General features: G+C 34.5%; 42 protein-coding genes, 4 pseudogenes and 1 riboswitch. Of the genes and pseudogenes, 25 read left to right on the forward strand and 21 right to left on the reverse strand.

Features of this window, described 5'->3' with window-relative positions; translation table 11 throughout:
- Positions 1-212 precede the first annotated feature (212 nt).
- The 3 genes and pseudogenes from ACGH6S_RS09240 to ACGH6S_RS09250 all read right to left on the reverse strand — a co-directional run bounded on the left by ACGH6S_RS09240 (position 213) and on the right by ACGH6S_RS09250 (position 2,433).
- Entirely contained in the window at positions 213-566 is a 354-nt protein-coding gene (locus ACGH6S_RS09240) for a hypothetical protein (protein WP_085164010.1), read from the reverse strand.
- A gap of 131 nt (positions 567-697) precedes the next feature.
- Positions 698-1,774: pseudogene (locus ACGH6S_RS09245) on the reverse strand (IS3 family transposase); the annotation flags it as partial.
- 92 nt (positions 1,775-1,866) lie between these two features.
- Complete coding sequence (locus ACGH6S_RS09250; protein WP_065610530.1) at positions 1,867-2,433, reverse strand: NAD(P)H-dependent oxidoreductase; 567 nt, start codon at positions 2,431-2,433, stop codon at positions 1,867-1,869.
- A 102-nt stretch (positions 2,434-2,535) separates the two neighbouring features.
- Here ACGH6S_RS09250 and ACGH6S_RS09255 point away from each other — a divergent pair.
- The 3 genes and pseudogenes from ACGH6S_RS09255 (at position 2,536) to ACGH6S_RS09265 (ending at position 5,767) form a co-directional block, all read left to right on the forward strand.
- A pseudogene (locus ACGH6S_RS09255) lies at positions 2,536-3,699 on the forward strand (IS3 family transposase).
- 233 nt (positions 3,700-3,932) lie between these two features.
- On the forward strand, positions 3,933-4,445 hold the full coding sequence (gene tpx, locus ACGH6S_RS09260) for a thiol peroxidase (protein WP_065560593.1): 513 nt from the start codon (positions 3,933-3,935) through the stop codon (positions 4,443-4,445).
- A gap of 140 nt (positions 4,446-4,585) precedes the next feature.
- Positions 4,586-5,767, forward strand: a complete 1,182-nt coding sequence (locus tag ACGH6S_RS09265) for a sugar transporter (protein WP_065589508.1) — start codon at positions 4,586-4,588, stop codon at positions 5,765-5,767.
- 105 nt (positions 5,768-5,872) lie between these two features.
- Here ACGH6S_RS09265 and ACGH6S_RS09270 read toward each other — a convergent pair whose 3' ends face one another.
- The gene (locus ACGH6S_RS09270; protein WP_296303085.1) at positions 5,873-7,798 is read right to left on the reverse strand and encodes an ABC transporter ATP-binding protein; all 1,926 of its coding nucleotides are present in this window, start codon (positions 7,796-7,798) and stop codon (positions 5,873-5,875) included.
- 172 nt (positions 7,799-7,970) lie between these two features.
- Positions 7,971-8,184, reverse strand: a pseudogene (locus ACGH6S_RS09275) (integrase core domain-containing protein); the annotation flags it as partial.
- A gap of 78 nt (positions 8,185-8,262) precedes the next feature.
- On the opposite strand from ACGH6S_RS09275, the gene ACGH6S_RS09280 reads away from it, so the two are divergent.
- Positions 8,263-8,877: a hypothetical protein gene (locus ACGH6S_RS09280; RefSeq protein WP_411578183.1), complete on the forward strand. Its 615-nt coding sequence runs from the start codon at positions 8,263-8,265 to the stop codon at positions 8,875-8,877.
- A gap of 228 nt (positions 8,878-9,105) precedes the next feature.
- On the opposite strand, the pseudogene ACGH6S_RS09285 reads toward ACGH6S_RS09280, so the two are convergent.
- A pseudogene (locus tag ACGH6S_RS09285) lies at positions 9,106-9,453 on the reverse strand (DDE-type integrase/transposase/recombinase); the annotation flags it as partial.
- 381 nt (positions 9,454-9,834) lie between these two features.
- Here ACGH6S_RS09285 and ACGH6S_RS09290 point away from each other — a divergent pair.
- The 3 genes from ACGH6S_RS09290 (at position 9,835) to rlmKL (ending at position 13,463) form a co-directional block, all read left to right on the forward strand.
- Positions 9,835-10,251 carry a hypothetical protein gene (locus tag ACGH6S_RS09290; RefSeq protein ID WP_065589504.1) on the forward strand — a complete coding sequence of 139 codons (417 nt, stop codon included), beginning with the start codon at positions 9,835-9,837 and terminating at the stop codon, positions 10,249-10,251.
- Positions 10,252-10,417: 166 nt separating this feature from the next.
- A complete protein-coding gene (locus ACGH6S_RS09295; RefSeq protein WP_085164009.1) occupies positions 10,418-10,909 on the forward strand; it encodes a hypothetical protein in 492 nt (163 codons plus the stop codon).
- A 433-nt stretch (positions 10,910-11,342) separates the two neighbouring features.
- Positions 11,343-13,463 carry a bifunctional 23S rRNA (guanine(2069)-N(7))-methyltransferase RlmK/23S rRNA (guanine(2445)-N(2))-methyltransferase RlmL gene (gene rlmKL / locus ACGH6S_RS09300; protein WP_411578184.1) on the forward strand — a complete coding sequence of 707 codons (2,121 nt, stop codon included), beginning with the start codon at positions 11,343-11,345 and terminating at the stop codon, positions 13,461-13,463.
- A gap of 272 nt (positions 13,464-13,735) precedes the next feature.
- Here rlmKL and ACGH6S_RS09305 read toward each other — a convergent pair whose 3' ends face one another.
- Complete coding sequence (locus ACGH6S_RS09305) at positions 13,736-14,164, reverse strand: universal stress protein (protein ID WP_411578185.1); 429 nt, start codon at positions 14,162-14,164, stop codon at positions 13,736-13,738.
- 134 nt (positions 14,165-14,298) lie between these two features.
- Here ACGH6S_RS09305 and ACGH6S_RS09310 point away from each other — a divergent pair, with 134 nt between their 5' ends.
- The gene (locus tag ACGH6S_RS09310) at positions 14,299-14,703 is read left to right on the forward strand and encodes a GNAT family N-acetyltransferase (RefSeq protein ID WP_091122989.1); all 405 of its coding nucleotides are present in this window, start codon (positions 14,299-14,301) and stop codon (positions 14,701-14,703) included.
- 1 nt (position 14,704) lies between these two features.
- Positions 14,705-15,286, forward strand: a complete 582-nt coding sequence (locus tag ACGH6S_RS09315) for a Maf family protein (protein ID WP_411578186.1) — start codon at positions 14,705-14,707, stop codon at positions 15,284-15,286.
- Between the two features lie 24 nt (positions 15,287-15,310).
- On the opposite strand, the gene ACGH6S_RS09320 is transcribed toward ACGH6S_RS09315, so the two are convergent.
- The 10 genes from ACGH6S_RS09320 to ACGH6S_RS09365 form a co-directional block, all read right to left on the reverse strand.
- Positions 15,311-15,976 (reverse strand): ABC transporter ATP-binding protein, encoded by a 666-nt coding sequence (locus ACGH6S_RS09320; RefSeq protein WP_411578187.1) that lies wholly within the window; start codon positions 15,974-15,976, stop codon positions 15,311-15,313.
- Complete coding sequence (locus ACGH6S_RS09325; RefSeq protein WP_411578188.1) at positions 15,976-17,187, reverse strand: ABC transporter permease; 1,212 nt, start codon at positions 17,185-17,187, stop codon at positions 15,976-15,978. The genes ACGH6S_RS09320 and ACGH6S_RS09325 overlap by 1 nt, the downstream gene beginning before the upstream one ends.
- 86 nt (positions 17,188-17,273) lie before the next feature.
- Positions 17,274-17,753, reverse strand: coding sequence for a DUF4418 family protein (locus ACGH6S_RS09330; protein WP_411578189.1), 480 nt, complete (start codon positions 17,751-17,753; stop codon positions 17,274-17,276).
- Between the two features lie 20 nt (positions 17,754-17,773).
- Positions 17,774-18,433, reverse strand: coding sequence for an ABC transporter ATP-binding protein (locus tag ACGH6S_RS09335; protein WP_065561315.1), 660 nt, complete (start codon positions 18,431-18,433; stop codon positions 17,774-17,776).
- 10 nt (positions 18,434-18,443) lie between these two features.
- Positions 18,444-19,586, reverse strand: coding sequence for an ABC transporter permease (locus ACGH6S_RS09340; protein ID WP_411578190.1), 1,143 nt, complete (start codon positions 19,584-19,586; stop codon positions 18,444-18,446).
- Positions 19,587-19,603: 17 nt separating this feature from the next.
- Positions 19,604-20,890 (reverse strand): ABC transporter permease, encoded by a 1,287-nt coding sequence (locus tag ACGH6S_RS09345; RefSeq protein ID WP_085163998.1) that lies wholly within the window; start codon positions 20,888-20,890, stop codon positions 19,604-19,606.
- Between the two features lie 23 nt (positions 20,891-20,913).
- Entirely contained in the window at positions 20,914-22,164 is a 1,251-nt protein-coding gene (locus ACGH6S_RS09350) for a Fe-S-containing protein (RefSeq protein ID WP_411578191.1), read from the reverse strand.
- Positions 22,165-22,260: 96 nt separating this feature from the next.
- Positions 22,261-22,824, reverse strand: coding sequence for an iron transporter (locus ACGH6S_RS09355; protein WP_034912235.1), 564 nt, complete (start codon positions 22,822-22,824; stop codon positions 22,261-22,263).
- Between the two features lie 118 nt (positions 22,825-22,942).
- A complete protein-coding gene (locus tag ACGH6S_RS09360) occupies positions 22,943-24,139 on the reverse strand; it encodes an FTR1 family protein (protein WP_202983924.1) in 1,197 nt (398 codons plus the stop codon).
- A gap of 16 nt (positions 24,140-24,155) precedes the next feature.
- A complete protein-coding gene (locus ACGH6S_RS09365) occupies positions 24,156-24,794 on the reverse strand; it encodes a nitroreductase family protein (protein ID WP_167370044.1) in 639 nt (212 codons plus the stop codon).
- A gap of 251 nt (positions 24,795-25,045) precedes the next feature.
- On the opposite strand from ACGH6S_RS09365, the gene ACGH6S_RS09370 reads away from it, so the two are divergent.
- From ACGH6S_RS09370 to thiD, 13 genes are all read left to right on the forward strand, one after another.
- A complete protein-coding gene (locus ACGH6S_RS09370; protein ID WP_085163995.1) occupies positions 25,046-26,488 on the forward strand; it encodes an LTA synthase family protein in 1,443 nt (480 codons plus the stop codon).
- A gap of 9 nt (positions 26,489-26,497) precedes the next feature.
- Positions 26,498-27,121 (forward strand): LysE family translocator, encoded by a 624-nt coding sequence (locus ACGH6S_RS09375; RefSeq protein ID WP_065589486.1) that lies wholly within the window; start codon positions 26,498-26,500, stop codon positions 27,119-27,121.
- Between the two features lie 165 nt (positions 27,122-27,286).
- Entirely contained in the window at positions 27,287-28,249 is a 963-nt protein-coding gene (gene gutQ / locus ACGH6S_RS09380) for an arabinose-5-phosphate isomerase GutQ (protein WP_065589485.1), read from the forward strand.
- Between the two features lie 185 nt (positions 28,250-28,434).
- The gene (gene aroK / locus ACGH6S_RS09385; RefSeq protein ID WP_034912252.1) at positions 28,435-28,956 is read left to right on the forward strand and encodes a shikimate kinase AroK; all 522 of its coding nucleotides are present in this window, start codon (positions 28,435-28,437) and stop codon (positions 28,954-28,956) included.
- A 67-nt stretch (positions 28,957-29,023) separates the two neighbouring features.
- Positions 29,024-29,845 carry an SPOR domain-containing protein gene (locus ACGH6S_RS09390; RefSeq protein ID WP_411578192.1) on the forward strand — a complete coding sequence of 274 codons (822 nt, stop codon included), beginning with the start codon at positions 29,024-29,026 and terminating at the stop codon, positions 29,843-29,845.
- Positions 29,846-29,893: 48 nt separating this feature from the next.
- Entirely contained in the window at positions 29,894-30,715 is an 822-nt protein-coding gene (locus ACGH6S_RS09395; RefSeq protein WP_065589483.1) for a Dam family site-specific DNA-(adenine-N6)-methyltransferase, read from the forward strand.
- Positions 30,716-30,751: 36 nt separating this feature from the next.
- Positions 30,752-31,429 carry a ribulose-phosphate 3-epimerase gene (rpe, locus tag ACGH6S_RS09400; protein ID WP_065625683.1) on the forward strand — a complete coding sequence of 226 codons (678 nt, stop codon included), beginning with the start codon at positions 30,752-30,754 and terminating at the stop codon, positions 31,427-31,429.
- Positions 31,422-32,117: a phosphoglycolate phosphatase gene (locus tag ACGH6S_RS09405; protein ID WP_411578193.1), complete on the forward strand. Its 696-nt coding sequence runs from the start codon at positions 31,422-31,424 to the stop codon at positions 32,115-32,117. The genes rpe and ACGH6S_RS09405 overlap by 8 nt, the downstream gene beginning before the upstream one ends.
- 23 nt (positions 32,118-32,140) lie before the next feature.
- Complete coding sequence (gene trpS, locus ACGH6S_RS09410) at positions 32,141-33,136, forward strand: tryptophan--tRNA ligase (RefSeq protein ID WP_085163992.1); 996 nt, start codon at positions 32,141-32,143, stop codon at positions 33,134-33,136.
- A gap of 108 nt (positions 33,137-33,244) precedes the next feature.
- Complete coding sequence (gene trkA / locus ACGH6S_RS09415) at positions 33,245-34,606, forward strand: Trk system potassium transporter TrkA (protein ID WP_411578194.1); 1,362 nt, start codon at positions 33,245-33,247, stop codon at positions 34,604-34,606.
- Between the two features lie 38 nt (positions 34,607-34,644).
- A riboswitch (TPP riboswitch) is annotated at positions 34,645-34,746 on the forward strand.
- A 63-nt stretch (positions 34,747-34,809) separates the two neighbouring features.
- Complete coding sequence (gene thiM / locus ACGH6S_RS09420) at positions 34,810-35,595, forward strand: hydroxyethylthiazole kinase (RefSeq protein WP_411578195.1); 786 nt, start codon at positions 34,810-34,812, stop codon at positions 35,593-35,595.
- Positions 35,596-35,607: 12 nt separating this feature from the next.
- Positions 35,608-36,249, forward strand: a complete 642-nt coding sequence (thiE, locus tag ACGH6S_RS09425) for a thiamine phosphate synthase (RefSeq protein WP_411578196.1) — start codon at positions 35,608-35,610, stop codon at positions 36,247-36,249.
- Between the two features lie 11 nt (positions 36,250-36,260).
- On the forward strand, positions 36,261-37,055 hold the full coding sequence (gene thiD / locus ACGH6S_RS09430; RefSeq protein ID WP_411578197.1) for a bifunctional hydroxymethylpyrimidine kinase/phosphomethylpyrimidine kinase: 795 nt from the start codon (positions 36,261-36,263) through the stop codon (positions 37,053-37,055).
- Positions 37,056-37,121: 66 nt separating this feature from the next.
- Here thiD and ACGH6S_RS09435 read toward each other — a convergent pair whose 3' ends face one another.
- Positions 37,122-37,580 (reverse strand): STY0301 family protein, encoded by a 459-nt coding sequence (locus ACGH6S_RS09435; RefSeq protein ID WP_296318155.1) that lies wholly within the window; start codon positions 37,578-37,580, stop codon positions 37,122-37,124.
- A gap of 179 nt (positions 37,581-37,759) precedes the next feature.
- Complete coding sequence (locus ACGH6S_RS09440) at positions 37,760-37,960, reverse strand: heavy-metal-associated domain-containing protein (RefSeq protein ID WP_034912296.1); 201 nt, start codon at positions 37,958-37,960, stop codon at positions 37,760-37,762.
- 122 nt (positions 37,961-38,082) lie between these two features.
- On the opposite strand from ACGH6S_RS09440, the gene ACGH6S_RS09445 reads away from it, so the two are divergent.
- From ACGH6S_RS09445 to ACGH6S_RS09455, 3 genes are all read left to right on the forward strand, one after another.
- Positions 38,083-39,018, forward strand: coding sequence for a hypothetical protein (locus ACGH6S_RS09445; protein ID WP_174798628.1), 936 nt, complete (start codon positions 38,083-38,085; stop codon positions 39,016-39,018).
- A gap of 347 nt (positions 39,019-39,365) precedes the next feature.
- Positions 39,366-40,304, forward strand: a complete 939-nt coding sequence (locus tag ACGH6S_RS09450; protein WP_296318154.1) for a hypothetical protein — start codon at positions 39,366-39,368, stop codon at positions 40,302-40,304.
- A gap of 280 nt (positions 40,305-40,584) precedes the next feature.
- Positions 40,585-41,616, forward strand: coding sequence for an AI-2E family transporter (locus tag ACGH6S_RS09455; protein WP_065589472.1), 1,032 nt, complete (start codon positions 40,585-40,587; stop codon positions 41,614-41,616).
- A gap of 326 nt (positions 41,617-41,942) precedes the next feature.
- On the opposite strand, the gene ACGH6S_RS09460 is transcribed toward ACGH6S_RS09455, so the two are convergent.
- Both ACGH6S_RS09460 and ACGH6S_RS09465 read right to left on the reverse strand, forming a co-directional pair.
- Positions 41,943-42,920 carry a hypothetical protein gene (locus ACGH6S_RS09460; protein WP_296300835.1) on the reverse strand — a complete coding sequence of 326 codons (978 nt, stop codon included), beginning with the start codon at positions 42,918-42,920 and terminating at the stop codon, positions 41,943-41,945.
- A 933-nt stretch (positions 42,921-43,853) separates the two neighbouring features.
- Positions 43,854-44,421 (reverse strand): hypothetical protein (locus tag ACGH6S_RS09465; protein WP_411578198.1); only part of this gene is annotated, 568 nt, incomplete at its 5' end.

A 44,421-nucleotide genomic window follows, 5' to 3' on the forward strand; every position in this document is an offset into this window, starting at 1 on the left:
TATTTGTAGTAGCTTTTCCCACCGTTTATCTGTTAGCATTGTTCTTGGCATGATGAATCGAGTTATGGTTGTTTTTGGCTGAATTATTGTAACTCACATCATGCCGTATAAAAAATAATCACGAAAGATCAACACGCCCTACTAATACGTCAAGAAAGTAAAAAGCCAAAATAATCCAAGGAGAGTTTTTACTACAACCTATCAAGTATTGATTAATTTTCTTCAAAATATTCGTCACTTATCATCGATAGTATATCGACCTGATTAAATACATTTTTTAAAAACTTATATCTACTTAATTTATCATAATTTTTCCCATTAATAAAAGATACTTTTATTAATGTACAGAATTCTTTATTTTCTTCATCTAACCACTCGTCAGATAGCGGGATATAATTATCTGTAATAGTTAATGTGTCCGCATAAAGACCACAGTAAGAGAAGTACACCCCAATATAAGAGCTATCATGTTCAGAGCAAGTTATATCCCATTTATTATTCAACAATTCACTTATCTCTTTTTTAGATTTATTACTGCCGTATTTTAGAAAATATAATTTTTTCATTTATCGCCCGCCACATTTCCCTGGAATTCTGATTCGTTTTCCTGATCCTCGCCAAAATATTAGACAGTACCCGTCTCTATCATTTTTTCGTTTTGGTAATATTGTTGTTCATATTGTTCAGGTGATACCTAGCCATTGGCTGAATGACGGCGTATCCGATTATAATAGATTTCAATATATTCAAATAGTGCTTTATTAGCCTGCTTCCTCGTTTTGTAGTAACAGTCATGAATAATATGTGTTTTGAGTGTATGAAAAAAACTCTCAACAACCGCATTATCAAAGCAGTTGCCTCTTCGACTCATGCTTTGCCTTAGCCCATATTGTAACAATAATTGCTTGAAATCAGCACTGCAATATTGGCTTCCTTGGTCACTATGAATGAGTACATTTTTAGGAAATTGACGCCGAAATAAAGCTTGTTTTAATGTATTACACACTAAATGGCGGTCTATGTAGCGACTGGTTTGCCTAGCAATCACTTTTCGTCCATATAAATCGATAATCACCGACAAATATAACCAACCTTCACCCGTTTTAATATAAGTAATATCGGTTACCCATGTTTTATTAGGCTTATCAGGATTAAATTGCCTATCTAACGTGTTGGGCGCAATATTGTGATGAGTCGTGTCTGTTTTATACTTGAATTTACGTGCTGCTTTACTCCGTAATCCCAATTGTTGCAAAATACGGCTAATTGTTCTTTCTGAAACTTGATAGCCCGCTTCCCTTGCATCATGAAGCAAACTCGGTGCATCCAAACGTGTCTTATGGTGCCATACTGCTTCTTAATATACTCGCTGAGTTTGACGGATTCGTTGAGTCTTTTTAGCTAGGCATAATAACCCGACGTACTAACACCAAGTAACGAGCACATCTTGGTAATGGAGTAGGAAGTTAAATGATTTTTCATATAGGCGTACTTCAGCGACTTGGATTATTGATGAAGAACACAGGCACCCTTTTTAGTATATCATTGTCCATTTCAGTTCTTTTATTTCTTTTTTTAATATTATAATCCGTTGTTGCTCAGCCGTTAACGCTCGACGACTGGTTTTACTCGGTGTAAGTTGTCTAAACTACTTATCTATAGTTGATTTACCCACACTTAGATGGCTAGCAAGTTCACTTATGAAAAGGTGAGCATGGAATAATGCATAATCGACTGATTGTCGTTTAAATTCGATGCTAAACTTTTCGACCATGATAATTTTCTCCTATGATTTGTATTTATATCATAGAGCTGACTTCTGTACACTTTTTGGGCGATGATCAATCACGGATTTAAGAAAACAAATTAAAATTTGAGATTTTTTAAAAATAGTTGTCTCTTCTCTTGAGAAACATTTTTAATTTTTCCCATATTTTTCCAAGTCACATTCTTAATTCCTAATTGTTTCAAAGTTGAATTAATAAAAACAGATTTAATGCTATTCCCTGCAAAGAAACGGATAAACCATGTAGGGGCCTCAGAAGTAGTTAAAACTGTAGTTGAGTTAATATGATTAATATTACCCTTTATACCCGTTGGAGTATCAATGTAAGAAAAGTTTTTTTTAAATACTTTATCAATAAAACCTTTTAAGATAGCTGGTAAATCATACCACCAAATAGGAAATATAAAAACGATATCAGATGCATCCGTTATCATTTTTTGATATTTTTCTACTAAAGGATCTGTTGTTTGTCCGGTACTATATAACCTTAATTCTTCGGAAGTGTATATTGGATTAAAGCCGTCTTTATATAAATCAATAATATCGAAATCTTTTCCACTTTCTTTCAAAAGAGATACAATTCTTTCCAAAATAGCATGATTATAGCTCTTTTCATATGGATGAGAATAAATTATTAATGTTTTCATTGTAAAATCTCCTTGTTTTTTAAAAATAAATTTGATCCTCGCCAAAAAAGTGAACAAAAGTCGCCTCTATGATATAAACAAAATTTATAGAAGACAAATATCATGGTCAAAAAGTTTAGCATCGAATTTAAACAACAATCAGTGGATTATGCGTTATCTAATGCACACCTTTCTATCAGCGAACTTGCCAATCATCTAGGTGTGGGTAAATCAACCCTAGATAAATGGATTAGGCAACTTTCCCCGAATAAAACCAGCCGTCGAGAGTTAACCGCTGAGCAACAGCGGATAATGGCGTTAGAAAAAGAGATTAAAGAACTGAAAATGGCTAATGATATACTAAAAAAGGCGCATGTGTACTTCATCAACAATCCAAGTCGATGAAGTACGCTTATATGAAAAATCATTTAACCTGCTATCCCGTTACTAGGATATGCTCATTACTTGGTGTCAGTTCATCGGGTTATTATGCTTGGTTAAAAAGAGCAAACAAATCAGCTAAACTCAGCGTATATCCAAAAACAGTATTGGCAACATAAAGCCCGTTTGGGTGCGCCAAGCCTGCTTCATGATGCAAGGGAAGCGGGCTATCAAGTTTCAGAAAGAACAATTAGCCGTGTTTTGCAACAATGGGGATTACTTAGTTTAAGATTGCATAGTAAATCCGCACGTAAATTCAAGTATAAAACAGACAAGGCTCATCACAATATTGCGCCCAACACGTTAGATAGGCAATTTAACCCTGATAAGCCGAATACGACATGGGTAACCGATATTACTTATATTAAAACGGGGGAAGGTTGGTTATATTTGTCGGTGATTATCGATTTATATGGACGAAAAGTGATTGCTAGGCAAACCAGTCGCTACATAGACCGTCATTTAGTGTGTAATACATTAAAACAAGCTTTATTTCGGCGTCACTTTCCTAAAAATGTACTTATTCATAGTGACCAAGGAAGCCAATATTGCAGTGCTGATTTCAAGCAATTATTGTTACAATATGGACTAAGGCAAAGCATGAGTCGAAGAGGCAACTGCTTTGATAATGCGGTTGTTGAGAGTTTTTTTCATACACTCAAAACCCATATTATTCATGACTGTTACTACAAAACGAGGAAGCAGGCTAATAAAGCACTATTTGAATATATTGAAATCTATTATAATCGGATACGCCGTCATTCAGCCAATGGCTGGGTATCACCTGAACAATATGAACAACAATATTACCAAAACGAAAAAATGATAGAGGTGGGCACTGTCTAATATTTTGGCGAGGATCAAACTATCACATTTATTTTTATTGAAATTTTTTGGCTTATCATTGCTCACTAAATTGAGTAATCAAAAATTTTATTCATTGGATAAATCATCAAATCTAGCATAATATGAATATGACAGCTGAATAATGCTAAATTTATATTAAATAAAGCTGTAAAACTTCAATAAGTTCACTCTATAGAAACAACGTTATTAGTCACAACGCTAAGGAAACTGTTATGCAAAAAAGAGTTAATGAAATCACCATGCGCGGAGCACCTATTACTTTGTTAGGCACACAAATTAAAGTTGGCGACACAGCGCCCAATTTTATCGTGCAAGATTTAAAAATGGAGCCCATTAAATTGTCCGATTTTAAAGGTAAAATCAGAATTATTAATTCGGTTCCATCCATTGATACCTCAGTATGTAGTGCTCAAGTGCATCGCTTTAACGTCGAAGCGGCAAAATTAAAAGACACAGTGATATTTTCAATTAGCGTCGATTTACCTTTTGCCTTAAATCGCTACTGTGCTGCTGAAGGTATTGATGCCGTTAAAGTCACCTCAGATCATAAAGAACTCAACTTTGGTTTAAAATATGGAGTTGTTATTGAAGAGTTGCGATTACTTTCTCGAGCTGTATTTGTCATTGATAAAAACGACAAAATTGTTTATGTGGAATATGTTAAAGAAACCTCTTCTGAACCTGATTATGACAAAGCCCTAGCTGCAGCTAAAGCACTAGAATAAATCGCTATAATGAAACATCGCCCTCAAATACTAATATTGGTGGCGATTAAGTTTAAGATTTATTCTTAGCAACTATTTAATAGACAAACATATTCAGTTATAATCAAAAGTAATCTAATATTCCCTCCAAAATCTTAATCATGAATAATAGTATTAACCGATCTCGGGTTTGGTCATCAATTCTTTGTCTTGCATTTGCGGCATTTATTTTTAATACAACGGAATTTGTACCTGTCGGGCTATTACCCAATATTGCTGAAAGCTTTTCAATGGACGTAGCTCATGCTGGATTATTACTCACTATTTATGCGTGGGCTGTTTCGTTATTATCATTGCCACTCACAGTATTAACATCAAAAATGGAACGAAGGAAGCTACTTATCCTTTTATTTTGTCTATTTATAGGTAGTCATATTTTAGCTGGAGTCGCATGGAATTTTTACAGCTTAATGATAGCAAGAATTGGTATTGCTTGTGCACATGCGGTATTTTGGGCAATTACAACACCACTTGCAGTTCGGTTAGCGCCCAATGGTAAAAAAGCTAAAGCAATGGGCTTTATTGTTATTGGCGTATCGATGGCAACCATTCTAGGTATTCCAATTGGCACCATCATAGGACAACTCGTTGGCTGGCGCGTGACTTTTTTATGTATTGCTGGTATCGCTTTTTGCGTGATGATATTACTACTCCGCTTATTGCCTACTGTACCAAGCATGGATATTATCTCTATCAAAGATATTCCAATGGTATTAAAACGCCCAATACTGCTAAACATTTATTTATTAATTGCCATTATTATTGCAGGTCACTTTACTGCCTATACCTATATTACGCCATTCATGAAAAATATTGGTGGATTTAACCAAAATGTTATCGTCCTTTTATTATTAGTTGTAGGTTTTTCTGGAATGATTGGTAGCGTTATTTTTGCAAAATATGCTGAAAAAAATCCAACCGCAATTTTCATCATCCCTATGCTACTACTGATTACTTGCTTATTATCGCTTTATGTATGTTCATTCACGCTTTATACTGCAATCATTCAATGTTTAATTTGGGGACTTTCCATTACAATTATTGGAATGGTTATGCAAAGTAAAGTAATTGATGCCGCACCCGATGCCACAGATATAGCCACTTCAGTCTATTCTGGTATTTTCAATATTGGAATAGGAGGCGGTGCTTTTATAGGCAGTAAGGTATTAATTTTACTTTCAATTGATTACATTGGTTATGTTGGTGCGTGTTTTGTCATCATCGCACTATTATTATTCTACTTTTTATCTAGAAAATTATGGAATAATAAAACGGTTATTTAAAAAAGGGTTATGTAAAAAATATTATATAAAAACCTTAGGGTAAGGAAACAGCATTATTTATTTTATAACACAAATAAATAATGCTGAACAATACTAACATTTACCTTATGATTTACTTAAAGACTCTAACTGTTCCCATCTTTCAAAAACAGCTTCTAATTCAGCCTCTTTATCTGCCAAAGATTGTAAAATTGGACTAGTAATTTCATGAGTTTGATTAAAAAAGTCACTTTGACCAATTTGTGCTTGTAAATCAGTAATCTCTAATTCTAATTGTTCTATTTTGCTTGGTAATTGTGCCAATTCTCGTTGTTCATTATAACTCAGTTTAACTTTCTTTTTAGCGGTTCGCTCACTACTTTGATTATTAGTAGCGCCTAATTCTTTTTTAGGTTGCTCAAGTTTATTAACTGTCGTTACTTTAACTGGTTGTGCCTGCTGCTGTTGTTGCAGAGCATCGGCATAACCACCAGCATAAACACCAATATGGCCTTTTTCTTCAAAAAACCAACATTGAGTGACCACATTATCAACAAATTGCCGATCATGACTAACCAACAAGACAGTTCCTTGATAATCATTCACTAACTCTTCTAGCAATTCTAATGTTTCAATATCAAGATCATTGGTTGGTTCATCAAGTATTAATAAATTGCTAGGTTTTAAAAATAGTTTAGCCAGCAATAAACGATTACGCTCCCCACCAGACAGTGCTCGTACAGGTGTTCTGGCACGTTTAGGCGGAAATAAAAAGTCCTGTAAATAACCAAGTACATGGCGTGAACGACCATTTACCATTACCTCTTGTTTACCTTCGGCTAAATTGTCCATCACTGTTTTTTCAGGATCGAGCTCTAACCGATACTGGTCAAAATAAGCCACTTCAAGCTTAGTGCCACAATGCACACTACCTAATGTTGGTGTCAAATTACCCAACAACAGTTTTAATAAAGTTGTTTTACCAATACCATTAGGACCAATCAGAGCGATCTTATCACCACGTAATACTTGCACAGAAAAATCATTAACTAGTAACTTATCCTCAATCTGATATGTCACATTTTCAAGCTCAAAAACAATTTTTCCTGAACGTAATGCCTCCTCGATTTGCATTTTAGCACTACCCATAACTTGGCGTCGCTTGCTATATTCTTGACGCATTGCTTTTAATGCTCGCACTCGCCCTTCATTACGAGTACGACGAGCTTTAATACCTTGTCGGATCCAGACTTCTTCTTGAGCTAATTTTTTATCAAATTCAGCATTTTGTAACTCTTCAACACGCAATGCTTCTTCTTTACCAAGCAAATAATTATCATAATTCCCACTCCAAGACGCAATTTTACCTCGATCCAGATCAATAATACGCGTTGCCATTTGACGAATAAACGAACGATCATGGGAAATGAACACAATACTGCCATTAAAACTTTTCAAAAAATCTTCCAACCATTTAATGGTTTGAATATCCAAATGATTGGTTGGTTCATCAAGCAATAAAACTGTTGGTTGACAAACCAACGCTTTGGCTAATGCGGCTTTACGCAACCACCCACCCGATAACGAAGACAACAACGCATCACCATCAAGCGATAATGAAGAAATAACATTACGAATACGGCTATCTAATTGCCAACCATTTTGATGATCTAACTGTTCTTGCATTTTAGCTAATTTATCTAAATTACTTTCGCAAGGATCGTGCTCAACACGATGAGCTAAATCATAGTAATTTCGTAATAACTGTGCTTCTTCGTGTAATCCTTCTGCCACAAAATCAAACACACTACCTTGCACATCACGAGGAGGATCTTGTTGCAATCGTGAAACAATCACATTATTTTCATAAATAATTTGCCCTTCGTCTAATGGCACTTCTTTATTTAAAACTTTAAGTAAAGTCGATTTTCCAGCACCGTTACGGCCAACAAGACAAACACGCTCATTTGGCTCAATAGACATATCGATATGATCAAGCAACGGCGCATCACTAAATGAAAGATAAGCATTGGTAAGATTAATTAATGACATAGTTATTGGTGGTTTTTATTTAGATATTAAGTAATAAAACATTATTCTATCATAAAGTGACCAAAGGCAACTAAAGCAAATACAAAAGATAAACCAATATATAAGAATTACTGGCATTATTTATACTTTCATTGTAACTACCTCAAACTTAGTACACAACTGACGTAGAAAATTAAGCTGCCTGTTTTAATGTTTTATATTTGAACAGTGTCATGTTATTTAATGCCTCATGCGGTCTTTCGGTGTTATACTTCGGTTATTTGCCTTGCTTGCGCTAAGTTGTTAAAAAGATATAAATCGAGTACTTCAGTACGATAGGTACGATTAAATCGTTCAATATAGCCATTTTGGTAAGGGCTACCGAGCTCCATATAATCAATGGCTATATCATGTGGATCGACTACACTAATTCATACAACTTTTTTAATGAGTAAGGTAAATTTATCAGTAAAGGAACATGCTAGATGACACGATTAAAAAAAAATATCGATATTTTGAATATTCTTACTTATAAAATTAAAAGTTGGGATAGAGAAAATGATCTTATAGAACTATCAGAGCTAATATCTGATTTAGAAAAATTTAGTAGAAAAGAAAGATCTTTGTACTATAAAGAGTTTTTTTCCGATGTTGCATTAGCTGAAAAATTAATATACTTGTATAAAAATGAAAATTTAACCAAAGAAACTACTATAAATATAGTATCTTGTATAGGAAATATGACGGAAGCATATAATCTACCTCCCTTAGATAATTTTTTTAATTTTTTTAATGAATTGAAAAATGTTAAGAAAATAGATTACTATGTTTCTTTATTTATTACCAAATTCCCACAGTTTTATATGGAGGATAAAAAATGGGATTATATCTCATCAATTTTAAATATCAGTCCAAAAGCGAAATCAGAAAGAAATTTTTATATTGAAATAAAAAAGATTTTAAATCGTAATGAATGCATTCCAAACAATTATTTAGATAAATTTATAGCCTCTTTTGAAAAAATGTATAATAAAGCTAAAAATGATTTTTACAAAAATGATTATAAGGAAATACTTTTGAAGTTAAGTAAATTAAAATGAATCTTATAAATTATATATTTATATTGGAATCAGAAAGATGGATAGACCTGTAATTGCTATGATATTTAAGTCTTCAGTTGAAGTCAAAGCTAAAGAAATCAGAATTCCAGGGAAATGTGGCGGCGATAAATGAGAAAATTATATTTCCTAAAATACGGTGATCCTCGCCAAAATATTAGACAGTACCCGCCTCTATCATTTTTCGTTTTGGTAATATTGTTGTTCATATTATTCAGGTAATACCCAGCCATTGGCTGAATGACGGCGTATCCGATTATAATAGATTTCAATATATTCAAATAGTGCTTTATTAGCCAGTTTCCTCGTTTTGTAGTAATAGTCATGAATAATGTGTGTTTTGAGTGTATGAAAAAAACTTTCAACAACCGGATTATCAAAGCAGTTTCCTCTTCGACTCATGCTTTGCCTTAGCCCATATTGTAACAATAATTGCTTGAAATCAGCACTGCAATATTGGCTTCCTTGGTCACTATGAATGAGTACATTTTTAGGAAATTGACGCCGAAATAAGGCTTGTTTTAATGTATTACACACTAAATGGCGGTCTATGTAGTGTGGAATGACCACACCTGTTCAAACAACAAAATTAAGGGGTAGCTATTTGTTAAATTCTACCTCAGGCAAATAGCTTAACAAGGCGTTAGTTTTGTTTTCTTATGTATATTCCTTACAGTAGCTTCTCAAATTACTGTAAACAACGCTAGTAAATCCTACAAATAAAGACTATTACACCTTATGATATCAATTTGCATTTAAATTAAGTTTTTATTCAAATAAGCAAGCATCCTAGAAAGAGCTTACCAAATTATGATAGAATCACGTCCCATGATGCAAAATAATGTATTTGTTATAGCAATCATGAAATAAATAGCAAGCAAGCAAACAAAACACCATTATCATGAATAAACATGTAATTCCGATCTTGTTGATAATGTAATGAATACTAATAATAGAGTTATTAAATACCATAAAAAAATGAAAATTACTTTAGTAAGTAAAATAGACGAGAATTTAGTAGAGTTCAAATCTGATTTAGGATGTGGTGTTGCGATTTGGGACAATAGTAAATCATTATCAAACACATATTATAATATTGAATTAGAAATCGATGATTTTTTTGAGTGGGGTAAGAATATAACTCTTGAAAAAATACCTGGATATGGCTTTTATTTAATTAATAACAACATGTTTTTCAAGGCTAAAGTGATATCTTGTGAAGATACAGGTATTTTAGTTTTGTCACTAGGAAGAGATATTATTTTTATAGAAACATCTGGCACATGCGAAATAAACAGCTATGTATCATTTTTTACAACTTCGGATAATGTTATGTTATTCTCGATAGAACTGTAATATTTAAAAATTGGATACTATAAACTAATTCTGCTATCCATTTCTGCATACTTTACCTGACTCAAGCAAAAAATTATGTTGGATGGCAACAAATTTTTCAGACAATATAAAAATCTACGAATGATTTTGAAAAGTTATTTTGTTCCATGCTGTGTAGCAATAAAAAATGAAAGATAAAGACAAATATTCTATAGAATGGCTCCGCTTAAAAGAGTCTGAAAAAAAATTATTTTCTGCTAAATACTACTTCAAAAAATCAAATCTGTATTTTGATCAATTATTATTTGCTCTTAAAATTCTGTCAGAACAAGGAACAGCACTAAGGTTTGTAAGAGATGAAGATTTTGACGACAAAGAGCTAGATAATTTAATTCCTATTGTCATAGAAATATCAATAGGCGGCAATATAGATCATATTCCAATAGCTAGAGATATATTATTCAAATATAGACATAATAATATTGTAAAGAAAACACTACCAAAAATGGTTTTAAAATATCTCGATTCTTCTGATGATTTCATATATAGAAGAATTGCAGAATTGCTATTAGAATTGAATTACAAAGAGTTAAAAAACTCTTTTATTAACAAATGTAAAAAGAGTGAGAATAAAGATATAGTTGAGATATATAACGATTTTTATGAAAAATATAAATGAAGTTATTCTCATAAAGGAAAACCAATGGCAGGGTTAAAGAATTCTAATTGATGCTTTGCAAAAATTTGATAATTCATATTATAGATTTTGAAAAGAAATAACAAACGCAACTGAAACAGGCAATTTTATTAATTATGTGGATATCTCAAAAGCTACTGTAAATACCAAATTTTTAGCACAAAACTCACGTAGAAAATTACACTGCCTGTTATCGTGTTTAAATTCAATAGGCGTCATATTATAAATATCTTGATGCTTTATTAGATTACATTTTAATTCTTCTACTAAACTAACATTAATTTTCATTACCGCCAAACTTTTCTGATTATTAATAAACTAACCCAATATTCATCTAACTAATATCAGCCTTTAATTCCCACTATTACAATTAGTCGGTATAATGCCAGCAATTTTATTGTTAAGTGGATTATGCATGAAAACGCTATTTGCCAGTACATCTCGCGGGCTTGAAGAGTTATTAAAAAAAGAGTTAGAACAAATTGGTGCAATTAATTGTAAAATTGCACAAGGTGGTGTTTATTTTGATGCCGATGACAAAACGCTATATCAATCATTATTATGGTCGCGTTTGGCATCTCGCATTTTACTACCTATTGCCGAGTTCGACATCTATAGCGATTTGGATCTGTACTCTTGTGTGTTTAATATTAAATGGCCAGATATTTTTGCTGTTGATAACTCTTTCGTGATTAATTTTGTTGGCGTAAACGAATTTATCCGTAATAGTCAATATGGTGCGCTAAAGATCAAAGATGCTATTGTCGATCACTTTTTGCGTCATACTAATGAACGTCCTAATGTAGCAAAACAAGATCCCGATATTCGACTTCATGCTTATTTAAATAAAAACCGTGTCACACTATCTTTAGATCTAAGTGGTAATAGTTTACATGAGCGTGGTTATCGAGAGCAAACAGGGAAAGCCCCACTAAAAGAAAGCCTAGCGGCAGCTATTATTATGCGTTCTGGTTGGAAAATAACTGAGCCATTGCTCGATCCGATGTGTGGTTCAGGTACATTACTAATTGAAGCGGCAATGATCGCATCACAAATTCCACCCGGTTTATATCGTAAACAGTGGGGATTTTTTGCTTGGAAAGGCTTTAATCCGACATTGTGGAACGAATTGCTTTTCACCGCAAAACATAACGTATCTAAAACAAACACACCATTTATCGGTTATGATAATAATGCGACGGTACTTGAACGAGCCAAACAAAATGCCCTCCAAGCAGGTGTAGGGGATTTAATTACTTTTTCGATGCAAGATATGACTCAACTGACCAATCCATTGCCAACTGAAACGGTAGGCATGATCATCAGTAATCCACCTTATGGAGAACGCTTAGAAAGCGAACCTGCGCTTATAGCTTTGCATACGGCACTTGGTCGACAAATCAAACAAAATTTTGGTGGATGGCGTTTATCATTATTTAGCGGTGCACCACAATTGTTAGATTGCTTACAAATGAGAGCAGAAAGACAATTCAAAGCAAAAAATGGCCCTCTTGACTGTATACAAAAGAATTATGTCATTGCTAAGCGTAACACTGAAGAAGCAATCACAAATTTTACTATGCCTGCGGCTGATTTTGCTAACCGATTACGCAAAAATAAACAAAAGTTAGAAAAATGGGCTGCTCAAGAACAACTGGAATGTTATCGGCTTTATGATGCAGATTTGCCTGAATACAATGTCGCTATCGATCGTTATAAAGATAAAATAGTGATGCAAGAATACGCAGCACCGAAAAACATCGATCCACAAAAAACTCGCCAACGGCTTTTTGATACTATAAATGCTACCATGTCAGTGCTTGAGCTTACCGCCGATCAGTTAGTATTAAAAACAAGAGAAAAGCAAAAAGGCAAACAGCAATACCAAAAGCTAGGACAAAAACAGGACTATTTTTTAGTCCATGAATACCCGATTAATCAGCGCAAAACCGCATTTTGGGTTAATGTGACCGATTATTTAGATACAGGATTGTTTTTAGATCATCGCTTAGCACGAAAAATGATTGGTGAAATGAGTGCAGGAAAAGACTTTCTAAACCTATTTGCCTATACAGGTAGTGCAACGGTTTATGCTGGACTTGGCGGAGCAAAATCAACCACCACGGTCGATATGTCTCGCACCTATTTGGAATGGGCAGATCGTAATTTAAAACAAAATGGTTTAACAGGTAAAAAACATCGATTAATTCAGGCGGATTGTTTGCTCTATTTATCTCAAGCTGATGAGCAATTCGATTTAATTTTTATCGATCCGCCGACATTTTCAAACTCGAAACGGATGAACGATACCTTTGATGTTCAGCGTGATCACTTAAAATTGATGGCCGATTTAAAACGCTTGTTACGCCCTAATGGAACAATTATCTTTTCGAATAATAAGCGTGGTTTTAAAATGGATAGTATCGGTATGCAAAACCTAGGACTAACCTATCAAGAAATTACCAATAAAACGCTATCGCTTGATTTTAAGCGCAATAAACAAATTCACTGCTGTTTTATTGTAAAACATCAATAGACGTAGCTGGAAAACAGCTAGGTAGAGTATTAATTTTATTAATGTTTTTTCAACAACACCAAAAACAAAAAATTAAATAAAATCAATACTCTACCTGAACGATTTTATAGAAATACGAAAAATAAAACAAAATAGCTAATCCATCCGAATATCAATATAGAAATGATCACTGAAGTTTATAACACCCGAAACCTGTAATTCTAAATATTTAAAAAGAATTCATTGGGATATTCACCTAATTTTATTTAATTTTTCAAAAAAACTTAATCATCCTACCTAACAACTAACACCGAAGTTTTAGCACCACGAACCACCCCAGAAGCATTAGATCCTAAAAGATGAGTTGAGATATTAGGACGACGTGAGCCTAGAATAATTAAATCGGGTTGAATTTCTTCCGCTAAACGGAGAATCTCATCCCTTGGATTACCAAATGCAATAGAAAAGGATACATTTTCACGCGGTAAATCAATCGAGTCAATAAGTTTATGCAAGTCTTTTTCCGTTTGTACTGTAGCTTTATCCTTAAATTCGTCAAAACCAAATGAGTAAACATTCACAATGGCTGAGGCAACTGGTAATGTATGAAAAAAGATGACTTCAGCATTAGACAATCTGGCTAAGCACTCTACATGTGGAATGACTTTTTTAGTTAATTCATCTTCAAGCACATCAATAGGAACTAAAATTTTTTTGTACATAACTCCCCCCTTGCTTTGTTAAAGATTCAATTATATATTCAGTGAACCTAAAATAGGTTTTACCTAGCTAGTATGATACTCATTTTAAATTTAAACTTTAATTATTTTTTATCCAATTTATGATGGAGATCAACATGAATTGCATTATTTATCGTTCTGATGTCAAACCGACACTAGAACAAGCCACCACCCTTTATCGTCATTGTTCATTAGGCAAACGTCGTCCACTTACCGATACCGTACGCTTTCAAGCTATGTTAGATAATGCGAATTTGGTGGTAACTGCTTGGCATGATGATAAATTGATTGGCATTGCGCGTTGTTTAACGGATTTTGTTTATATCACCTATTTGGCAGATCTCGCGGTGGATGAAAATTATCAACGACAAGGCATCGGAAAGCAATTAATTAAAGAAGTGAAAAACAATACTGACAAATCATGTTCAATTACTCTGCTAGCAGCGCCACAAGCAGTTGATTATTATGGCCATATCGGTTTTAATGCGCATCCTTCAGCTTGGATTTTAAGAGATAATTAAAATGAGAATCATATTAGCATCAACATCTGTATCCCGTAAAAAAGTGCTTGAAAAATTAGCTATCCCTTTTGAGTGTGTGCCACCAATTTGTGACGAAACACCACTAGCAGGTGAGTCAGCTAAGCAATTGGTGGTTCGGCTAGCTAAACTTAAAGCCCAATCATTAGCTATGCAGTTTGCTGATAGTTTAATTATTGGCTCTGATCAAGTTGGTGTGTTAGACGGTAATATTGTTTGCAAACCGCATACAATTGATAATGCCCGTAAACAGCTTCGACAAAGCAGCGGTAAAGCTTTCTATTTTTATACTGGTATGACAGTAATTAATACCAAAACACAACAACAAACCACTATTTGCGAACCATTTAAAGTGACTTTTCGGCATTTAACTGATTCAGAAATTGATGCTTACATTAGCAAAGAGAAGCCACTACAATGTGCTGGTAGTTTTAAATGTGATGAACTGGGCATCACCATGTTTGATAAACTTGAAGGTGATGATATTAATTCATTAGTTGGGTTGCCATTATTAAAACTCAATAAAATTATGATCGACATGGGTTGTAATCCACTTTTAATATAACAATTCAGTTAATAACTAAACCCATTAGTCAATAAATCGTCCAGCTGACATTTTCATAACTTTTTGGCTATAACGGGCAACATCATGATCATGAGTGACAATTAATAACGCTGTACCTTGTTGATGAATTTCAGACAGTAATTGCATGATTTCAGTTGCGCTTTCTTCATCAAGATCACTGGTTGGCTCATCAGCAATAATGATTTGTGGTTTACAAATCAGTGCTCGCAATATCGCAATACGGCGCATTTCACCACCTGACATATGGGCTGGATATGCATCTTGCAAATGGCTTATTTTAGCTTTTTCAAGCAGACTTTTGGCTTCATTTAGGGAATTTTGATTTGCTCGCTTGGTTAAATAAAAAGGCAGTCGAATATTATCAATTGCCGTTAAATTAGGCAGTAAACTGCTACCTTGAGGAATATAACCAATATGCTGATTACGAAAGGCAGATACTTGCTGATCATTAAGATCAAATAAATTTGTATTATTAATAGTGATTTTTCCTTGCGTTGGTGTAAGTAAACCGGCAATCATATTTAGCAAAGTGGTTTTACCACTGCCTGATTTACCCATAATGCATATAAAGTCATCTTTTGCCATTGAAAAACTAACATTATTCACAGCTGAAAAGGTTTGTTGCCCTCTTGTGTAATCTTTACGTAGGTTTTTAACATTCAGTAACATTATTCGCCCTCTCTAAGGGTACTATAAGTATCAAATTTAGTCATAGATAAGGCACTATAGATACTTGATAAAGGTCCTATAATTAGCGTAAGAATAAAAACAACAATTGCATATAATAATGCATCAAATAGTGAGATATTTACACACGGCAAACCAATAGATTGGCAGATTAATAAGCTAAATGCATAAAGTAATACCGAGGCGATAACAATGCCACTAACTCCGCCTAATCCACTAATTATTAAAGATTCACGAAGCAACATTTTGACTAAATCACGCCGAGAAGCGCCTAATATTCGTAATAAGCTAATTTCACGCTTGCGTTCATTTAAGCTTGAAGAAAATATCACAAAAATCACAATAATAGCTAAAACCCAAAAAATAGCCGATAGGCTATATACAATAGTTGAAAAGCTAGTTAACCATTTTGATATATTACTTAACATACCTTTGGTCATAATAAAATCAATATTATAGTCAATGGCGTATCTGGGCATAATTTGATTAACAATATCTTTAGGTTGATAATCTGAATTGACCTTAATGAAAATCGACGAGGCATAATCAGCAAAATGGTCAACATCCCCTTCAATTAATTTTGCATTTTTCATTAATGATTGGGCTGCCGACATAGTCAGAAAGACAGAGGTATCAAATCCCATCCCTGTGCTATCCATTTTAGCAATAATTTTAAAAGGATGATTAAAAAATAAGATTTCATCGCCCACATCAGAACTAATTTTAGAACCAACAACGACTTGATTATCAGTCAATGGCTCTGAAAGTTGTGATTGTAACCAAGGCTTAATTATAAAATCAGTATGCTGTTCAAAACCAATTAATTGGACTTTAGACGAACAACATCCTGCATTTAATGAAGCAATAAATAGCTGAGGTGAAATGGCCTCAATACCTTTGATACCTTTTATTTTATCAATCAAATCTACTTTTAAATAAAAAGTACTCGGTTCACCACGCAATAAGGCAACTTCCATATTTTTTTCGTAACCATTAGGCACAATAAGAATATCAGCACCTAACCTGTTAGCCATGCCTGAAATACCAAGGCTGAGATTTTTCATCAGTATACTTCCACCAAACAGCGTTGCCGAAAAAAGCGTAATGATGATAATCAAACAGCAACTTCTAAACGGTCGCCGCTGAATATTTCGCCATGCTAAATTTGCCATGGTGATCGGTTTTTCGCACATATTGACTTCCCTGCTTGTTCGATTTAAATGTTATACCTATTATCTGGTAAAGATAAGTGTGGTCTTTGTTTGCTAACAAAACTCTATCAATTTTTCGTTGTTTTATTTAAGTAATAGATGTTAATAACAGCGACAATAAATAATAAACCTGATAATAAAACTAAGGCCGGTTTAGACCCCATATTGCATCGCATCATTTCATTACCGCAAACACCAATTAGAATTGTTGGTATAGCCGCTACTAATAAAGAAATACACGCAAGTGCCATACTTAATCCCATTCGCACAAAAGCAGTACGGCTAGTTAGTAGCAATGCACCAATGGCTATCACTAAACAACCAATGCCAATTTCAGCTCTTGCTGTCCAAAAACATTTCATGATTTTTCCTGTGCCACTATGTATATGCCCGTTATGTGCTACCTCGCTACTAGCGTGATTCAATGTATCAATGGGCATGGTTACAACGTCTGGAAGAGGACAAACTGGCAATATATATAATGGAAATAAGATAATTAATACTCCAATAATAATAAAGATACTTGATGAAATAAGACGGTTTTTCATATATAACAACCTTCAGTTGATTAATTATCAATTACACGTGCAACCTTGCCGTGCTCCAGTACTACAGTAGTTTGTGCATGTTTTGACACTTCTAGTGAGTGAGTAACTACAATAATGGTACTGCCTTCTTTGTGCAGTTCATGTAATAAATTCATGACCATCGCTTCGTTGCTTTCATCTAAATTACCAGTTGGCTCATCAGCCAAAATCAGTTTTGGATAGTTAATCAATGCTCTAGCAATACAAACACGTTGCTGTTCACCACCTGATAACTGCCTAGGTAAATGTTTAGCTCGAGCAGCAAGCCCAACACGTTCAAGTGCTTGCATAGCCTCTTTTTCGTCAACCATACTATGATAATATTGAGCAAGCATGACGTTTTCTAGTGCGGTTAAATACGATACTAAATGAAATTGTTGAAAGATTAAACCTATCTTATCTCGACGTATTTCGGTTAATTCTGACAAAGAAAGCTGGGTAATATCTTGCCCGTCTAAAATAACTGAACCAAGTGAAGGTTTATCCATACAGCCTATGATATTCATCAAAGTTGTTTTACCACTACCAGAAGGTCCCATAATCGATAACCATTTACCTTCTTCGACTGTTAAATTCACTTCAGAAAGTGCATGAAGAGAACCATAAATTTTAGACACATTTTTTACTTCGAGCATATTCATACTTTATATCCTATTCACCGCGTAATACTAACGCAGGCTCTACTTCAAGAGCTCGTTTTACCGGAATTAAACACGCAATTACCGTTACTATCACTGAGATAATGATAGTGGTTGGGATCAGATAAAACTCAATAATAATTGAACGTCCAAACACATTGGTACTAATAATTTGAGCAAAGATAAGCCCGCATATCGCCCCAATAATGCCACCAATAACACCTAAAACTAATCCTTCAGCTAAAAACTCTTTTGCAATACTTTTATTGTTGGCTCCTATCGCTTTTTTAAGACCAATTTCTTTACGACGCTCCATTACCACTGTCATCATAGTGGTAGCTACACAAATCATGGTAAGAACGAGTACAACAAAAGTAACTAAATAGAGTAACGAGGACAGTTTGCCTAATACAGATGCTTCTGACTTTGTCACCCATTTAATTAAATGAGGTTCAACTGTTGTCATTTGTTTTTTTATTTTTTCAATGTACTGTTTTAATTCTGTTTCTGTGGCGGCAATGCTTACTTCAACAACTTCGGCTTGCTCGCTTTCTTCAAGTAATTCTTCTAAATCGTGCAGATCAACAAAAATAAAGTTATCTTCGGAACGTCCAGTTTTAACAATACCTGTAACGGTGAGTTCTTCATCAAAACGAGAATCTTGTTTAGATTTGCCGGAAATCGGCATAGTGCTACCAATGTTTAATTTAGCAAAGTTAGCAATATCAGTACCAATCATTATTTCATGTGAATTTTGTGGTATTGAACCTTCAATAGACCAATAAGGACTGGTTTTTACAACTTGTTTAAAGTCGGTCCCCACAATAGTATAAGGTTGCTGATTACTACGAATTGAATTATAACGAAATGGGGTAACACCAAGTAATTTATCTTCTGGTAAAAAGGTAACCGCTTTATTAACCTCTGTCATTGCTACCGTTGATTGATTATTGGCAGGTAGTAGTAGAAGATTGGCACCATAAGAACGGAATTCTTGTCCCATTTGCCGTGGTATATCATAACAAAGTGTGATCATACCAAGAAGAACCGTTGCTCCAATAGCAACGCCAAGCAAGGCGATGGCAATGCGAGAACGGCGTCGGATAAGTGAACTTAACACGGTTTTAATTATAAAGCGCCTATTTTTATTGATCATGAGACTTACCTTTCACCTTATCGACCATGTAACACATCAGTTGGACGCAAAAACATCATAATACGCAATGCTGGTAAACTACCTAAAAAGGTAATTAAGATCACCATAATTAGGGCTAAAGGAATAATTATCATCTTAGGCTCAACAAAAGAACCAAACACTGTATGACCAATAATTTGCGCAAAACCAAAACCAATAAAGTAACCAAAAAATCCACCAAGTAAGGCAATAATAAAGATTTCAGTTAATATTAGCATTGCAACAGCTGTATTAGTTGCACCAAGCGCTTTTAATAGGCCAATTTCGGTACTGCGCTCTATAACGTTAGCAGTAACCAAATTCGAAATAGCAAGCGCCGAACAAATCAATGATAAGATAGTTAATAATAACATTAGTAATTGTGTTTTTTGTAAAATAGATCCTTCTGACTCAGCAACTTGCATAATAGCTTTAACACGCACATCAGGCATTAACTCTTCTAGCTGGTATGCAATTGAGCTAATATAAGCAGTACAATACCATGTATCCCATTCTGTTCTAGATAAACTGTTTGGATCTTGCGCTGCTTTACGAGCTAATTCGTTTTCTGGAGTGGTTAATGCACTAACCTCAACACGTTCAACTAGTCCTTTTTTATCGGCAAGATCTTGTGCAACTGGTAAAGAGACATAAATTTGCGTATCTTCAGCACCACCACTATGAAAAATATTGTTAATAGTTAATGTAAACTTTTTGTTTGTTTTCGTTGAAATTATATCTATCGTATCGCCTAGCTTTAGATTCCACTGTTTGGCTACAGATTCACCCACCATAGCTCCTTGCAAATTATCATCGGTCATGGTGTTTCCTTCAATTGTCCACCATGATTTCATGGCTAACATGCCCGTATCAACCTGATCACCTGTTGGAATATTAAGATGTTTATTAAACCAAGTACCTACCACCGTAATTGGCTTATCATGAAATGTCGCTTGAGTTGTTAGAAAAGGTGCAAAATCAACAATATTATAAGCCCAAAAAATCATCTTAATTCTAACAAGTTCTTCTTCTTTAATATATTGCACAGCTTGCCCACTATCATTGTTATCAAGCTGGTACATTTCATTAATGACAGCACTACCACGAGGAACAATATTGAGATTAGCACCATAGGCTTTTAGCTCTTGATTCACCTTATCACCTACGTCAAACATTACATTTAGCATAGCAGTAGCAAGCGAAACACCCAATGCAACCGTTAAGGCAATAAGAAAAAGTTTCTTTTTTTGGCGAATTAAAACACTTAATAACATTCTACAAAACATACAATATTCCTTTTAATACGCTTTTATTTGAAACGACTTTTCTCTGCTTCAAGGTTAGCTGGACGAATCACCATATTGCCGTCAATAATTTCGTATTTAAGTGGAACAGGGTTACATCCTCCTGAAAATCCAATCGTTGCAATGTTCATTACTACATCGCACAAAATACAAACGACTTGATCACCGCGTTGGTAGTAACCACTTGCACCACAAATATCGCAAGCATCAAAACCTACACCATAAGCATTATCGCTTTTTTTAATAACAATAAAGCGAACTAAAGTTCCATCTGTTGCCTGATAACCATAACGATGTAAATTACCGTCGTTCACTTTATCGAGAGGGATAACAATTAAGCCATCAGCATTAGGCGATATAGGCTCTGCCGGTGTAAGTTCTACGCCTTTTTCAAAAATGTAACGCGCGCGCGTCACAGTATATGCGGTTATTGCTGTACCAGCCATAATCATTAGGGCAGATCTTCTATTGCTACGTAATTGTGCTTTAAGTTTACGAATTTGAGCAGGGTTATTACCCACTAACGAAGTTGTTTTTGATTTGATATACAAAACAATGGCTAAACAAAGCACAATTGTCATGAAAATAAAGATAAAGAAATTAACATGACCAAGAATAAAAATAACCAACTCCATCATCCATGGTTGGGATGAAATAAAACGCCTAACAATTAAAATTTGTAGAATATTAACACTATTTTGAATAGTGAAAATAATAATTGACAGTGAAGTAATAGCAAAAATAAATTTTGTCGATAATCGTCCACATATACGGAAAGTAAATAGCCCAGTTAACAAGATTATAAGTAAAGCAAATCCATAACCAACCCATTTAAACAAGTAATCATTATTAAAAATAGAGTCCATTCCGACAGAAAATTCGAATGGATAGAGCATTAAATTAGGTAAAGACTGTGCACTTATCAAACCAATACTTAGCACAAATAACATTGTAAAAAAGAATTTACCAGTTCGATTATGGGTGGATTTTTGCAAGCAAATAGCAACAATCAACGGTATAGCAATAATAACCCAAGGTATGATCACTCCAAGATCATAATATTCACGAACAGCAAACCCTGTGTTGCGTTTTAAAATGGCATAAATCAATGCAGCAATAAAGCCCAATACAAAACCAAACAAAATAATTTTTTTAATATGATGAGGCGTGGATCTTATAATTGCAGCGCTCAGTAATGCCATCATCATTGCTGGAACGAAAGTATTATCGGTAATATTGATAAGGTATTGAAGCATATTCATTGCCTAACTATTGCAAATATTATTGGTGAGCATAATGCTCACCAATAACTGATTATTAATTATTTAATATAATTAGTTATTTTAAAATCATTACCATGCGCGTGGAATGTAATCAAAGTCCCAAGAAACTTCGATAGGTTTGCTCCAAAAGCGTCCTTCCACACCTGTTTCTTTATCAACATGTAGTAAATAACCTTGTTTTTCTGGGTTTTCAATCATAAATGTTACTTTATATTTACCAGCACCATCTAATTTTATATTATTACCATAGTGAGGACCATCAGAGGCATTCATTGGCATAAAGTTACCTTCAATTACTTTATCACTGCCTTGCTTTTGAATTTTATATTTTACAGTTAAGTAAGGAACAAAATCACCTACGCCATAACCTAAGTTATTACCTTCTGCAGCTGAAATATCAGCTTCAATGTGCATGTCTGATTTTGAGGCTGGTAAACCACCCATACCAGCGGGTTCCATATCGACAGGTTGGAAATAAACAGCACCAATGTGTAATGGCCCCACGGTTACTTCATCACCAATTGGAAACTCTTCAAATCCTTTTTGTTCGCCAGGTGCCGGTGCTGCTGCATGAACGAATGAAGATAAGGCAAGTATTGAAGCAATACCTGCTGATAAAATTAATTTTTTCATTGAAAACTCCTTCTCTTAGTTTTTGAAAATTTATTACACTTGTTTTTTTGGGTATTAACACAACTCAGTTTTTCAATCCGCATTTATGCAATTTTAAGCAAATAAGCAATATTAATAATTATTGCTTTTTACAACTATGTTTAGCTTTGTAATATATGACAGAAACTACTACAATAAATACCATAATTATTTGTGGAACTAATGTCTCGACTGTTGGATAAATACCTAAAACTTCGACAGAATGTATAAAATCAACAGAGGTAACTGGGATCATATCTGCCTCTTGTAATTCTTTTACTCCACCACCGGCAAAAGCTATTGCCATGATATACATCAAAATACTAGTGCCAATAAAGAATGGGCGAATTGGTAATTTCATGGTACCAAAACGAATAACGACAAAAATAATCGCAAGAATTATCGTTCCAATAGCTAGCCCATACCAAACCATATCCATGTGTTCTTTAGCTTCAATTAGCATTGCTTGGTAAAACAAGATCGTTTCAGCACCTTCACGAAAAACAGCTAAAAAGGCAGCAAAACCTAAGGCAAAGCGACTACCAGATGACACTGCTGTTTGTACCTTTTCTTCAACATAGCTTTTCCAAGCCTCAGCTTCTGCCTTTGAAAACATCCAATTACTAATAAAAAATAGTACGACTGTTGCCAAGAGCATAGCAATTCCTTCAATAATTTCTTGATTTGCGCCGCTAATATCAAACACAGTATGAAGAGCAATTGCCGCTAAAATACTGGCAAAAATAGCTACAAGTGAGCTCATATAAACTACTTTTACCATGGCAAGATGTCCAGAACGAACCAAATAAGCTGAAATTGCCGCAATCACTAAAATCGCTTCCAGCCCTTCCCTAAAAATGATAATAAACGAAGCTAACAGAATGCTCCAACCGCTCTCTTGCTTACCATCTAGTTCGTTAGCATCTTCATGTAACATTTTTAAAATAGTATCAATTTCATTTCTAACAACTTTATTCGACGCACCATCGTTCATTAAACGTTTAATTTTGGCAAATTGATATTCGGTATCGGTTCCTCGTTTACCCGAAATATAAGACATAACCGCACGCTCAACCCCATGCTTTTCATAAAAGCCAAAATAGGCATTATTAACTCGAGCTTTAGCACGCTCAACATCTTTTATAAAATAGATATCATAAGCGTCATTTAAGATGGTATCCATTTCGTCAACAATAGCATTCCAACTTTCGTATTTTTTTTCGGCAGCATAAGATGATGGGGCCAAAGCCATTAAACTTCCAATAAGAAGCAAAGCAAGTATTAAAAATCGTTTCATATCTTAACTTTACCTTTTATTTTCCTATTAAAAGCATACCTAGTGGTTTACTGCCTTCTGGTAATTGTAGCTCTTGGCTAATAACTTCTGGTTTAATGGAGTGAATATAACGAGCGCTTAATTTTAGTGCCGACGCAACTAAATAAGCGTTTTGACTCATTGCACCAACGGCCGTGTAATTAAAGTTAGCGATTTGTTCTGGATTTATATCGGTTAATGCACTAGCATCCGACACAAAAATCAATGAATAGGCTGCTCGCCTTGTAAAACTTTGCAAACCAATATCAGCACGAATATCTTTATTATTAATTTCTTTTAAATAATGACCTTCCCACTCATATAAAAAAGTACCCTTTTCACTGGCGAGGTAGATTCTCACATAAGGAGATTTACCCTTAACCATCGGCACCGTCCACCCTGTTTTACCACGATTTAAACCACTTGCAGCCCAAAGTACTGTCGAAAGTTCGTCATCAGAAATTTTACCAGTAGGAAAGCCCCCCCCAGGAGTTGAAGATCGTTTTTTTAGACTTTCAAATAGACTCATTCCATCTTTAGTTTGAGGGGTAGGTAATGCAATATCGGCATAACAAAAAGAGTGTGAAAACAAAGATACAAATAAAATAACAACTATTTTCCGTATAAACCACGGCATAGCAACCTCGGACATTATCGCAATAATTTCATCAATATCTTATTGCGAATAGAATTAATTATCAACCTCAAATAATAACAATTATCATTTAAGGTACTATGGCGCTATAATTATTATTCATACAATACATACCCAATTTCGAATTTCAAAACCACAAATCAAACATTATCAACCGATATTTTTATTTTTTTATCCATTAAGTATATACTTAGGCAAAATTGATTTTTGAATATATTGAGTAACAATATCTTATGCCATTATCGACATTAATTGTTTTGCCACTTTTTATTATTACAATTGTTTTTGCCTCACTCTTTAAACAGACAAAATGGCAAATGCTAACCATAACTTTACTAACGATCTTTATTGTAATGGAGCTAACTTCTATCTATTTTAGTGGTGGCTTTATTGATTATCAGTTTTATGTAAATTTAAACATTAATGACATAATCGAAGGGCTATTTATTTTTAAATTACAAGCAGTCTTAGTTATCGTTGTCTTTTTTTCCCTTATTTTTTTGCTATCAAAACTCGCAGATTTATGCAAACGTAAATGTCATTTAGTATTTCGTCTGTTACTAGCCTTTGTGGCAATAGTATCCATCAGTTACAATAATGGTCCATTCAGTCGCTTATACGAAATCTATCAAGTTACAAGCGCACCTCGTGAGCCATTTGAGCAGGCGTTACAATCACTTAATATGACTCACTATACCAATAAAGATCAGCTTGTTAGCTATCAAGGTAAAAATATTATTGTTTTATCTTTAGAATCATTTGAACAAGGCTTTTTCGATTTTGAGGATATTACCCCTAATTTACAAAAACTTCGCCAAGATTATACCTTTTTTGCTAATATGCCCATGAGTCCAGGAAGCTCATGGACTACCGCATCGATGTACACTTATATGACCGGCATGCCCTTTCTAATTGGTGGCTACACAACATCACCACTAATGCGCGCAGACAAAACCAATCTAGTTAGCCTAGGCGATATACTTAATCAAGCGGGTTATCAAACCCGTTATGTAATGGCTAGCCCTGATTTTGCTGGTATTGGTCACACTGCAGAACTGTTTGGTATGCAAGTCATTTCTGAAAAAAACTATGTCGGCCAATATCCACCAGCACCTTTTGGGCTGTATGACAAAGACATTTTTGATGTAGCGCAAAAACAAATTACTGAAATGCGCAAAACAAAAAAACCTTTTGCTTTATTTATTTCAACTGTTTCAACTCATGCACCAAATGGTTTTGATGATGAAAGAATGAAATCGGTTATTTCACCAAAATCAGATAATATGTCTTTCGTTGCTGCTTCACTAGATCATAATTTGGGAATTTTTATCCAACATCTAAAAGAAGAAGGTGTATTAGAAGATACTGTATTTTATATTTTTCCAGATCATTTAATGATGGGAGCAGGCACACCAACAATCAATCGTCTTTCAGAAAAAGAACGCAAACTTTATTTATTAACAAATGCACATACGCAAGATCTACAAAAAAACACTGATCAAACTATTTATCAGATTGACTTACCTCGTTTAATTTTAAATGGAGCCCAAGTCAAAACTAACGCTAAATTTTTGACTGACTATTTAACTGAACCTAATTTTGATAAAAAACAGTTTATTGAACAAAATAAATCTAATATTGCAACGCTCAATAATTCAGCACAAGTATTTAAATAGGCACGAAAAATGACGTTTGATACATTAATTTTTGTCTCTACAATTAGCTTTTTAGGTATGATCTCACCTGGGCCTGATTTCTTTTTGGTGTTAAAAAATAGCTTAAGCTATAACCGCAAGATAGCATTGCTCACTTGTCTAGGCGTCATCATCGCCATCTTAGTTCATATGAGCTATTGTATTGCGGGTATTGCAGTACTTATCACCACAACTCCACTTCTTTATAACGCCTTACGCTATGCGGGTGCCACTTACTTAATATGGCTTGGCATAAAGGCACTGCTCGCTCAAAAACCAAATACCACCTATATTGGTAAGCCACAACTCATGCAGCCAATTTCAGAAAAATCAGCCTTTATGCAAGGTTTTTTATGTAATTTACTTAATCCTAAAGCAACGTTATTTTTTTTAGCTACCTTTACTCAAGTGCTTAATGCAGAATCATCAACACTTGATAAGCTAATCGTTGCGTTTATTATTTGGATTGAAGGTGTTTTTTGGTGGCCTTTTGTCGTCTTTATTTTTCAAAGGCAAAGTGTACAACGACGTTACTTTAAAATTCAATTTATAATTGATAAATTATTAGGAGGCATTTTAATTACACTAGGAATTAAAGTTGCCCTAGGTTTTTAGATTATTAAAAAGTAATTAGTAAATATTAAGTCTAAAATGCATACTTTTTTGAATATTTAAACATTAATTGTTAAACTAAAACCTGTTCATCTTTTATAATCGCCTTGTCCTTAATTTCCGATTATAAATGCACTGATAACACGTTTTATTCAATAGGCTAATTAAATGGATAAATTATTACAATATGGTCGAGAGCTTCTTGAATTGGAGATATACGAAGCAAAAAAATTACCAGATAGATTAGGCAAAGATTTTGTTAACGCATGCAAACTTATTTTAACCGCCAAAGGTAAAGTCGTTGTTTCGGGTATTGGAAAATCAGGGCATATAGGGAAAAAGATTGCCGCTTCGTTAGCTAGTACAGGAAGTCCTGCTTTTTTTATGCATCCATCGGAAGCCCTGCATGGCGACTTAGGAATGATAACTCAAAACGACGTAGCTATATTAATTTCATACTCGGGTCGAGCTAAGGAATTTAATTTAATTTTACCTATTCTTACCGAAATGCAGGTGCCTGTTATTGCTATCACTGGAGGGTTGGATTCACCACTTGCTAAATCAGCCCAAGCAATTCTTGATATTTCAATTGAAAAGGAAGCTTGTCCTATGGGACTTGCGCCAACCTCTAGTTCAACTAATACATTATTAATGGGGGATGCGCTAGCAATTGCAGTAATGCGAGCACGAGGCTTTAAAGAAGAAGATTTTGCACGCTCCCACCCTGCAGGTAGTTTAGGGGCTAAATTACTCAATCATGTCAAAGATGTAATGCGAACAGGTGATCGTATTCCTAAAATACCACAAACTGCAACCGTATTTGATGCCATGCTAGAATTAAGCCGTACAGGAGTAGGGCTAGTTGCAATCTGCCAAGATAATAATAAAATAGTTGGTGTATTTACCGATGGTGATTTACGTCGCTTATTATTAAAAAATGGTACATTACAAGATAACATTATGGACGTTATGACCAGCTTGGGACATCGCATTCCTGAAAGTTGGAAGGCTGTCGAAGCACTAAAATTATTTACTGATCATAATATTACTGCCGCTCCGGTTGTTAATAACAACAATGAATTAGTAGGGGTTTTAAACATCCATGATTTGCATCAAGCTGGTATTAGCTAAAAGTATTGGTAAATACCTATTGCCAAAAGGTACTATCTATTGAGATAATTACCGACCTAAATTTTTGTCGTTAGACGGAGATCCAAGAAAAGTTACACAATGATAAAGCGAATGATCATATAAATCAAAGCAAGTTGACATTGTGTTGTATATTTTAACCAAAATTAACAGATGATGAAACAACAATGGCAGAAAAGCGAAATATCTTTCTAATTGGCCCAATGGGGGCAGGAAAAAGCACTATAGGCCGACAAATTGCACAACAGTTAGGCATGGATTTTTTTGACTCAGATCAAGAGATTGAAAAACGTACTGGAGCCGATATTGCATGGATTTTTGACCTAGAAGGAGAAGAGGGATTCCGAGCCAGAGAAGAAAAAGTCATTAACGAATTGACTGAAAAACAAGGTGTAGTTCTTGCAACTGGTGGGGGTTCAGTCTTATCTAAAGAGACACGAAATAGATTATCCGCTCGAGGAATCGTTGTCTATCTTGAAACAACCATTGAAAAACAGATGGCAAGAACACAAAAAGATAAACGCCGCCCATTACTACAAGGAAGCAACACACCACGTGAGCTTTACGAAGAGCTAGCTGGAGAGCGCGAACCACTTTACGAAGAGATTGCTGATATTACAATTAAAACCGATGAACAAAGCGCCAAAGGTGTTGCTAATTATATTATTGATAAAATAGAGCAAATTTAAGTCGTGTATTTTAGAAATAATAGCTAATCATTAAGTAATAAATCTTTTGATAGGTTAAGGAGTAAGTATGCGTGTAGATAAAGATGACCGTTATATATCAGAACAACCCAATAAGGATTCTGCGCATTCATTCAGATTACTTAGTTTTCTTCAAGATCTTCCAAAGAAAAAATTAATTATTTTTGGTTCAGCAATTATTATTCTTTTATTGCTTGGTTTGATTATTTTTAATTCTTCTCGTAAAAAAGAAGGAACACCATTAACACCACCTGTGGTTAATGGAGTGGCTTCAACAGAAGAAAACAATAATACAATCACTGATGAACAAAATAGTGTTGGAATTGGTGGAAATCAACCTAAAAGTAATGAACTGGTGACAGATACATCAAACAGTACATTAAATAAATTTAATACACAACAACAGCAACTTGAATCCTTTTCAGATACAAGTAATGGCTTAAACCTATCAATAAATGACTCAAATGGAGATTCTAAAGCAAATCATCATTCTGCGGCAACATCTAATGGTAGGGTTAAATCAAATAAAAATAATACGAAAAAAAACACATCTAACTCTGTTAATCGTAAAACTGAAAATAATGATTTAGGGAAAAATATTAAGATAGAAAATGATCATTATGTCGTTCAGCTTAGTGCCTCTAAATCACTTGAAGGTCTAAAAAAATTTGTAAAACAAAACGATATAACAGATTACCATATTTATGAAACCAAACATAAATCTGGTTCAATGTTTATTTTAATAAAAGGCAACTATTCATCAGTAGATGAGGCACATAAAGCAATCAAGTCTTTGCCAAATGCACTACAGAAAGACAAACCATGGGTTAAATCTGGTGCAATGATTAATAAAGAAAAAGTAGCAAAATAACCAAGGATATCGTTTATTTATCCGATCAACGACAAATAGGAGTATCCGTTGAAGAAGCAACGAGCCTTTTTAAAATGGGCTGGAGGAAAATATGAGCTTGTGGACACAATTAAACGGTATCTACCAGAGGGCGATCAGCTAATAGAACCTTTTGTTGGAGCTGGTTCTGTTTTTTTAAATACTAACTATAAAAGTTATATCTTAGCGGATATCAACCATGACTTAATTTCATTATTTACATTATTAAAATCAAGTCCAGATCAATTTATCCGTGACCTTAGATTACTATTTGTTGCTCAAAACAATCACCCAGATGCGTTTTATCAACTGCGTGATGTATTCAATGGAAGTAAAGATCAGTACATCAGATCGCTTTTATTTGTCTATTTAAATCGACATTGTTATAACGGCTTATGTCGTTATAACAACAATGGACTATTTAACGTACCATTTGGACGCTATAAGACAATTTATTTTCCTGAAAAAGAACTTTACTTTTTTGCAGAAAAAGCTCAAAGAGCACAATTTTTTTGCGCACCTTACCACGAAGTAATGAAGAAAGCGGCAAAAAATTCAGTAATTTATTGTGATCCCCCCTATATACCCCCAAATGAATCAGCTGGATTTACGGCTTATTACTCAAATATATTTGGATTTGAAGAGCACAAAAACTTGTCAGAATTAGCTGAAACTATGGCGTATAAAAAAAACATACCCGTGCTTGTGTCTAATCATTATACTGATTACACAATGAACCTTTATAACAATGCAAGCGAACTTTATCGAACAGAAATGAGACGATCAATTAGCTGTGCCGGTAAAGGAAGAAAAAAAATTGACGAGATTCTAGCATTATACAAAAAGTCTTAGATAGCTAAATATAAAGCGAGTTATTAGAGGTAAGTTATGAAAGAATACATTATTGCTCCATCAATATTATCAGCTGATTTCGCTCGCCTTGGTGAAGATACACAAAAAGTGCTAGATGCAGGAGCTGATGTAATACATTTTGATGTCATGGACAACCATTTTGTACCTAATCTCACAATGGGAGCAATGTTTTGTAAAGCTTTACGAAACTATGGTATTAAGGCTCCCATTGATGTGCATTTGATGGTATCACCTGTTGAAGAGATAATTACCTCATTTGCCAAAGCTGGGGCAACCAATATATCTATTCATCCGGAAGCTACTGTCCATTTGGATCGTTCATTACAGTTAATTAAAGATCATGGCTGCACAGCTGGTATTGTATTTAATCCAGCTACACCGCTTGATTATTTAGATTACGTCATGGATAAAATTGATATTATTTTATTAATGAGTGTTAACCCAGGTTTTGGAGGTCAATCTTTTATACCTTCAACAATTAAGAAATTACAACAAGCTAAACAGCGCATTATTGAATCTGGACGCAATATTCGTTTAGAAATTGATGGCGGTGTAAAAATTGACAATATTGCCGAAATAGCTAGAGCTGGTGCCGATATGTTTGTTGCTGGTTCAGCTATATTTAGCCAACCCGATTATAAAACAGTTATTGACGCCATGCGTAAAGAGTTAGCAGGAGTTGAACATGAATAAACTAGAAAATATTCAAGCAGTAGCTTTTGATTTAGATGGTACATTAGTTGACAGCGTACCAGGACTAGCATTAGCAACACAAAATATGTTAGCAGACTTGAATCTACCTACAATCAGCAACGAGAAAATCAAAAACTTTGTAGGCAATGGTATTGATATTATGCTAGAACGAGTATTCAAAGTAATTGAAGTCGATCCATCAACAGAACTATTTGCCAAAGCTAAAGATCTATTTAATCAACACTATGATAAAGTCATCGATGCAGAAACAAAACTATTTCCCAATGTTAAAGAGACCTTAAAAGTACTTCACGATAATAATTATCCACTAGCATTAGTAACCAATAAACCGGCACAGTTTTTGCCTGCTTTGCTGACTTCTTTAGGTATAAAAGAGTACTTTTCATTAGTGCTTGGTGGAGGGGATGTGATCAAATTAAAACCACACCCAGCCCCTTTATACCAAGTAATGGCTAAATTTGGATTATTCTGTGATCAGTTACTTTTTGTTGGTGATTCAAAAAATGATATTACTGCAGCCCAAAATGCTAACTGCCCAACTGTTGCATTAAGCTATGGTTATAACTATGGCATATCGATTGCCACTAGCAACCCTGATTTCTTATTTGACGATTTTAAAGACATATTAACATTATTACCTCAGCCAAAAGCTAAGGCAAAAAAATAATTAGCATAGATTAGGAATAAATTATGAGCAAACCGATTGTATTTAGTGGCGCTCAGCCATCAGGAGAACTAACACTTGGCAACTACTTAGGTGCTTTAAAAAATTGGGTGGCTCTGCAAGGCGAATATGATTGCATTTATTGTATCGTCAATCAACATGCAATTACCGTACGCCAAGATCCGAACAAATTACGTAAAGCCACATTAGACACACTCGCTCTATATTTAGCTTGTGGTATTGATCCGCAAAAAAGTACCATTTTTGTACAATCACAAGTGCCTGCGCATGCAGAACTCGGCTGGGCATTAAACTGTTACACCTACTTTGGTGAACTTAGCCGTATGACTCAATTTAAAGATAAATCATCTCGTCATTCTGAAAACATCAATGCGGGATTGTTTGATTACCCAGTACTGATGGCTGCGGATATTTTGCTCTATCAAGCAAACTTAGTACCAGTAGGTGACGACCAAAAACAACATCTTGAACTATCACGCGACATTGCTATGCGATTTAATGCGCTTTACGGTGACATATTTACTATTCCTGAGCCCTTTATTTCGAAAGTGGGTGCTCGCGTCATGTCACTACAAGAACCCACTAAAAAAATGTCTAAATCAGACGAAAATCGCAATAACGTAATTGGTTTACTCGAAAATCCAAAAGATATCGAGAAAAAAATAAAACGTGCAATGACCGATTCAGATGAGCCACCTGTGGTACGTTACGATCTAAAAAATAAAGCTGGTGTTTCAAACCTACTTGACATTTTAACTGGCGTGACAGGTAAGCCTATCAGCGAACTTGAAAAAGAGTTCGAAGGCAAAATGTATGGCCACCTTAAAACCGAAGTAGCAACACAAGTCATTGATATGCTAACTACACTTCAAGCGAAGTATCATCAGTATCGAGATGATGAAAGTTATCTAATTTCAATAATGCAAGAAGGGGCAGAAAAAGCACGCTCAAAAGCCGCACCAACTTTGAAAAAAGTTTATGATGCAATCGGTTTTGTATAATTGAAAAATTAATAACTGATTGTTACTAAAAATAAAACAGTATGCAATGGCTTTAATATACAAGGAAAATGGGTAACAATTAAAGCCATTTAAATATACAGGTTAGTTATGAAGATTATTATTCTTGGTGCAGGACAAACAGGTAGTGCGCTTGCTGAATATCTTGTTACTGAAAAACAAAATGATGTCACGGTGATTGATGAAAATTATGATAAATTACAATCACTACAAGAACGTTTTGATTTACAGGTGATTTGCGGAAAATCATCATACCCACAAGTTTTAGAAAGTGCTGGTGCTGAATCAGCTGATATGCTTGTTGCTGTAACTAACTCTGATGAAGTCAACATGATGGCCTGCCAAATTGGGCATGTCATGTTCAATATTCCACAAAAAGTTGCACGCATTAGATCACCTGAATACAATAACGAAAACTACCCTCTTTTCAATAAAGATTGTATTAATATCAATCATATCATTGCTCCAGAAAACCTTATCACCAACCATATTAGTCAATTAGTACAATATCCTGGTTCGCTACAATTTGCATCTTTTTACGACAATCGTGTCTGTTTGGTTGCCGTTACCGCTTATTATGGCGGTGCTTTAGTAGGTAGTGAATTATCAGAACTCAAAGAACATTTACCACATGTTGAAGCTCGAGTAGTAGCTATTTACCGTAAAAACCGTTTTATCCGACCGCTTGGTTCAACACTTATAGAAGCGGGCGATATGGTCTACTTTATAACTCCCCCCGTTAATATCAAAGCGGTGACCAGTGAGTTACAAAGGTTAGAAAAACCATATAAACGAATAATTATCAGTGGCGGTGGTGGTGTCGCTGTCGCTCTAGCAAAACGTTTAGAAAATAACTATCAAGTCAAATTAATTGAGCGAAATGCCGAACGAGCAGAATTAATTGCCGAGCAACTTGTTAATACAACAGTATTACATGGGGAATCATCGGATCAAGAATTGCTCTCACAAGAACAAGTTGAACTTACTGATCTATTTATCGCTGTTACCAGTGATGATGAATCCAACATCATGTCCTCCATGTTAGCCAAAAGAATGGGAGCGAAAAAAGTAATTGTATTAATTCAACGCCAAGCCTACCTTGAACTAATTAATGATAGTGTGATTGATATTGCGATTTCCCCACAACACGCCACAATATCTGAGCTATTAAGCCATGTTAGACAAACTGGGGTTGTTAAAGTTGTTTCATTAAGACAAGGAGAATCCGAAATTGTCGAAATTATTGCCAATGGTAATGGTGAAACATCAAGACTGGTTGGCAAAAATATTAATGGCCTAAAACTCCCATCGGGTGCAACCATTGGAGCTATAGTGCGTGGAGAAGATGTTATTATCGTTAATACTGATTTAACCATTGAAGACAATGATCATCTAATCATCTTCTTACCAGATAGAAAAGCAATTACTGATATTGAAAGATTATTACAATAGCTTGTTAAAAACAGATAATCAGTTCATAATAAAAAAATCATTTTGACTCGGGGTGTTTTTTGTCTAAACAAAAAACTGAGATTTCACCCGTTGAACCTGATCTGGATTATACCAGCGTAGGGAAGTCTAAGCCATAAAAGCCTTAAATTGGCAAATTCTTCCCGACATTTATAAATTAATAAATCAGTAAGAAAGGAAGAAATATGTCAGCAGCCAAATCATTCCAAATTACCCAAACCGCTCCTTTTATCAATTATATAAAACAACACCGCCCACTAGTACATTGCATTACTAATGATGTAGTCCAAAACTTTACCGCCAATGTACTACTTGCTATTGGTGCATCACCAGCAATGGTAATTGCCGAACAAGAAGTTGCTGAATTTGTCAATATTGCCGATAGCTTACTGATTAATATTGGCACTATTCACAGCAACACAGCCCAAAGTATGCTATTAGCGGCCGCCAAGGCACAGCAAACACAAACCCCATGGGTACTCGATCCTGTTGCTGTAGGAGCAGCACTTAATTATCGAACTGAAATTGCACATCAATTATTATCATTTAATCCCGCAGTAATACGAGGTAATGCTTCAGAAATATTAGCACTAAATGGTCAAAAATCTTTCTCAAAAGGACCCGACGGTCAAGACACAACTCAATCAGCTTTAAACGCTGCCCAAGAGCTTGCGCAAAAATATCAAACTATTGTCGCAATGACGGGCGATGTTGACTACATAACTAACGGAAACAGCACATATAGTATAGCTGGAGGTGATATTGCTTTAACAAAAGTAACAGGTACAGGATGTTCATTATCTGCAATGGTAGCGGCTTTCATAGCTAATTCTCCTGACCCATTATCAGCCACTGCCTGTGCATGTTTTATGATGAAAAAAGCTGGTGAGCTAGCTAATAAACAACAAGGATTAGGAACTTTCTCGATATCACTATTAGATCAACTCTCAACATTTAACCCATCGCTTTAATAAGGAAATCAGATGAAAAAACAACTGGATTTAACCCTCTATTTAGTCCTTGATCCATTATTATGCGGTGGCATTAATGGCATGATAAACACCACAAAAATTGCTGTTTCAAATGGTGTGACTGCAATACAGTTAAGATCTGAACATGAATTTAGCGGTAAAGATTGGTACTACGCTGCCTTAGCATTGAAAGAAGCATTAAGCGACACCTCTGTTCCACTATTTATAAATGATCATGTAGATATTGCTTTAGCGGTTGATGCCGATGGTGTCCATATTGGACAAAGTGATTTGCCTGTTGATGTAGCTCGACAACTTATCGGCAAAGATAAATGGTTAGGTCTTTCGGTAACTAACCAACAACAACTTAAAGCAGTTCCTTGGCAGCAGGTTAATTATATTGGCATAGGGCCTATCTTCCCAACCATAACCAAAAAAAATGCAACGGTAGCAATAGGAACAGAACAATTAACTGAATTAGTCAAACTAAAACAGTGCCCAGCTGTTGCCATTGGTGGTATTGATGAAAACAATATAACTAATATTATTCAAACGGGCATTGACGGCGTTGCTGTAGTTTCGGCTATTTGTGGCAAAAAAGATATTCAACAAGCAACATTATCGCTTATCAACAAAATCAAACAAGCTAAATAGGAAATACGATCATGACAACAATTGCATTAACCATTGCAGGATCTGATCCTAGCGGTGGTGCAGGTATTCAAGCCGATCTAAAAACTTTTTCTGCACTTGGTGCATATGGTATGTCAGTTATCACTGCCCTAACGGCACAAAGCACGCAAGGGGTTGATGCGGTATTAGCTATATCGCCCGAATTTATTGAAGCCCAATTTAATACACTTTATCAAGATATTCAAATTAATAGCGTAAAAATGGGTATGCTAATGAATAAAGAAATAGTTGCAACCGTTCACCACCTTCTTAAAACAAACCCTATTCCTACTATCGTGTTAGATACTGTAATGGTTGCTAAAGGTGGACATCCCCTTTTAAAGTCTGATGCCGTAACAGCTATTCGTGAGCTTTTATTACCCTTAGCCACAATTATTACTCCCAATCTACCAGAAGCAGCAGCGCTACTCGATTGTGATGAAGCTAAAACCGAAGATGAAATGCAAAAGCAAGGGCGTGAATTACTCAAGTTAGGCTGTAAAGCGGTATTAATGAAAGGAGGACATTTGCCTAGCAATGAAAGCCCTGATTATTTGATCACACACAATAATATAATAAGAATGACCTTTCCACGCATCCAAACTAAAAATACTCACGGAACGGGGTGCACATTATCAGCAGCTATTGCAGCATTATTACCTAAAAATAATTTAGAAGAAGCAGTCGCCCAAGCAAAAAATTATCTACAAGGCGCAATTAGCCATGCCGATGATTTAAATATAGGGAAAGGAATTGGACCAACGCATCATTTTTACCGCTGGTGGTAATTGTTCAAAATATTAATGGGATTTACGTTACTAACTATTGCATATAACAACAAATCCCATACGCAACTAATGCAGATCTTTTGCTTCACTCGTACTACAACTGAGCGTTCCTCGCTTTCCTTGCTCGTCTTCAAAATAATCAGCCCAACAACTTTTCATTGATAAATCAATTTGTTTTATCAACTCAACTCTAGTTCCATTATAAGAACAACTAACATAATAAGGTTCAACATCTGTCTTATAATTAACTTCCCATATTAACTCATGTTTCTTACCGTCAACCGTTCCTTTTGCTGGTTTTAAAGCCGCCATTCTAGAAGGCTTATCGTGATAAACAATCATACTAAAAAAGGATGCCTCCTTACTATTTATATCATTAGAAACTTCCCACCCATCAGGCATATTTACAACTTCTTCTTTAATATTAAATTTTTGTGGACAATCAATCTGATAAGCATTAACAAAAAAAACTGCACCACACCAAGCCATAATAGCCACAGTAACACTCAATATTTTACCTTTCATAATATATCCTTATAACAATAGCCTATTAATAAACAGATAAAAGCATTCTAGCATTCCCCAAAATATGCCAATACCTTAAACAAAGTTTTATTAGTTCTGTTTTAATTTGAAATTTCAACAAATTAAAATAGAAAAGATGCTTCAAAATAGCCTAGTGCCGTCAAATATAGATGTAGTTATTACACAATCCTAACAAACTCATAACCAGCCTCATTAACAGCAGTAATCGCAGCTTCTTGCGAAATAGAACTATTTTCGATATCAACCTCGTGTTTGGTTAAATCAACGGTCACTTTTGCATTTGGATCAATATCATTAATTGCTTTTGTTATTGCTTTAACACAGTGTTGACAACTCATATTATCGACGATTAATTTCATACATCCTCACTATTTACGGGTTAATAGTAAAAAAAATTCATATAAAAACCTAAAATTACCACAAATTTACCTACAATATGATAGCATCATATTCCTTTTTAATATTTATAATAAATTTTATAGTGAAGAAAATAAAATACAGTTTACTACTAGCCTGTAGCCTAACACTTGTTGGTTGTTTTGAGCCTAGCTCTATTGAGCGTTGGATTGACAACCCTACCAATAACGAAATCAAAGTCACTATTGATGGAAATGAGCTAACCATTCCAGCAAAATCAGGTATTAATTATACCTTTAAATATGGCAAACATACCTTATCGTATAACAATGAAGACTTCAATTTTGTTGCAAAACCAGCTCAATATTTTTCAGAATCAGGCTTTATTAACCCAACACAAAGCAACTATTTTATACACACTCTCATTTATTCAGAATCTGATTTGGGTGAAGGAGAATATGAAAAAATTCTAAAAAAAGACAAAGAGTTCAATAATATTGAAGTCATTATTGACGGTGATGAAATGGAAGTTGAGCTTCCCCTAAAATTAATCAACGATGTATTTATCGAAAAAATTGATAATTATTGGAATTATTCTTATGATGAGCCATTTCCTGAAAAAGTCACCCAAAAATCAGATAAAAGCCAACCACATTACGAACGACTTAGAAAAATATATCGTGAAAGTGATTTTATTGATTTTTTAAAAGAAAATATTAATTGGAAAGAAGTTAGTTTCCATTATCGTCCTAAAAAATTCAGCGAAATAGAACAATATGTTATTCCTGATATTGATTTAAATAGCATAAAGTGTAAAGAAGGTCGCCAATATCTAGAAGGTCTTTTAAATGATTGGAATCATCTTCTTACCTTAAAAGGTAGTGATTTCACAAAACCATACAATGAGTTAGTATCAGAAGATGCAATAGATAAAGACTACGAAACAGAAAGCCTGTGTACAAAAGAAAACGATCCAGAGCAAACTTATAGCAAAGCATTAAGACAATTTACTGATGCTATCCAAAATACTCGCAATGCAAACTTTTATGTAATTAAATAGTATTGAGTGTTACTTTGACAAATAGAGACTACTTAGTAGCCTTTTTTGTTTTTAATTAAAAAGCCTATAAATAAAAACCACAAAAAAATCAACAACTTTAATAACAAATTTTTTACTAGTAATAGCGTGGATTTTATGCGGTGGCTTCGGGCGTTTGGGCTTTTAGTGATCAAAATAGCTACAATCACCACATCAAATTTAGGGAATTAAAGCAAATTTCCTGACAACCTACACTTAGCCAGCTTGGTTAATAGTAAAAAAAATTCATATAAAAACTTAAAACCACTACAAATTTATTCATAATATGATAGCATCATAGTCTTTTCTTAATATTTATAATAAATTTTATGATGAAGAAAATAAAATACAGTTTACTACTAGCTTTTGGCCTAACACTTGTTGGCTGTTCTGAACCTAGCTCTATCGACCGTTGGATTGACAATCCTACTGCTAACGAAATAAAAGTCACTATCGATGGTAAAGAACTAACTATCCCTGCCAAATCAGGTGTTAATTATACATTTGAATACGGCAAACATACCTTATCGTATAATAATGACGACTTCAATTTTGTCGTAAAACCGGCTCAATTTGGAGAATCAGGTTTTATTAACCCAACTCAAAGCAACTATTATTTATATACAGTCATCTATTCAACCTCTGAAATTAGTGATGAGGAATACGAAAAGATCTTAAAACAAAACAGAGAAATCAATAAAATCCCAGCCATTATTGATGGTAAAGAGCAAGAAATAGAAATGCCAGCAAAATTAATTAATGATATATTGATTGAAAGGAGTGATTATCATTGGAATTATTCTTATGATCAGGCTTTCCCAGAAGAAATAACCCAAGACCTAAGATTAAAGAAAAACCAATCTTATCAAGAACGTTTTAGAAAATTATATCGTGAAAGCGACTTTATTGAGCTTATAAAAGAAGATGAACAAGAAGACATTAGTTTTCCTTACCAGCCTAAAAAGTTCAGCGAGATAAGCCAATATGTTATTCCTAAGATTGACTTAAATAACATAAAATGCGAAGAAGGTCGCCAATATATGGAAGGCCTGTTAAATGATTGGAATCATCTTATGACATTAAAAGGTAGTGATTTTACAAAACCATACAATAATTTAGCCTCAAATGATGCAATGGCGAAAAGCTATTCTTCTGTAGACAAATGCACAAAAGAAAACGATCCTGAGCAAAGTTACCGTAAAGAATTAAGGCAATTTGTTGATGCCCTCCGAAGTACTCGCGATGTTAATTTTTATGTAATTAAATAGCATTGCCTTAGTCATTTCCAAAATATAAAAGAGGTTGTTAAACAACCTCACTTTAAAGGTATAAGATTATTTTAAATAGTTTTATACCTTAGCGTTTATATGACAGACTGCATTCCCATATTTTTATCACTATAAAAAATATTTGTTAAGACTGACTTTGTTTAGCTAGTAATAATAAGCGGATGAATAACTAACCATCTGTTATAATTTCATCTATTTTTACTTCATATACTCATAGTTTTAATATATCGCATTAATTATTAAAGGAAATAAATCAATAATGTTACTTAATAACAATCAAAAATTAGGGCTGTTTTGCCTTGTGCTATTTTCGGTTAGTTTCATTATCTTAATGCAAGTGCATTTAATGCCTGCAGTAATTGCAGGCTTATTAACCTATACGTTAACACAAAAATTAGATGATTTTTTATCACAAAAAATGCTACGTTTTAGCCATAGGTCAAAATTAATTTCGGTATTGGTACTTACCACTTTAATTATTGGCATTTTTATTGGTGGCTTTTGGTATTTATTTGCTTGGTTTGTTGATATGGCCAAGCATCCAACCGAAACATTAACAAATTTGAAATTACTGGTCAACAATGTAATCAGCAGTCTACCAACAAGTATTACCCATTATTTACCTGATGATCTAGATGAAGTTAAATCAACTATAATGATTTACCTTAAAGATCATGTGTTTTATCTACAATCTATTATTAAAAAAGTGTTTCATGATTTAATTATATTAATTGTAGGAATGATCATTGGATTAATTCTGGGTTATAAAGAAAATCAACGCAACGCTGATCATAATCAAATTACACAAAGACCATTGACTAAAGCCTTGAAAACCAGCCTAAACCGATTAGTTGTGGTTTTCCAATATGTAGCTATCTCTCAAGTTGTGATTGCATTATTTAATACCGTAATGACGGCGATTTTACTATTTATTATTCTGCCCGTGTTTGGTATTCATTTGCCATTTAGTAAAAGTTTAGTGCTAGCAACATTTATTTTTGGTCTAATTCCAATTATTGGAAACCTGATTGTCAATACAATAATCTTTTTTGTCGCATTTACCGTATCATTTTCTGTTTCAATAATAATTATTGTTTATTTAATTTTAATCCATAAAATGGAATATGTACTTAATGCTAAAATTGTCGGCACAAAAATCCATGCTGGTATCTGTGAATTACTAATTGCGATGCTATTTTTAGAAACTCTTTTTGGTGTCATTGGTTTAATTTTTGCGCCTATTTTTTATGCGTTTATAAAATTATCACTAAAAGAATTACGAATTATTTAAATCTATTCAAATTAAGATTTGTATAAATTGATAGTTATCTGATTGTTATAAAATAGATTTTCATAGTAAAAAATAAGTTAATTTATTACCACATAGTCAAAACTTTAAAATCACCAAAATTGTTCAGATAAACCATTAATTTTATTGAAGCTTATGTTTAATGTTTTTAAATAAATCAAACATTTATAGACTGACTATTTTTTATTACACCGATTTTGGATTAAAAAAAGCGCTTTTGTTATTTAATAACCGCTGCTTAATAACAAAAGCGCACATACGTTGTCTGCTTCAGCCCCTCTGCAACTCAAAAATGGAGAGATAAACAGCTAAGGTGTACTGCAAATAACATGATCACGCAAGGTTGCCACGTCGTCATCCTTGCCACACATACCTAGGTCCCCCCCCCCCATGTGTACTGCTAAGAAGCCATTTTTTTCCTCCGAACAAGGGATACTGGTCAAATAAGCAGAACCTACAAAACCCGCATCGGGGATAAAGAATGTGTCTATCATTCCCCACTCTGTGAAAAATCCTGCTCCTATTCGTCGTTGATAAAACCGATTACCTGACGACAGCTTAGCATCAATAGTTACTGCATTTTTGCACTTAGAATAGGAAGGATCAGAAGAATAAGGATTATGATCCACACAGACAGCGTTAGTCAAATCTTTTATCTGTGGCATACGATAACCCAAACTGCTACACCATGTAGTTTGGTTAGAAGCGGTATCTCTTCTATCTCCTCGATTGACGAACCACTGCCTCAACTCAAACCCATATCTTACTACCTCATTACCATCACTATCTTTACCCACTAACTCAAACTTCTGCGGTAACTTTGGTACAGTAATTCGGCTAGGATTCGGATTATCCCATTGATTTCCTGCCACTGGACCTGTTAGCTTAACACGGGGAAAAACTTTTCCCTTGTCTTCATCAGGAATCCACCTATCATTAGCTACAACATTTGTCACTGTTGCAGTAATTCCCTCATGTGTGACGGGTAACCATGTCAATTCATTTACATCTATTCCTGTTATGAGTAAATCAAAATATAAATTATGTGCACCTGTGGTCGGGAAATTTAGATTGTATGATTCAGGATCAATTGATTGAACTAAAAAGCCCTTATGAGGATTCCATATATCAACTGGGCTTGCAGGTAACTGGCTGTCAGCTTTCATTAGATTCGGTCTTACATAGTCAATAAGCACCGTCGAAGATAAAATTATTGCATCACTACGATGATTATTTACACGACCACTTTTACTAGTTAATGCCTGTAAATTCCATGAAGATGACAATAATAACAGCCCCAGCACCAATGAGCTTTTTTGGAACAATTTCGATAATATGTTGAGAGATAATTTGGAAGATACAAATAAGTTTCGTGCAAGAACGCATTGAATAGGATTATTTGATAAATTCAAGACATAGGTTTGCCAGTGCTGGTGTCTGGTGTCTGGTGTCTAAAATGATAATGCATTATGGTTCACCTGTCAAGTAATATTTTGTTTTATTTAGATTTTTATAATTATTCGCTTATTTAATAAGCTTATTTTCCTATAGCGATAAAAGTATAACCATTTAAAAAATGGTTGGCTAGTTTTTTGGCGGACTTTTTTGTAAAGAAATGTAAAGATGAAAACGATTCGGTTTTATAGATAGGTGAATTTTATAATTAAAATAGGGTATTAGCTTTAGGACATATTGGCTTTTGCGGAATGATTAATATTGCTAATAACATCTAAAACACAAACACACCCAACAGCCCAGTTTGACGTGCTAGCTTTACTTGGTTATCGGTATATTTTGGCGCTCTGATAAGGCAAGCATATTAGCATTGTGGTGCTATAAGTGTGTTTTGCTCTAAAATCGTTCAGGTAGACTATTGATTTTATTGAAGTTTTTATTTGTATTTTTAAATAAAATCAAACACTTATAGGCTAGTTTTTTATTACATTGAATTTGGCTTTTTAATAAAAGCGCTTTTGTTATTTGATAATAGCTATTAATAACAGCTTGTTAATAACAGTCAGTTAATAGCAAAAGCGCAAGCTTGAAAATTGTATCGGTCGAAGCATTGTTTTGACTTTCAGTCATTAAGGCGCAAGGCTCACGGACTTTGCCTGCTCAGCGCCCCAACTTACGCGGGGGCTTGATTCTTTGTTATATTATCCTCTCAAGCACCGTAACCCCCTTCCGCGCCCTAAGGATTAAGAACTAAACGCTAAAAACTAAGGTGCGGTGCAAACAGCGTAACCGCTGACGCTAGGGCTGGGGCTGATGACGTTGCCGTATTGCGAGCTGACATCGAACCGGTTGCTACCGCTCGCCCAGTAGTAGCCGTCGACGAAGCCCGCATCAGTGTAGTTGTACATGCGGCCCCACTCCGTGAAAAAGCCAGCGCCTATGTGACGCATGTAAGAATTACCTGATGAACTAGGTGTTGCACCTAAATTATTATAGTTTGAATTGGTTAAATCTCTTACCCGTGGCATTCGATAACCCAAACTATTACACCATGTGGTTTGATTAAGAGCGCTATCATGTTTATATTCCCGATGGACGAACCACTGCCTTAACACAAATCCATAACGAACCTCATTACCACTACTATCCCTACCCACCAACTCGAAGGTCTGTGGCAAAACTGGACGTGCTAATGAACCTGGACTACTTGAACTTATCTGACTACTATCAGCCCTAGGACCACTCAATGTTACCCGCGTGTTTGAGTAAACCCAATTCACCGTTGCTGTTATATCACCACTACCACCATATGTGGTAACAGACCAACTCAAC

It is taken from the genome of Gilliamella sp. BG3, assembly GCF_046635605.1.
Classification (GTDB): Bacteria; Pseudomonadota; Gammaproteobacteria; order Enterobacterales; family Orbaceae; genus Gilliamella; species Gilliamella bombi.

What these genes read in the sequence shown, in the direction of transcription:
- ACGH6S_RS09450 (WP_296318154.1), top strand. Translation starts at nt 39,366, where the DNA reads ATGATGAAGAAAATAAAATACAGTTTACTACTAGCTTTTGGCCTAACA.
- ACGH6S_RS09240 (WP_085164010.1), bottom strand. Translation starts at nt 566, where the DNA reads ATGAAAAAATTATATTTTCTAAAATACGGCAGTAATAAATCTAAAAAA.
- ACGH6S_RS09355 (WP_034912235.1), bottom strand. Translation starts at nt 22,824, where the DNA reads ATGAAAAAATTAATTTTATCAGCAGGTATTGCTTCAATACTTGCCTTA.
- ACGH6S_RS09325 (WP_411578188.1), bottom strand. Translation starts at nt 17,187, where the DNA reads ATGTGCGAAAAACCGATCACCATGGCAAATTTAGCATGGCGAAATATT.
- ACGH6S_RS09295 (WP_085164009.1), top strand. Translation starts at nt 10,418, where the DNA reads ATGAAAGATAAAGACAAATATTCTATAGAATGGCTCCGCTTAAAAGAG.
- aroK (WP_034912252.1), top strand. Translation starts at nt 28,435, where the DNA reads ATGGCAGAAAAGCGAAATATCTTTCTAATTGGCCCAATGGGGGCAGGA.
- ACGH6S_RS09455 (WP_065589472.1), top strand. Translation starts at nt 40,585, where the DNA reads ATGTTACTTAATAACAATCAAAAATTAGGGCTGTTTTGCCTTGTGCTA.
- ACGH6S_RS09440 (WP_034912296.1), bottom strand. Translation starts at nt 37,960, where the DNA reads ATGAAATTAATCGTCGATAATATGAGTTGTCAACACTGTGTTAAAGCA.
- gutQ (WP_065589485.1), top strand. Translation starts at nt 27,287, where the DNA reads ATGGATAAATTATTACAATATGGTCGAGAGCTTCTTGAATTGGAGATA.
- thiD (WP_411578197.1), top strand. Translation starts at nt 36,261, where the DNA reads ATGACAACAATTGCATTAACCATTGCAGGATCTGATCCTAGCGGTGGT.
- ACGH6S_RS09405 (WP_411578193.1), top strand. Translation starts at nt 31,422, where the DNA reads ATGAATAAACTAGAAAATATTCAAGCAGTAGCTTTTGATTTAGATGGT.
- ACGH6S_RS09365 (WP_167370044.1), bottom strand. Translation starts at nt 24,794, where the DNA reads ATGCCGTGGTTTATACGGAAAATAGTTGTTATTTTATTTGTATCTTTG.
- ACGH6S_RS09310 (WP_091122989.1), top strand. Translation starts at nt 14,299, where the DNA reads ATGAATTGCATTATTTATCGTTCTGATGTCAAACCGACACTAGAACAA.
- ACGH6S_RS09335 (WP_065561315.1), bottom strand. Translation starts at nt 18,433, where the DNA reads ATGAATATGCTCGAAGTAAAAAATGTGTCTAAAATTTATGGTTCTCTT.
- thiE (WP_411578196.1), top strand. Translation starts at nt 35,608, where the DNA reads ATGAAAAAACAACTGGATTTAACCCTCTATTTAGTCCTTGATCCATTA.
- ACGH6S_RS09265 (WP_065589508.1), top strand. Translation starts at nt 4,586, where the DNA reads ATGAATAATAGTATTAACCGATCTCGGGTTTGGTCATCAATTCTTTGT.
- ACGH6S_RS09270 (WP_296303085.1), bottom strand. Translation starts at nt 7,798, where the DNA reads ATGTCATTAATTAATCTTACCAATGCTTATCTTTCATTTAGTGATGCG.
- ACGH6S_RS09305 (WP_411578185.1), bottom strand. Translation starts at nt 14,164, where the DNA reads ATGTACAAAAAAATTTTAGTTCCTATTGATGTGCTTGAAGATGAATTA.
- ACGH6S_RS09340 (WP_411578190.1), bottom strand. Translation starts at nt 19,586, where the DNA reads ATGATCAATAAAAATAGGCGCTTTATAATTAAAACCGTGTTAAGTTCA.
- ACGH6S_RS09315 (WP_411578186.1), top strand. Translation starts at nt 14,705, where the DNA reads ATGAGAATCATATTAGCATCAACATCTGTATCCCGTAAAAAAGTGCTT.
- ACGH6S_RS09320 (WP_411578187.1), bottom strand. Translation starts at nt 15,976, where the DNA reads ATGTTACTGAATGTTAAAAACCTACGTAAAGATTACACAAGAGGGCAA.
- thiM (WP_411578195.1), top strand. Translation starts at nt 34,810, where the DNA reads ATGTCAGCAGCCAAATCATTCCAAATTACCCAAACCGCTCCTTTTATC.
- ACGH6S_RS09390 (WP_411578192.1), top strand. Translation starts at nt 29,024, where the DNA reads ATGCGTGTAGATAAAGATGACCGTTATATATCAGAACAACCCAATAAG.
- ACGH6S_RS09330 (WP_411578189.1), bottom strand. Translation starts at nt 17,753, where the DNA reads ATGAAAAACCGTCTTATTTCATCAAGTATCTTTATTATTATTGGAGTA.
- ACGH6S_RS09435 (WP_296318155.1), bottom strand. Translation starts at nt 37,580, where the DNA reads ATGAAAGGTAAAATATTGAGTGTTACTGTGGCTATTATGGCTTGGTGT.
- trpS (WP_085163992.1), top strand. Translation starts at nt 32,141, where the DNA reads ATGAGCAAACCGATTGTATTTAGTGGCGCTCAGCCATCAGGAGAACTA.
- ACGH6S_RS09250 (WP_065610530.1), bottom strand. Translation starts at nt 2,433, where the DNA reads ATGAAAACATTAATAATTTATTCTCATCCATATGAAAAGAGCTATAAT.
- ACGH6S_RS09370 (WP_085163995.1), top strand. Translation starts at nt 25,046, where the DNA reads ATGCCATTATCGACATTAATTGTTTTGCCACTTTTTATTATTACAATT.
- ACGH6S_RS09360 (WP_202983924.1), bottom strand. Translation starts at nt 24,139, where the DNA reads ATGAAACGATTTTTAATACTTGCTTTGCTTCTTATTGGAAGTTTAATG.
- ACGH6S_RS09375 (WP_065589486.1), top strand. Translation starts at nt 26,498, where the DNA reads ATGACGTTTGATACATTAATTTTTGTCTCTACAATTAGCTTTTTAGGT.
- ACGH6S_RS09280 (WP_411578183.1), top strand. Translation starts at nt 8,263, where the DNA reads ATGACACGATTAAAAAAAAATATCGATATTTTGAATATTCTTACTTAT.
- ACGH6S_RS09345 (WP_085163998.1), bottom strand. Translation starts at nt 20,890, where the DNA reads ATGTTTTGTAGAATGTTATTAAGTGTTTTAATTCGCCAAAAAAAGAAA.
- rpe (WP_065625683.1), top strand. Translation starts at nt 30,752, where the DNA reads ATGAAAGAATACATTATTGCTCCATCAATATTATCAGCTGATTTCGCT.
- ACGH6S_RS09350 (WP_411578191.1), bottom strand. Translation starts at nt 22,164, where the DNA reads ATGCTTCAATACCTTATCAATATTACCGATAATACTTTCGTTCCAGCA.
- tpx (WP_065560593.1), top strand. Translation starts at nt 3,933, where the DNA reads ATGCAAAAAAGAGTTAATGAAATCACCATGCGCGGAGCACCTATTACT.
- ACGH6S_RS09290 (WP_065589504.1), top strand. Translation starts at nt 9,835, where the DNA reads ATGAATACTAATAATAGAGTTATTAAATACCATAAAAAAATGAAAATT.
- rlmKL (WP_411578184.1), top strand. Translation starts at nt 11,343, where the DNA reads ATGAAAACGCTATTTGCCAGTACATCTCGCGGGCTTGAAGAGTTATTA.
- trkA (WP_411578194.1), top strand. Translation starts at nt 33,245, where the DNA reads ATGAAGATTATTATTCTTGGTGCAGGACAAACAGGTAGTGCGCTTGCT.